Origin of the sequence: Klebsiella sp. CN_Kp073 (assembly GCF_040065495.2) — a bacterium.
GTDB classification, from domain to species: domain Bacteria; phylum Pseudomonadota; class Gammaproteobacteria; order Enterobacterales; family Enterobacteriaceae; genus Klebsiella; species Klebsiella aerogenes.
Genome location: NZ_CM198051.1, coordinates 3,599,296 through 3,654,791, shown reverse-complemented (window position 1 = coordinate 3,654,791; position 55,496 = coordinate 3,599,296). Strand labels below are relative to the sequence as shown.

The window sequence follows — 55,496 nt, the reverse complement described above, 5'->3', positions numbered from 1 at the left end:
ATCAGAGACCGCCTGATAAATGCCGATCGAATCAAAATAGCCGGAAAGGATCACGTTACGCACGTTAGTGCTGACGCGGTATTCCAGATGCAGGCTGCTACTGACATAGCCAATATGTTTTTTGATATCCCAGATGGTCTCGCCGCTGCCGCGGCGGCGGCCAAACAGCGTCAGGTCGTTGCTGTAACCCTGCGGATGGTCGCCGGTGATCAGGCTCAGCAATGTGGATTTGCCCGCGCCGTTGGGACCGACAATTTGCCAGTGTTCGCCGGGATTCACCGTCCAGCTTAGCTGATTAATGATCGCTTTATCGTTATACGACACCGTGCCGTCGTTAAGAATGATAAGCGGAGCGTTCTCCGCTAAGTCGTGCCGCGCGGCGGGAGCATCCGGTTCCGGGAGCGTCATGCCAGTAAGCTTCTCGCTGTGCGCCAGTTGGGCAATCAGCGCCTGTTGCAGTAAGGCCTGTTTCTCGCCGATTTCGCTCAGCGTGCAATCCGCCAGCACGCCGGCATATTCAATAAATTCCGGGATCTCATCAAAGCGGTTGAGAACCAGTACCAGGGTGATGCCATCCTGATGCAGGCTGGCCAGCAGGTCGGCCAACTGTTGGCGAGAAGCGACATCCAGGCCATCAAACGGTTCGTCGAGGATCAGCAGGTCGGGATCGCTCATCAGCGCCTGACAGAGGAGCGTTTTGCGGGTTTCGCCCGTCGACAGATATTTAAAGCGCCGCGTCAGCAGGTGGCTAATACCAAACTGCTCCGCCAGCCGGGCACAGCGTTCCGGGTCGCGTTTTTCATCTTCGATGATTTCTGCGGTAGTGCGTCCGGTGTCTTCTTCGCCGGGGCTAAGCATATCGGTGTTGTTGCGTTGCCACTCGTCGCTGACCAGTTTCTGCAGCTGTTCGAAGGAGAGGCGAGTCGTACGCTGAAATGTGCTTTCGCGCTGCCCGTTGAGTAGAGTCAGTTCGCCGGCCAGCGCTCTGGCCAGCGCCGATTTACCGCTACCGTTACTGCCGACGAAAGCCCAGCTTTCGCCAGCACGTAGCGTGAGGCGATCGATATATAAGGTTTTTATATCGCTAAGGCGAAACGTGCCTTGCGAAATTTGCAATGATGACATTGTGTATCCCACTTTTTGCAGCGTTGTACTTCAGGGATACGTCTTCACGGCAATAAAGTCAATGCCATTAGCATAAGGTGGCCAGAATGATGCGATCGGCATTGAAGTAAGCGATCGCCTGCGCGCCCTCCTGCAAACCGTCAATTTGCGCCGTTGACAGCGTGGCGCACAGGTTTTGCCCATCCGGCAACGCCATGATGACTTCACACCGATCGGTGCCGCGTTCAATGCGGCTAATGCGCCCGGTAAGCTGGTTGTCCGCCTGCTGCGCCACGGCGTGATCCAGCGTGATGCCGACCCACGGCGCTTTCAGCAACACCAGCACTTCCTGGCCTTCATCGAGCCCGAGACGGTCGGCGCTTTGTGCGGTAATGGCGACTTTAAAACGGGTTTGGCCGTCCGCCAGCAGCACGTCGACATGTTGCTGTACCTGCTGGTGGTCGCGACCGGTGATGGTGCCGAACCACTGGTTGCGGGCGCTGGTTTGTAACGAGAAGCGGGAAATCGCCGCCAGCAAACTGTCGAGGGGCAGGGCGTCATCGTCGCTTAGTACGTCGAAGGCTTTTTGTTGAATCTGCGCCAACAGATCGTACAACTGAATCAACCGCTGGCCATAGCGGGTCAGCACCGCGCCGCCGCCGCCTTTACCGCCGGTGGCGCGGTCGACCAGCGACTGCTCGCTGAGCTGGTTCATTTCGTTGATCGCATCCCATGCGCTTTTATAGCTGATACCGGCGTTCTTCGCCCCCTGGCTAATTGAGCCAGTCCGATCAATCTGCTTGAGTAGGGCGATCCGGCGGGGATCGGCGAACAGGCGCTGCTGAAGTTTAAGCGTAAGAAGGATTTCGGCCTGCATAATCAATTCCTGACGTAAAAAGCGTATTGTGAACGATAGCGCCTATCTTGCAACAGCCATCTGCCGCGGCGGCGAGGCACCGCACAAATGGGGCGTGTTTTTCCGGCCAAAATGGTTACAATGAAATATTCGTACTATCTGGAGCCAACCATGTTAGAGCTGTTGAAAAGTCTGGTATTTGCTGTCGTCATGGTACCTGTGGTGATGGCGGTCATCCTCGGTCTGATTTACGGTCTCGGTGAAGTGTTCAACCTTTTCTCCGGCGCCGGTCATAAAGACAGCAGCCAGCAAAACCACTGATTTCCCCAACGCCCGGCCCGCCGGGCGTTTTCTTTTGTCCCCATCCTGATTACCCCTAATTGGCGCTGTGAAATTCTCACCATAGTCGTTATATTATTCATTACATAACGAATAAACAGGAGTTTCCAATGGCAGGTCAATGGTCGCGTTTACTTACCGGGGCGGTATTAACGCTCTGCGTTTCTGGTCATGCGCTGGCGCAGGACGGCAAAATAACCGTTTTTGCCGCGGCGTCGTTAACTAACGCTATGCAGGATATCGCCCAGGCGTATAAAAAAGAGCGTCATGTCGAGGTGGTTTCTTCCTTTGCCTCTTCCTCCACGCTGGCGCGCCAGATTGAAGCCGGCGCGCCTGCCGATCTATTTATTTCTGCGGATCAGAAATGGATGGACTATGCCGTAGACAAAAAATCAATCGATACGGCTTCCCGCACCACGCTGCTGGGCAATAGCCTGGTGGTGGTGGCGCCGAAAGCCAGCGATCGCGGCGATATCGCCATTAATGATAAAACCGACTGGGTCAGCCTGCTGCAAGGCGGGCGTCTGGCGGTCGGCGATCCGGATCACGTGCCGGCGGGGATCTACGCGAAAGAAGCGCTGCAGAAACTGGGGGCCTGGGAGACGTTGTCGCCGAAGCTCGCGCCGGCAGAAGACGTGCGCGGCGCGCTGGCGCTGGTGGAGCGCAACGAAGCGCCGCTGGGCATCGTCTACGGCTCTGATGCCGTCGCCAGCAAGGGGGTTAAAGTGGTGGGCACCTTCCCGGAGGATTCGCACAAAAAAGTCGAGTATCCGCTGGCTATCGTTGATGGGCATAAAAATGCTACCGTAACCGCGTTTTACGACTACCTCAAAGGCCCGGAAGCCTCGGCTATCTTTAAACGTTACGGATTCACCACACAGCAATGATTTTAAGCGATCCCGAATGGCAGGCGGTACTGCTGAGCCTGAAAGTTTCATCCCTGGCGGTGGTTTGCAGCTTACCTTTTGGGATCTTTTTTGCCTGGCTGCTGGTGCGCCGCCATTTTCCCGGCAAAGCGTTACTCGATAGTATTATACATCTACCGCTGGTGCTGCCGCCGGTGGTGGTCGGCTATCTGCTGCTGATTTCCATGGGGCGGCGCGGCTTTATTGGCAGTTGGTTATACGACTGGTTTGGTCTGACTTTCGCCTTCAGCTGGCGGGGGGCGGTACTGGCGGCGGCGGTGATGTCATTCCCGCTGATGGTGCGGGCGATTCGCCTCGCCCTTGAAGGGGTGGACGTAAAGCTTGAACAGGCGGCGCGCACCCTCGGGGCTAATCGCTGGCGGGTATTTTTCACCATCACGCTGCCGTTGACTCTGCCGGGCATTATTGTCGGTACGGTGCTGGCTTTCGCCCGTTCGCTGGGGGAGTTTGGCGCGACGATCACCTTTGTCTCAAACATTCCTGGCGAAACGCGCACCATTCCTTCCGCGATGTATACCCTGATTCAAACGCCAGGCAGCGAAGGCGCCGCCGCGCGGTTGTGCATCATCTCTATTGTCCTGGCGCTGGTATCGCTGCTGGTCTCCGAATGGCTGGCGCGCCTTAGCCGTAAGCGGATGGGAAAATAACTATGCTGGAGCTCGATTTTAGCCAGACGCTGGGCAACCACTGTCTTGAAGTACATGAAACCCTGCCCGCCAGCGGCATTACCGCAATTTTCGGCGTCTCGGGCGCGGGCAAAACCTCGCTGATTAATGCGATCGGCGGGCTGACGCAGCCGCAGCAGGGGCGCATTGTGCTCAATGGTCGGGTACTCAATGACGCGCGACAGCGTATCTGCCTGGCGCCGGAGAAGCGGCGCATCGGCTACGTGTTTCAGGACGCGCGGCTGTTTCCGCACTACAAAGTGCGCGGCAACCTGAAATATGGGATGGCCAAAAGCATGGCCGCGCAATTTGATAAGCTGGTGGCGTTGTTGGGCATTGAGCACCTGCTTGAACGACTGCCCGGTAGTTTGTCCGGCGGGGAAAAACAGCGGGTGGCGATTGGCCGCGCCCTGTTGACCGCGCCGGAATTGCTGCTGCTGGATGAGCCGCTGGCCTCGCTGGATATTCCGCGCAAGCGCGAATTACTCCCCTATTTACAGAGACTGGCGCGCGAGATCCACATCCCGATGCTATATGTCAGCCACTCGCTGGATGAAATTCAGCACCTGGCCGATAACGTGCTGGTGCTGGAGGCGGGGAAAGTGAAGGCGTTTGGCGATCTCGAAACGGTCTGGAGCAGCAGCGTGATGCATCCTTGGCTGCCGCAGGAGCAGCAGAGCACAATTCTTAACGTCTCGGTCATCGCGCAGCATCCGCAATATGCGATGACCGCGCTGGCGCTGGGCGATCAGCAACTATGGGTTAATCAACTGGCGCGGGAGCCGGGCGAAGCGGCGCGTATTCGTATTCAGGCGTCGGATGTGTCGCTGGTGCTGGAGCATCCGCGACAGACCAGTATCCGGAATATTCTGCGCGCACAGGTTGTTGGCTGCGTGGAAACCAACGGTCAGATTGAGGTACAGCTTACGGTCAGCGGCAAAACGCTATGGGCGCGAATTAGCCCGTGGGCGCGGGATGACCTGGGTGTCAGCCCAGGCCAGTGGCTGTATGCGCAAATTAAGAGCGTGTCGATCGCGGCCTGATTACAGCAAGTTACGATTGATAAAGTCGGCAATGCTGGTGGTTTCGTTTTCGCCGATCACCACCTTGGCCCGCGCTTTTACTTCCTCAACCGCGTTACCCATCGCCACGCCGGTCCCGGCGGCTTCCAGCATGCTGAGGTCGTTGTAGTTATCGCCAAAAGCGATGACGTCCTGCATGGATAATCCTTGCGCGGCGACCCACTGTGCCAGGCGTTTGCCTTTACTATTGCCGGCGCGGGCGATATCAACCTGATCGTGCCACGACCATTCGCATTCCAGGCCCAGTTTCTGGCCGACGGTCTGCGCGAAGGCCTGCAGTTTCGGGATATTTTCGTCGGTAAGGGCGAATTTCCATACCGCTTGTACTTCACGCGCCGCCTGCGCCAGAGAATTCACCTGGGTGAAAACCGGGCGTTGTTCAACCGGCAACGACTGCGCCCAGTTAGTGGTGCGGATCACGTGGCCGGTCGGACGTTCATAAAGCATGGCGTTATCGACGTACATCAGACCGTGAATATCGTGTTCGGCGAGCATGTTGGTCAGGCTGAGGGCTTTATCCACCGGCATCGGATCGGACTCGAGAACCTTTTTTGCATGATAATCATACAAATAGGTACCATTACAACAAATTGCAGGTGTATCGAGAGCCAGTGCCTGATAAAAAGGATGGATAGCGACGTGATGTCGGCCGGTTACGACGATCACCTGATATCCAGCCTCCCGGGCGCGAGCCAGCGCATCGAGCGACGCCGGAAGAATCGTTTTTTTCGAGGTCAGTAGGGTGCCGTCTAAATCGAGGGCGATCACGCGTGAGGTCATGTGTTGGTTCCGGTAAATGATGAAAAGTTGTCTGCCATGATGGTACACGGCTTCGTCTCAGGGGCAAATTTTTCAGCATCTACCGTTAAAAACGTCTATACCATTCATCGTTGCGTCGCGCGCCGGATGAAATGTATAACGATGTCCACGAGCAGTTTCACGAGCAGTGAGGAAAGGAGTAGTCATGAAACAAACCGTATATACCGCCAGCCCGGAGAGCCATCAGATTCACGTCTGGAGCCTCAATGCTGAGGGAAATCTGACATTGGTTCAGGTTGTTGATGCCCCGGGCCAGGTGCAGCCGATGGTGGTAAGTCCGAACAAAGAGTATCTCTATGTCGGCGTTCGTCCGGAGTTTCGCGTCCTGGCTTACCGCATTGCGCCAGATAATGGCGCGCTGACTTTCGCCGGTGAAGCTGCGCTGCCGGGGAGCCCGACGCATATCTCCACCGACCATCAGGGCCGTTTTGTTTTTAGCGCTTCCTACAATCAGGGTTGCGTGAGCGTGACGCCATTGATTGACGGCCTGCCGGGCGAAACGGTCACCGTCGTCGAGGGGCTGGAAGGCTGTCACTCGGCCAATATTTCGCCGGACAACCGCACGCTATGGGTACCGGCGCTGAAGCAGGATCGTATTTGCCTGTTTAACCTGAGCGACGACGGCTATCTGGCCGCACAGGAGCCGGCGGAAGTCACTACCGTTGAAGGCGCCGGTCCGCGGCATATGGTGTTCCATCCGAACCAGCAGTATGGCTACTGTGTGAATGAACTGAACAGCTCCGTTGACGTGTGGGAGCTTAAAGATCCGCACGGGAAAATTGAGTGCGTGCAGACGCTGGATATGATGCCGCCAGATTTCACCGGCGTGCGCTGGGCTGCGGATATTCATATTACGCCGGATGGCCGTCATCTTTATGCCTGCGATCGTACCGCCAGCATTATCACCATCTTCAGCGTTTCTGAAGACGGTAGCGTACTGTCTATTGAAGGCTACCAGCCGACCGAAGCGCAGCCGCGCGGCTTTAATCTCGATCACAGCGGTAAGTATTTGATTGCCGCCGGGCAGAAATCGCATCATATCGCAGTATATGAAATTGCCGGCGAGCAGGGGCTGTTAAAAGAGAAAGGGCGTTATGCCGTTGGTCAGGGACCGATGTGGGTAGTGGTTAACGCGCATTAATGTGCTACTGATGGAATAAAAAAACCTCGCGCCGCGAGGTTTTTTTATTCGGACTGACAGGCTTAAATATCATCCATCGTATAGCCGACGACAATTTCCAGCGTCTTGCGAATCACATCCGCGGTGACCACGTTATCGGTGGTTTCCAGGGCATTGATCAACCATAAAATAAGCGCCTTATTGCTCAGATGCCCATCTGAGCTGAGGATGCTGTCGATTGCCAGCGACATTACCGCAGATTCATCGACTAATTTATCTCCGGCGGCGCGGAAATATTCTGAGAGCGCTCTATCCTGCAGTCCTGCGTAAATATCTGATTGCTGATGCATAGTCTGTCTCATCATATTCTCACTTGTTTATTAAACTTGATTGGGGATCAGTGTATTTTTTTACCCGTCGGTTCGACGTTACCATCCACAACAACGGCTCTGTTTTCCCACTGGCCGTTAATCTTTTTAATGACCGGAGCGTGATTGCCGCGCGTCGTGAGTCTGACGCTAATTTCATCAATAACGGCAATAATTGCATTCCTTCGCTGGTGGTTCGTTTCCGCTGCCTGCATTAACCGAAGTTTGACTAGCAGCGTCGGAATATTAATTGGCCGGTTTGTTTTAAGAAGGGATAAAACCGCCTCGCCAATAATCTCATCGCTAACCCGTTCTGATTGACTGCTTTTCATCATCGTCCCTCTGCATGCCTCGTTGTTCCTGTAAGCCAGGTCAGGTGCAGGCCGACAGTCAGCGTTTACTCCTGACGCTCAAACAGCAGGCCAATCAACGTTTGATAATGATTTTCTTCTTCCGGAGCTCGTGCGACGTCAAGACGGCTCAGTAACTTGGTGCAGAGCGCTTTGCGGTTTAAATGCCGCCCTTCGGTGAGTATGTCCATCACGATTTCGCCCAGCGTCTCCTGCTGGGAAGGTAACGATGCTTTGTTGAAATACTGGGCTATCGCGTTCGCTGTATCTGGAATGTAACCATTCTGCTGCATATGCGCTCCTTTAATTTCACTCATCTGTTAACTGTGAGTAAACTTATACAATAATCTTTAACTTGTACATAGCGTGTTGCGCAATAAATTGTGATTGGAGTATAGTTTGTTGAAAACTAACGATAAATTTGTTGTTTTTTTATTTTGTGTAAAATTGCGATGAGGATTCTAAGCGTGACAGTTTGTACAAGATTATACGGCCTGGCGGCGTTGTGTGTTCAATTTTTGTTAATATAAATACTTGTTTCGCAAGACGTATCGAACAGTAACTGCTACTGTGAATGCTTATACCTCTCATCTGGAATCGCTATGCTCACCACCATCATTTATCGCAGCCATATCTGCGACGATGTCTCATTCAAATCGCTCGAGTCGATGGTTGCTGCGGCTAACGAGAGAAATGGTCAGGCGGATGTCACCGGTATTTTACTTTTTAACGGTACGCATTTCTTCCAACTCATTGAGGGACCGGAAGAAAACGTACAGCAAATCTATCGGCATATTTGCGCGGACCCGCGTCATTACAATCTGGTGGAGCTTCTGTGCGATTACGCGCCGTCTCGCCGCTTTGGTAAGGTCGGCATGGAGCTGTTTGATTTAAGGGAACACGATCGCGACGCGGTATTACAGAACGTGCTGGATAAGGGGACGACAAAATATCAGCTGACTTACGACGACCGGGCGCTACATTTTTTCCGTACCTTTGTCGAAGCGACGGAAAAAGAGAATTATTATGAAATTCCGTCAGCTGATAGCTGGGATTTTACTGCTGATGAGAGCTCGTTTTACCCGGCTGCGCCCTGTATCGACCGCGCTGAATCATGTTGTTTTGCTTTTCAGCCGGTGGTTGACCCTTTTGCCTGTGAAATAGTCTCCTGGGAAGCGCTGCTACGCACCGTTGACGGAGAGCCGCCTGCGGCCTATTTTGCCGGTTTGTCCAGCGATGAGGTTTACGTCGCGGATTTGCAATGTAAACGGGTTGCGTTGGCCATTGCCGGTAAATTAGGCCTGCGTGAACGTACGCTGACCATCAACCTGCTGCCGATGACGCTGGTGAAAGTGGCGGATGCGGTGCCATTTCTGCTAACGGAAATTCAGCGCAACGATCTGATCCCGGAACAGATTATTGTTGAATTCACCGAGCGTGAAGTGATCTCGCGAATGGATGAGTTTACCGATGCCGTACGCAAATTGAAGGGGGCGGGAATTCGCGTCGCTATCGATCACTTTGGCGCCGGTTTTGCCGGGCTATCGCTGCTGGCGCACTATCAACCGGATCGAATTAAAATTGATCAGCAGCTGATCCGCAATATCCATCGTGACGGGCCGCGTCAGGCTATCGTGCAGGCGATTATTAAATGCTGTCACTCGCTGGAAATTTCCGTATCGGTGGTTGGCGTTGAGCAGGCGGAGGAGTGGATGTGGCTGGAGGCGGCGGGTATTTCTCATTTTCAGGGAAATCTGTTTGCCAGTCCGCGACTGGGTGGCCTGCCGGCTATCGCCTGGCCGGGGAAAATATGATCCACTCTGAGATAGCGTAAACGCACTTTCATCCTTTTTCCCGCAAGCTGTGAGCTACAACCTGATATCTTTATCTGTACAAGAAAAGAGAGTTGTACAGTATGCCTAAATTCGTTAGTTTAGGCGCTAAAGTATCAGGTTGAGAAAAGGCGGCTTATGGCTTTTTACAGTATCGGTGAAGTAGCCGAGCGTTGCGGAATCAATCCGGTCACCCTTCGAGCCTGGCAGCGGCGTTATGGTTTGCTGAAACCGCAGCGTAGCGAAGGCGGGCACCGTCAGTTTGGTGAAGAAGATATTCAGCGAATCGAAGAAATTAAGCGCTGGATAGAGCGTGGTGTTTCAGTGGGCAAAGTGAAGGCGCTGCTTGAAGGCCAGCTACCTGCCGCCCGTGACGAATCCGCACAGTTGCAGGAAGAGATGATGAGTATCCTGCGCTATATGCAGCCGGCAAAAATCCGCGCCAAAATCACCGCATTAAGCCATCAGCATCCCGTCGACACCCTGCTTGATAGCCTGTTCGCGCCGGTGCGCCAGCGGCTGAAACTCGATCAAAATACCTCAATGGTCATTAGTAGCATGTTGGATGGCATATTGATTGATTGCGTGGCGCTGTTTTTAGCGGAATCGCGTAAAAAAAATGGTAAGGAGACGCTGCTGGTGGGGTGGGGGAATGAAGACCGCACCGACCTATGGCTGGAAGCCTGGCGCCTTTCTCAGCGTGGCTGGCACGTCAACGTGCTGGCGGAACCGTTAGAATCTCCTCGCCCGGAGCTGTTTCCTGGGCAACATATCTTCGTCTGGACCGGGCGCCCCGCTTCGCCGCTGCAACTGGAGCTGCTGGGCCACTGGCAGGAACAGGGTTTCAGTATTCACTTCCACGGTAACGAATAAAAAAACCTGCCTTTTAAGTGAGGCAGGTTTCTGTTTGCTCACGCCGCGCGCGCTTACAGATGGATTTGACTCCAGGACTTAAATGTTTCGCTACGGCTGATATTAAAGAAATCTGTCCTGCCGCTGCAGCCAAGTTTTTTTATCAGATTCAAGCGGATTTGATAAATAGTCTTAATATGCAAGTTTAGCGAGCGACCAATACTGGCAATGGCTTCGCCATTACTGATGAGCTGAATGACTTTCTTTTCTCGCTCGGTAAACTGTATCAGTTCGCCAGGAGAAGTATGCGATTTATAATATCGGGTCGGTTGATTGAGAAATGTTTTTAATTCAGCAGGGGTCGATCTGGCGGGGATGCGTAACATTGGCAGTTCGCTAAGGAAATTAAGATCGTTGCCTTCAGTTAATAAAACAAAAACCGTCTCCCGGCGATTGTATTTATGCTGTAATACCGAAAAATAACTGTCGCTGGTAAAAAAGACATGTTTTTTACTGAAGCATCTTTCTGGCAGCGTACGCAGAATGAGGCTGATGCCGCTCAGAAGATAGTGGTTGTCAATCCACAGGTCATAGCGTTCGGAACAAATGTGCGTGTGTTTACTGAACATTTTGGTCTCCACGAAGCGGATGGACGGATTAATGATGAACACCACAGCGCAGAATATCCAGCGCCTGTAAGTAGAGGTCGGCAAGGATTTCATTACTTTCTATTTGTAACCGTTGATTAATCTCGCTAATTAATTGAAGGTCATCCACGGTTTTATTTTCCTGCAATAAGCTATTTTCAATGTTTTTCAGCAATGCGCAGTTAGCTATAAACTGCACAGGGATCGTATTTTTGATATGCATAACCCTGAATCTCCCACGCGATAAATAAAAGCCGCTGGCGTAAACGATTTGCACATCGTTTACGCCAAAACATTGCGGACAGGCAACGGTAAAGCAGGAACCACCTCAAAATAACCGCGGCGTTGGCGCAGAGTGCTGACCCGAGCGCGCGCGTAAAATCGAGCTACCCGTCAACTATAGACGCTCAGGGAAAAGTTGTACAAATTTCTGCGAATTAATTTGTACAAATTAGCGGTTGGTTAATGTGTTTTTGTTTATGTTGTTGATATGTATGATTTTTATTTTCTTCTTTCTTGTACAGGCCAGGCGGTAAATCTCTCTGAAAAACGACGAATGCTCTCTGCGCGGGGTTATACTTGTCTGCCAGGAAAGAGAAAAAGGAGGGAATGCGATGAAACTATGGCCAATTCTGACCGGGGTTGCGGTATCGCTGGCGTTAGTCGCCTGTAAGACTCCCACGCCGCCTCACGGAGTAAAACCGATAAACCACTTTGACGCCAGCCGCTATCTGGGGCGCTGGTATGAAGTCGCGCGCCTGGAAAACCGTTTCGAACGAGGTCTGCAGCAGGTAACGGCAACTTACAGCATGCGTGATGACGGCGGCATTCGCGTACTTAATCGAGGATTTGACCCGCGAAACAACCGCTGGCGCGAAAGCGAAGGCAAAGCCTATTTCACCGGCGCTTCCACCACGGCAGCGCTGAAAGTCTCGTTCTTCGGTCCCTTCTATGGCGGATATAACGTGATCGCGCTCGACGAGGATTATCAATACGCGCTGGTGAGCGGGCCAAACCGCGACTATTTATGGCTGCTTTCGCGCACCCCGGATATTCCGTCCCACATCCGACAGCAGTACCTTGCCCTGGCCGCTGAGCTCGGTTTTGCGGTTAACAAACTGGTCTGGGTGCGGCAGGCGAAGGCTTAAACTATCGCCTGCCGCAGGGTGTGCGCCGCATCGTTGAGCGCGGGCGTTGGCATACGGCCGATTAACGTAAACTGGTAGCCGCCGTGGTGCCACCAGCGCAGGTTCATGCCCTGACGCTGCTCATTTTGCGGCGGCGAGGCGGTTTGCCTGGCGGCGGGTGAAATACACAGCGCGACCGGGCCGTAACCGGTATGCAGCCAGAGAATTTGCGTGATCGAGGTACTTTCGTAGCGCAGCATACGGACCATTTTCAGCTCCGCCTCAGGTAAGGCGAGCTGACGTCGTTCTAGCAACAGTCCTGTATCCTGCGCCGAACGACGCAGGCCACGGTCGAGCATCTCAGGTGAATTATCAACATCGGCCACGGTTTCCGCGCTATATAGCGACATGTACTGGGCTTCAAGACGGCGAATATTCTCGTCATCGTCCTCCTGCGGCGCAGGCCGCCAGAAGTAACTTGTTGCGCTACCGATAACCAACAGGCCCAGTGAGGCGGCGATCAGCGCGCGGCGGCTGAAGCGCGCCTGATTTTGCGCTTCAATTTCCGGCGCGGCGAGATAGGGCGCCAGTTTCGCCTGCATCCGCGCCACGGGCGCTTCATCAAGCAGGGCGGCGAAAGCATGTTGATAAGGCTGATGATTATTCATCAACGTGGCGGTGCGGTTGGCGAGCTGCGGGTCGCGGGCAAAGGTTTCGCTAAAACGGCGGGCGTCCTCCGCGCACATTTCGCCATCAAGCCAGGCGACAATGGCCTCGTCCTGCCAGGGTGGGGAAAAGCGAATAGGGTTCATGAGCGTTTCTCCTGCGCCGGGGGGGAAATCGCCGGCGTTTTGGCCAGCGTTTCCCGCGCGGCGGCCAGCCGACTCATAATGGTGCCAATAGGTACCGATAGCGTCTCTGCGGCTTCTTGATAACTAAACCCCTCGACATACACCAAAAAGACGGCATTACGCTGCGCCTCGGGCAGTTGATTAACCCGCAGCATAAGTTGCCGATAGCGCCACCGCGTATCGTCCTGTTCGCCCGGCTCGGGGGCGGCCAGCTCCTCACACTCGACAAACCCCTGGCCGAGGCGGACCTGGCGGGCGCGCAGCTCTGAAATCCAGATTGAGTGCAAAATGGAGAATAGCCACCTGTCGATGCGGGTGCCGGGGGTAAACTGCGCGCTCTTTTCGAGCGCGCGAAGGCAGGTGGCCTGCACCAGTTCCTCGGCGACGTCGCGGTTGTGCGAGAGTACGAGGCCGTAGCGCCACAGGCGAGGAAGATGGGCGGCCAGTTGGCTATCAACGATACGGTTAGCGATGTTCTTATCCTTATTGATTCTGGCGAATCACGACTATCAGGATTCAGGATGTCCGTTTATTGCCGACTGAAGATCGCGGTACTCTTCGCAGCTTTGGCCGCAAATGCCGGCAATCGCCGCCAGCTGCTGCTTAGCCAGATCGGGGCGTCCTTTAACCATCCATGCTTCGCCAAGGTATTCGCGGGCTTTCGCGTAGTCCGGTTTCAGCGCCAGCGCCCGCTGATAATAGCCAATTCCTTCATCGGTTCTGCCGAGCTTACGTGTGGCGTAGCCGCGATAGTTCCACGCCTCAGGCGTATTGGCGTTGTGCAGCGTATCCAGCAGGTTAAGCGCGGCCTGATATTCCCCTTTTTTCGCCAGATGCCAGGCATAATTGGTTTTATCTTCATCGCTAAGGCTGCTGGTTTTTTGCGGAACGCATTTTTGGCTCACGCTGTCGTAGGCCTGACCGCTCGGGCAATCCGGGGTTTGTTTGCTCGGGCTGTTATCGCCCATGGCCAACGCCGCCGGGGTATATAACAAAAATAGCAGCGCCGGAACGACTAAGCGCCTGATGGGAGAAATTTGTGCGTTCATGGTGACCTCCAGGAGGGCGAGAGACGCGATAAAGCATCGCGTTGTCGGTTCTGAGGAGTAAACGCGCGAGCGGGAGGATTTATTCGCCATTGGCGAAAATTATTAATTGGGGTTGTGGTGAGAGTATGCGTTAACAAGAAAAACCCGCGCCTGGGGAGAGCGCGGGCCGATAATATTACTGTTTCGGAGCGGCAACCACAAAGCTGCCCACGCCGCGGTTGTTATATTCCCACATGCGGTTGAAGCCGTTGTCGTTAAGGTTACGCTGCGGGTTGCCTTTATCATCCTGCGCGCCAACGTTACCGCTGAAAGCGCGGTTAGAACCGACCGCCGCCGCCCATGGTTGAGCAATATTAAAGCCTTCATTGATGACGCTATCGCGAATCACCACCTGGCCATTGCTGTTGCCGTCGACGTCCAGCGCGCGGCCAAGCTGCGCGACGTTATCGCCGGACGCGGTGAAGCGGCTATTGGTCGCCAGGAAGCCGTAGGTCATGCTTTTCAGCGTTGCCGGCGCGAAAACGTAGGCTTCTTTCTGCGTACGCGAGTTCACGACGCGGAAATCGGTATTATCGAATACCACCGCGCCGCGACCGGAAACGATATCCACATCGCCTTCAATATAGCTATTGGTCACCAGCGTGCGGGTCTGACGGTTGTCCTGCAGACGGTTCTGCACGCCGCTATTGGTCACAAAGAAGGTGTTCTGGCGGCCAAGAATGTTGACCTTGTTGATCTGCACCTGGTCGCCATCGCTGCGCAACGCCACCGCCTGGTGGGTACCGGCATCGACGCTATCGCCGAGATTGTTGGCGATAGTCAGGTTCTGCAGCTGCAGGCCATTGTTCTGCGACCAGAAGACCGCGGAACACATCACGCCCACGGTGGCGGCGGATTTGCTCTGGCAGCTGTCGAACATATACCACGCGGGCTTGCCCGGCATGTATTTGCCGCCCGGATTGACCAGGTGACGCCAGCTATTGCGGTCCATTTCGGAATCAATCGCTTCGCTGATTTTGACGTCGGCAGGGTTTTCACCGGTACCATAAATGGTCAGCGCGCCTGGCGCGGCAGGCACATAGACGGTACCCGCATATTCGCCCGGCATAACGGCGATGAACAGGCGACGCGCGGAGTGACGGGCAATCGCCGCATCGACCGCGGCCTGAATAGTCGTGTGGGTCACGCCCTGGGCGCCCGCCGGGCCGACGATGAAATCAGGCTGTGCCGGCAGGCTGATCGCGGATGGCGTCCAGGCGGCGGCATTCGGCGTCAGCGACTGGAAATAAGCTGCCTGAGTGAAGTTTTTCGCTTCATCGGCGCTAAGAATTGGCCGTGCGGTATTGCCCGGTGCAGTCTGCGTTGAGGGTTTTTGATCGGCAGGCGTCGAGCTACAGGCGGACAGCGTCACGCCGAAGGCCAGCGCCAGCGCCAGGCGGGAAACGGAATATGTGTTCATGTTGCTCCGGGCGATAATATGCAAAGTTACATACCCTTTGTGCGCGACAGGGTATAAGTCCTTTAAAACCTGCTGTTTTATACTAACTTGAACGAAACGGGAAGATGCCAGTTCAAAAACTTCACTTCTTTACGCAATACCTGGTGACAGTGGAACGTCTGTAGTCACAAAAAAATAACATTTACCCGCGCTTTTATTGACATTACCGGCGTTATGAAAATAAATGTCTATACAACCCATGACAAGTTGAACGCTATGACTGAAGCCACCTCTGAACTCGTTATCTGGCGAAACGCGCGTCTCGCCACCCTGAACCCTGATTATTCCCAACCGTACGGCCTGCTGGAGCGCCATGCGCTGCTGGTGCGTAACGGCCGCATTGAGGCGATCGTCGACGATGCTGATGCCCCGGCGGGGCGTCGTATCGACCTCCAAGGCCGGCTACTGACGCCGGGCCTCATTGACTGCCACACTCACCTGATTTTTGGCGGTAGCCGGGCGCAGGAGTGGGAGCAGCGGCTGAACGGCGTGTCGTATCAAACCATCAGCGCCAACGGCGGCGGCATTAACTCCACCGTGCGCGCCACGCGCGAAAGCAGCGAAGCAGAACTACTGGCGCTGGCGCAGCCGCGTCTTGCTCGCCTGCTGCGTGAAGGGGTGACAACGCTGGAGATTAAATCAGGCTACGGTCTCGATCTGCAAAACGAACGCAAAATGCTGCGGGTCGCCCGACAACTGGCCGACGACAATGGCGTAGAACTGTCGGCGACGCTGCTCTCCGCCCACGCCACGCCGCCGGAATATCATGGCGACGCCGATGGCTATATCTCGCTGGTCTGCGAGACCATACTGCCGACGCTGTGGCAAGAGGGACTGTTTGAAAGCGTTGACGTCTTCTGTGAAAACGTCGGCTTCAGCCCACAGCAAACCGAGCGCGTCTTTCAGGCCGCGCAGGCGCTGGGCATTCCGGTAAAAGGCCACGTTGAGCAGCTCTCGTCGTTGGGCGGCGCTCAGCTGGTGAGCCGCTATCACGGGCTTTCCGCCGACCATATCGAGTATCTGACGGAAGAGGGCGTGGCGGCGATGCGCGAAAGCGGCACCGTGGCAGCGCTGCTCCCCGGCGCGTTTTACTTCCTTAACGAAACCCGCAAACCGCCGGTGGAACTGCTGCGCAAGTACCAGGTGCCGATGGCGGTGGCGACTGATTTCAACCCGGGCACCAGCCCCTTCGCTAGCCTGCATCTGGCGATGAACATGGCCTGCGTCAAGTTTGGTTTAACGCCGGAGGAGGCCTGGGCCGGGGTGACTCGCCATGCCGCGCGGGCGCTGGGGCGACAGGAGAGTCATGGTCAGCTGGCGGCGGGCTTTGTCGCAAACTTCGCTATCTGGGATGCAGAACATCCGGTCGAGATGGTGTATGAGCCGGGGCGCGCGCCGCTCTGGGGGCGCGTGGTACGAGGAGAACTGCAATGATGCTGTGGCAAGCTACGCCCGCCAACCTTTGGCAGGGGCGTGATGATAGCGCGGAAGCGCCCAATGCGCTGCGCCTGTTCCAGACCATCGCCCGCGCGGAACGCTTCGCGCCGCAGGAGATGCCCGGCGATATCGCGCTGCTCGGCTTCGCCTGCGACGAAGGCGTACGGCGTAATAAAGGTCGTACCGGCGCCGGACATGGTCCGGAAACGCTACGCCGGGCGTTGGCCAATATGGCCAGCCATCAGGGCCATGACCGCTGCGTGGATATGGGCACGATTAGCGTCGACGGTGAACAGTTAGAAGCCGCGCATCAGGCGCTGCGCGAGGCGGTGGCCGCCTGTCAACGCGTTGGCAAACGCACGCTGGTGCTGGGCGGCGGCCACGAGACGGCCTTCGGCCACGGCGCTGGGGTACTGGATGCCTTCCCGGGCGAAAACGTGGGCATTATTAATCTCGACGCGCATCTGGATTTACGCTTTGCCGAATGCGCCAGCTCCGGGACGCCGTTCCGCCAGCTGGCGCTGGAGTGCGAGGCGCAGCAGCGAGGTTTTCACTATACCTGCATCGGCGTGAGCCGGGCGGCGAACACCCAGGCGCTGTGGGATGAAGCGGCGCGCCGCCAGGTGGCTATCGTTGAGGATCTGGAGGTGCTGGAGGCCTTCGAAACTCGCGTGTTGCCGGAGCTTGAGCGCAATATCGCGCAATTCGACCGTCTGTATCTGACTATCGATCTCGACGTGCTGCCGGCGCGCGAAATGCCGGCGGTTTCCGCGCCAGCGGCGCTGGGCGTGCCGCTGGCGACCCTGCTGCGGATCGTAGAGCCGTTGTGCCGCAGCGGTAAGCTACAGGCGGTGGATTTGGTCGAGTTTAATCCGCAATTTGACATCGACGGACAGGGCGCCCGCGCGGCGGCCCGTCTGGCATGGCAAATCGCCCATTGGTGGCGCTAGCGATCCGCGCTATTATTTTCGTTTCGCCGCTCCGCTTATTACGCATAAGGAAAGCCAGGCCATGTTTGCACAACAACCTCGTTCCGCGCCCGCGCCTTTCTATGAAAAGGTGAAGCAGGCGATCAGCGAAAAGATCCACCGCGGCGAGTGGCGTCCGCACGACCGAATTCCCTCGGAGGCTGAACTGGTCGCCCAGTTCGGCTTCAGCCGCATGACCATCAACCGCGCGCTGCGCGAACTGACGGATGAAGGCTTGCTGGTGAGGCTACAGGGAGTCGGTACCTTCGTCGCCGAGCCGAAAGGGCAGTCGGCGCTGTTTGAAGTGCGCAGCATAGCCGATGAGATTGCCTCCCGCCGTCACCAGCACCGCTGCGAGGTGCTGCTTTTAGAGGAGACCGAAGCGGACGTTATCCAGGCGGAGGCGCTCAACGTCGCCGAAGGCACGCGTATCTTCCATTCGCTGATGGTGCATTTCGAAAACGAGGTCCCGGTACAAATTGAAGATCGCTGCGTCAATGCCGCGGTGGTGCCGGACTATCTACTACAGGATTACACCGCCACCACGCCGCATGATTATCTGTCGCTCATCGCGCCGTTAACCGAAGGCGAACATATCGTCGAGGCGGTGCAGGCGACGTCAGAAGAGTGCGCGCTGCTGCGCATCATGCCGCACGATCCCTGTCTGCTTATTCGCCGCCGCACCTGGTCGACGACGCATATTGTCTCACACGCTCGCCTGCTGTTCCCCGGCGCGCGCTACCGCCTGCAGGGCCATTTCAGCTCGTAATTTACCCTGGCGTCAGCAAAACGTGATTGCTGACGCAATATAACAAAATTGTATCATTTCTGTTAAATCCTGGCTTGCGTAGAGTTGTATAGACAAGTATATGTATCTACGTACACAACGTTAATTGTCAGGAGAAACCCCGATGTCGCAAAGCAAATATCGCCAGCTGGACGTACGTGCCCCGAGAGGCACGACGCTGACCGCCAAGAGCTGGTTGACCGAAGCGCCGCTGCGTATGTTAATGAATAACCTCGATCCCGATGTCGCCGAAAACCCGCATGAGCTGGTGGTCTATGGCGGTATTGGTCGCGCTGCGCGCAACTGGGAATGCTATGACGCTATCGTGAAGGCGCTGAAAAACCTGGAAAGCGATGAGACCCTGCTGGTGCAGTCCGGTAAACCGGTCGGCGTATTTAAAACGCATGAAAACTCGCCGCGCGTGCTGATCGCTAACTCCAACCTGGTTCCGCACTGGGCCACCTGGGAACACTTCAACGAACTGGATGCCAAAGGGCTGGCGATGTACGGCCAGATGACTGCCGGCAGTTGGATCTACATCGGTAGCCAGGGCATCGTACAGGGCACCTACGAAACCTTCGTCGAAGCCGGTCGCCAGCACTATCAGGGTAGCCTGAAAGGCCGCTGGGTGTTAACCGCCGGTCTGGGCGGCATGGGCGGCGCGCAGCCGCTGGCCGCGACGCTGGCGGGCGCCTGCTCGCTGAACATTGAATGTCAGCAGAGCCGCATCGATTTCCGTCTGCGTACCCGCTACGTGGATGAACAGGCCACTTCTCTGGATGACGCCCTGGCGCGCATCAAAAAATATACCGCCGAAGGCCGCGCTATCTCCATCGCGCTGTGCGGCAACGCCGCGGATATCGTTCCGGAACTGGTGAAACGCGGCGTGCGCCCGGATATGGTCACCGACCAGACCAGCGCCCACGACCCGCTGCACGGCTATCTGCCGAAAGGCTGGAGCTGGGAAGAGTATCAGCAGAAAGCCGAATCCGATCCGCAGGGCACTATTCTGGCGGCCAAACGCTCGATGGCCGACCACGTTCAGGCGATGCTGGCCTTTAATGAAATGGGCGTACCGACCTTCGACTACGGCAACAACATCCGCCAGATGGCGCAGGAAATGGGCGTCAGCAACGCCTTCGATTTCCCGGGCTTCGTGCCGGCGTATATCCGCCCGCTGTTCTGCCGTGGTATCGGCCCGTTCCGTTGGGTGGCGCTGTCCGGCGATCCGCAGGATATCTACAAAACCGACGCGAAAGTGAAAGAGATCATTAAAGATGATAAGCATCTGCACCACTGGCTGGATATGGCGCGCGAGCGCATCAGCTTCCAGGGACTGCCTGCGCGTATCTGCTGGGTAGGTCTGGAGTGGCGGCAGAAGCTGGGGCTGGCCTTTAACGAAATGGTGCGTAGCGGCGAAGTCTCCGCGCCGATCGTGATTGGCCGCGATCACCTTGATTCCGGCTCCGTCGCCAGCCCGAACCGCGAAACCGAAGCCATGCGCGACGGCTCGGATGCGGTATCCGACTGGCCGCTGCTCAACGCACTGCTTAACACCGCCAGCGGCGCGACCTGGGTGTCGTTGCACCACGGCGGCGGCGTAGGCATGGGCTTCTCGCAGCACTCCGGGATGGTTATCGTCTGTGATGGTACCGATGAAGCGGCGGCGCGTATCGCTCGCGTCCTGCATAACGACCCGGCGACCGGTGTGATGCGTCATGCCGATGCGGGTTACGATATCGCCATTGAATGTGCGGCGGAACAGGGTCTGAATCTTCCGATGGTTGCGGCAACGCAGGGGAACGCTAAATGAAATCTTTAACGCTAATTCCGGGGCAACTGAGCCTGTCGCAGCTCCGCGACGTTTACAGCCACCCGCTGAACATTACCCTCGATAGCAGCGCGTTTGCGGCAATCGATGAGAGCGTGGCCTGCGTTAACGCCATCCTTGCCGAAGGGCGGACCGCCTACGGTATTAACACCGGTTTTGGCCTGCTGGCGCAGACCCGTATCTCGACGGAAGATCTGGAGAATCTGCAGCGTTCGCTGGTGTTATCCCATGCGGCGGGCGTTGGCGAGCCGCTGGACGATGACCTGGCGCGCCTGATTATGGTGCTGAAGATTAACAGCCTGTCCCGCGGCTTCTCCGGGATCCGCCTGAGCGTGATCCAGGCGCTGATTGGCCTGGTCAATGCCGGCGTGACGCCGTGGATCCCGGCGAAAGGTTCCGTCGGCGCCTCCGGCGACCTCGCGCCGCTGGCGCATATGTCGCTGACGCTGCTTGGCGAAGGCAAAGCGCGGGTACGCGGCGGCGAATGGCTGCCGGCGACGGAAGCGTTACGTCAGGCGGGGCTGGAGCCGATTACCCTGGCGGCGAAAGAAGGTCTGGCGCTGCTGAACGGCACCCAGGCGTCGACGGCTTTTGCGCTGCGCGGCCTGTTCGAAGCCGAAGATCTGTTCGCCTCCGCGGTCGTTTGCGGAGCGTTAACCACCGAAGCGGCGCTGGGTTCGCGTCGACCGTTCGATGCACGTATTCACGAGGTGCGCGGCCAGCGTGGCCAGATTGATGCGGCGGCGCTCTATCGCCATCTGTTGACCGATGACAGCGCGATTTCGCAGTCGCACCATAACTGCGCCAAGGTGCAGGATCCGTACTCTCTGCGCTGTCAGCCGCAGGTGATGGGCGCCTGCCTGACGCAGATTCGTCAGGCGGCTGAGGTGTTGTTAGCCGAAGCGAACGCGGTCTCCGATAACCCGCTGGTCTTTGCCGCCGAAAATGACGTCATCTCCGGCGGTAACTTCCATGCCGAACCGGTAGCGATGGCGGCGGATAATATCGCGCTGGCGATCGCGGAAATCGGCTCGCTCTCCGAGCGCCGTATCGCGCTGATGATGGACAGCCATATGTCGCAGCTGCCGCCGTTCCTCGTCAAAAATGGCGGCGTCAACTCCGGCTTTATGATTGCTCAGGTCACGGCGGCGGCTTTGGCCAGTGAAAACAAAGCGCTGTCGCACCCGCATAGCGTTGACAGCCTGCCAACATCCGCGAACCAGGAAGACCATGTTTCCATGGCGCCGGCTGCCGGTCGTCGCCTGTGGGCGATGGCGGAAAACACCCGTGGGGTGCTGGCCGTCGAGTGGCTGGCGGCGGCGCAGGGGCTGGATATGCGCGAAGGGCTGACCACCAGTCCGCTGCTGGAAGAGGCGCGTCATCTGCTGCGCGAACGCGTGCCGCATTATACCCAAGACCGTTTCTTCGCTCCTGATATTGAAAATGCCACCGAGCTTTTGGCCGCACGTCACCTGACGCGTCTGCTGCCTGCCGTATTGCCTGGCCTGAATTAATCACCGTTGTTCTCTGTACCCGCGTCGGGGGGATGTCATCCCCCCGACCGTCCTACATCGCATATTTGTCGTCATATAAAAAAACCAGGACACCTGTATATGCAACAACAACACAAACCGCATCTGCTGCGCGGGCTGAATGCCCGACACATTCGTTTTATTGCGCTCGGTTCCGCTATCGGCACCGGGCTGTTCTACGGTTCGGCCTCCGCCATTAAGGCGGCGGGGCCGGCGGTACTGCTGGCCTATCTGATAGGCGGCGCGGCGGTCTTTATGGTGATGCGCGCGTTGGGTGAAATGGCGGTGCGCAATCCGGTTTCCGGCTCCTTCGGCAGCTACGCTCGCCAGTATCTTGGGCCGCTGGCCGGATTTATTACCGGCTGGACCTACACCTTTGAAATGGTGATCGTGGCGCTGGCCGACGTCACCGCATTCGGTATCTATATGGGGTTGTGGTATCCCGATGTGCCGCGCTGGATCTGGATCCTTAGCATCATCTTCTTTATTGGCGCGATGAACCTGTGCAACGTGCGGGTGTTCGGCGAGATGGAGTTCTGGCTGTCGCTGATTAAAGTGGTGGCGATTATCGCCATGATGGCGGCGGGCGCAGGGATCATCTTCTTTGGCTTTGGCCATAGTTTCCCGGCCACCGGGCTGGAAAATCTGTGGAGCCACGGCGGCTTTGCGCCAAATGGCTGGCAGGGGATCATCGCTTCGCTTGGCATCGTGATGTTCGCTTTCGGCGGCGTGGAAATTATCGGCGTCACGGCGGCGGAAGCGCAGAACCCGAAGAAGGTCATCCCGCAGGCCATCAACACCATTCCGCTGCGTATTATTCTGTTTTACGTCTGCACCCTGGCGGTGCTGATGGCGATCTTCCCGTGGAATAGTTTTGGCGAGCAGGGCAGTCCGTTTGTGCTGATCTTCGATGGTCTCGGGATCCCGGCGGCGGCGACCGTGCTGAATATCATCGTGATTAGCGCCAGTATCTCGGCGATTAACAGCGATATTTTTGGCGCCGGGCGCATGATGTACGGTATGTCGAAAGAGGGGCTGGCGCCGAAGTGCTTCCAGCGAATCGCCAGCAACGGCGTCCCCTGGATGACGGTCGTGGTGATGGGCGTGGCGCTGCTGGTGGCGGTGGTGCTTAACTATCTGATGCCGGAACAGGTATTTGTCCTGATTGCCTCGCTGGCGGCGTTCGCCACCGTCTGGGTGTGGCTGATGATCCTGCTCTCTCATTTCTCGATGCGCCGCGGTTTGTCGGCTGAAGAGCGCAGTAAGATCGAATTCCCGATCCCCTTCTGGCCGGTTGGCCCGCTGTTGACGCTACTGTTTATGGGGCTGGTAATCGCCGTGTTGGGAATGGTGGAAGAGACGCGCGTGGCGCTGTTAGCCGGGCTGGTGTGGCTGGGGCTGCTGACGGTGGTGTGGTACGCGCGCGTGCGTAAAACCGCGTTGCAGGTGGCCACTGAACAGTAAGGTCAATTTCCCCGGTGGCGCTGCGCTTACCGGGGCTACAAATGGCACTGACCATAGCGAGTAGCCCGGCTAAGGCGCAAGCCGCTATCCGGGGGGATAATTAACTGAACAGGGCGGTGATGGAAGCGCTGGCGAGCGAATGGAAATGGACATTAAAGCCGACCATCGCGCCGCTCGCCTCGGCGTCGATATCAATCTTATCGATATCCAACGCGTGTACGGTAAAAATGTAGCGGTGGGTTTCACCCTTCGGCGGCGCGGCGCCGCCGTAGCCGGCCTTACCAAAATCGGTGCGGGTCTGAATGGCCTCTTCCGGTAGCTCCGCCTGACCGGAACCGGCCCCTTGCGGTAAAACCCGGGTATCGGCAGGCAGGTTGGCTACCACCCAGTGCCACCAGCCGGAACCGGTCGGCGCATCCGGGTCGTAGCAGGTGACGACAAAGCTTTTGGTTCCTGCGGGAACGTCGTCCCACATCAGATGCGGCGAAAGATTATCGCCATCGTACCCCATACCGTTGAATACGTGACGATTAGGCAGCTTGCCGCCGTCTTGCAGATCGTGACTGGTCAGTTTCATGCTTCATCCTCATTGATAATGCGCTGATTAACAAAGAAGTGTAGCTTTCCCGACGGCGCAATTCCGCTGTTTATTCGCTAAAAAATGTTTCTTCTTGTACCGCCATATTGACCGCACGGGTCAGGCGAGTCAGCTGTTGTGGGCTGATGATGTACGGTGGCATCAGATAAATCAGGCGGCCAAACGGGCGGATCCATACCCCTTGCTCAACGAAAAAGCGCTGCAGAGCGGCCATGTTGACCGGATGACGGGTTTCAATCACGCCAATCGCGCCGAGTACGCGCACGTCGGCGACCCATTCTGACTCGCGCGCCGGAGCCAACTCGGCCTTCAGCTGGGCTTCAATCGCCGCTACCTGCTGTTGCCATTCGCCGCTCTCCAGCAGGCGCAGGCTTTCGCTTGCCACCGCGCAGGCCAGCGGATTGCCCATAAAGGTGGGGCCGTGCATAAAGCAGCCGGCTTCGCCATCGCTGATGGTTTCAGCTACCGTTCGGGTGGTGATGGCGGCGGAAAGGGTCATGGTACCGCCGGTCAGCGCTTTACCCAGACAAAGGATATCGGCGGAGATACCGGCATGCTCGCAGGCGAACAGTTTGCCGGTACGGCCAAAGCCGGTGGCAATCTCATCGGCGATCAGCAAAATCCCTTCCCGGTCGCACATTTTACGCACTCGCTTTAGCCACTCCGGATGGTACATGCGCATCCCGCCTGCGCCCTGGACTACCGGTTCGAGGATCACCGCGGCGATTTCGTGGCGATGCGCGGCCATCAGGCGGGCAAACGGCACCATATCCATCTCGTCCCACTCGCCGTCGAAGCGGCTTTGCGGCGCGGGGGCAAACAGGTTATCCGGTAGGTAGCCCTGCCACAGGCTGTGCATTGAATTCTGCGGATCGCAGACCGACATCGCGCCGAAGGTGTCGCCGTGATAGCCGTTGCGGAAGGTCAGGAAACGACGGCGCGGCTGGCCCTTAGCCTGCCAGTACTGCAGCGCCATTTTCATCGCCACTTCTACCGCCACCGAACCGGAATCGGCGAGGAAAACGCACTCCAGCGATTCCGGCGTCATCGCCACCAGCTGGCGACAGAGCGCCACCGCCGACGGATGGGTGATCCCGCCGAACATCACGTGCGACATCTGGTCGATCTGCGCTTTCATCGCCGCATTCAGGCGCGAGTGATTGTAGCCGTGGATCGCCGCCCACCAGGAGGACATGCCGTCAATCAGCTGTTCGCCGCCGGCGAGGGACAGCTCGCAACCGTGGGCGGAAACCACCGGGTAGACCGGCAGGGGGGAAGTCATAGAGGTGTAGGGGTGCCAGATGTGGCGCCGATCGAAAGCGAGATCGTCCAGTGTCATAAGCGACTTGTAAACCATTTTGAAAACATTTAGGTTTACGAGTATAAACCGAACCGTAAATTAACAAAACCCTTTGGAGAGGCTAATGGCTCACCACGCACGCTGGACAATGTCGCAAGTTACTGAGTTATTTAATAAACCGCTCATCGATCTGCTATTTGAAGCGCAGCAAATCCACCGTCAGCATTTTGACCCGCGTCAGGTGCAGGTCAGTACGTTGCTATCGATTAAAACCGGCGCTTGTCCGGAAGACTGTAAATATTGCCCGCAAAGCGCACGCTACAAAACCGGCCTTGAATCCGAGCGCCTGATGGAAGTCGAGCAGGTGCTGGAATCGGCGCGTCAGGCGAAAAACGCCGGCTCGACCCGTTTCTGCATGGGCGCGGCGTGGAAGAACCCCAACGACCGCGATATGCCGTACCTGGAACAGATGGTGAAAGGCGTCAAGGCGCTGGGGCTGGAGTCCTGTATGACGCTCGGTACCCTTACCGATAGTCAGGCGCAGCGTCTGGCCGGCGCGGGGCTGGATTACTACAACCATAACCTCGACACCTCGCCGGAATTTTACGGCAACATCATCACCACCCGTACCTATCAGGAACGTCTGGATACGCTGGATAAGGTACGCGATGCCGGGATTAAAGTGTGCTCCGGCGGCATTGTCGGGTTGGGGGAAACCGTGAACGATCGCGCCGGGCTGCTGCTGCAGCTGGCCAATTTGCCAACGCCGCCGGAAAGCGTGCCCATCAATATGCTGGTGAAGGTCAAAGGTACGCCGCTGGCGGATAACGACGATGTCGACGCCTTCGATTTCATCCGCACGATCGCTATTGCGCGCATCATGATGCCAACCTCCTACGTGCGTCTCTCCGCCGGGCGCGAGCAGATGAACGAGCAGACTCAGGCGATGTGCTTTATGGCCGGGGCGAACTCGATTTTCTATGGCTGCAAGCTACTGACGACGCCTAACCCGGAAGAAGATAAAGACCTGCAGCTGTTCCGCAAGCTGGGGATCAATCCGCAGCAGACGGCGGTGCTGGAAGGCGATAATGAGCAGCAGCAGCGCCTGGAGCAGGCCTTACTTACCCCCGACACAGAGGAATACTACAACGCGGCGGCGCTATGAGTTGGCAGCAACGAATCGATCGGGCACTGGATGAACGGCGGGCGGCGGAGGCTTTACGCCGCCGCCTGCCGGTAAGCCACGGCGCCGGACGCTGGCTGGAGCGTGAAGGGGAGCGCTGGCTCAACTTCTCCAGTAATGACTACCTCGGCCTGAGCCAGCATGGCGCGATTATCGCCGCCTGGCAGCAGGGGGCGGAACGTTATGGCGTCGGTTCCGGCGGGTCGGGCCACGTTAGCGGCTATAGCGAGGCGCATCGCGCGCTGGAAGAGGAACTTGCCGACTGGCTGGGCTATCCGCGCGCGTTGCTGTTTATCTCCGGCTTTGCCGCGAATCAGGCGTTGATTGCCGCGCTGGCGGAAAAAGACGATCGGATTGTGGCCGATCGCCTGAGCCATGCCTCCCTGCTGGAGGCGGCAAGCCTCAGCCCGGCGCAGCTGCGCCGCTTTACCCACAATGACCCGCAACAGCTCGCTCAACTGCTGGCGAAACCGCTGGACGGCCAGCAGTTAGTCGTTACCGAAGGGATTTTCAGCATGGACGGCGACAGCGCGCCGCTGGCTGACATTCAGGCGGCAGCCCGCAGCGCCGGAGCATTATTACTGGTTGATGATGCTCACGGAATCGGGGCGATTGGCGATGAAGGGCGCGGAAGCTGTCATACGCAGGCGGTTCGTCCGGAGCTGCTGGTGGTCACCTTCGGCAAGGCGTTTGGGGTGAGCGGCGCGGCGGTACTGTGCAATGAATCGATGGCCGACTATCTGCTGCAGTTTGCCCGTCATCTTATCTACAGCACCGCGATGCCGCCGGCGCAGGCGGTGGCGCTGAGCGCGGCCCTGCGGGTCATTCGCAGCGATGAGGGACAGCAGCGGCGGGAAATCTTAGCCGCCCGCATCCGTCAGTTCCGCGCAGGAATGGGCGATGTTGCGCTGGGGCTGACCGATTCCCGGAGCGCGATTCAGCCGCTGATTGTCGGCGACAACGCGCGAGCGCTGGCCCTGGCCTCCAGCTTACGCGGGGCCGGCTGTTGGGCTACCGCTATTCGCCCGCCGACGGTTCCCGTCGGCGGCGCTCGCCTGCGCCTGACTCTGACTGCCGCTCATCAGGCTGAGGACATTGCTCGTTTACTGGAGGTGCTGCATGACCACGGTGAATAAGCTGGCGGTCGCCGCGGCGTTTGGTCGGGCGGCCAGCGGCTATACGCAACATGATGAGCTGCAGCGCCGCAGTGCTGAATTGCTGCTGCGCCAGTTGGCGAGGAGCGATTTTTCCCGGGTGCTCGATGCCGGCTGCGGCCCCGGCAGCATGAGCCGTTACTGGCGCGAAGCGGGAAGCGAAGTTACCGCGCTGGATCTCTCCGCCGGGATGCTGGCGCAGGCGCAACGCAACGACGCCGCGCAGCATTATCTGCAGGGCGATATCGAAGCGCTGCCGCTGCCGGATGCCTGCTTCGATCTGGCATGGAGTAACCTGGCGGTGCAGTGGTGTGACGAGCTAAGCGCGGCAATCGGCGAGCTGTACCGGGTGGTGCGGCCCGGCGGGCGAGTAGCGTTCACCACGCTGCTCGCCGGATCGCTACCTGAGCTCAATCAAGCGTGGCGGGCGGTCGATAAACACCCCCACGCCAACCGTTTTCTCAGCGAACAGGCGGCAAGGGCGGCGCTGAGCGGCCTGCGCGCCGAAGGCGTCGTGCATCAGATTAGCTTACCGTTCGCCGACGCGTTAAGCGCCATGCGCTCGCTAAAGGGCATTGGCGCCACCCATTTACACCAGGGGCGGTCGTCTGCGCCGCTTAGCCGCGGCAAGCTGCGCGAACTGCAGCTGGCCTGGCCGCAACAGCAGGGCCAGTGCCCGCTGACGTATCATCTTTTTACAGGAGTCATTGAACGTGACTAAACGTTTCTTCGTTACCGGAACCGATACTGAAGTCGGTAAAACGGTCGCCAGCAGCGCGCTGCTGCAGGCGGCGAATCAGCTGGGATTTAACACCGCGGGCTATAAGCCGGTGGCTTCCGGTAGCGACCTGACCGCACACGGGTTACGCAATGAAGATGCGCTGGCACTCCAGCGCAATAGCCGGGTAGCGCTGCGCTATGAACAGGTTAACCCTTATACCTTTGCCGAGCCGACCTCGCCGCATATTATTAGCGCCGATGAAGGACGACCAATCGCCGCGACCACGCTTTCCTGCGGCTTACGCGAGCTGGAACGCCTGGCCGATTGGGTGCTGGTGGAAGGGGCGGGCGGCTGGTTTACGCCGCTCTCGGAAACCCTGACCTTCGCCGACTGGGCGCAGCAGGAACAACTGCCGGTGATTTTAGTCGTCGGCGTTAAACTTGGCTGTATCAATCACGCGATGCTCACCGCCCAGGCGGTACGCAAGGCAGGGCTGCCGCTGGTGGGCTGGATCGCCAACGATATCCAGCCGCCGGGTAAACGCCATCGCGAATATCTGCAAACCTTAACGCGGGTATTGCCAGCGCCGCTGCTGGGGGAAATTCCCTGGCTTGCCGACGCATCGCAGCGTAAGGACCTCGCGCAGTACCTGGATCTGAGCCCACTGCAATAACCCCGCATAAGCCTGCGAGACGGCTCTATTTTTTGTTGACAGGACGATGAAATGTGGTCCAGAAAACGCAAAAAATCCAGCCGTCTTTAGCTGATAAATATCAAAAAAAATTCGATAATTTTTTTTAGCCGCGGGCTTTGGTCCGATGAGACTTTTCTGCCGGGTGGCAGACCTCGCGGCCTGCAGACAGTTATCCACTATTCCTGTGGATAACCTTGTGTATTAGAGTTAGAAAACTTGCGGTAAGCTAGAGAGTACGCGGCCTGCGAGCAAATTGGCGCGAAACCCGTCTTTTGGTAAATTATGTTTTATTTCAGCAAGTTAAATAAAAGCAATGGCTGTCAGAAAAGTGTCACCGGCTGCCATAAAAGATTCATTACCTTGCTTGACAAATGTTAAATGATAAATGTTTCTGGGGATAACCACACAGGCTGGTGGATTATTCCGCAAAGCGCGCATTTTACGCCCGCCGTCAGAGTACAACGCGTCCGTTTACCGCCATACAATAATGCGATACTGTTTTTATATCCAGTATTATTTATTGGCAAAAGTCAAACTGAAGGGTAGAATTAAACACCTGCTGGCCAATCCCATCTTCAGGTCCTGAAATATGAGCAAACCGTTCAAGCTGCACTCCGCATTCCGTCCTTCCGGCGATCAGCCCGAAGCCATCCGCCGCCTGGAAGAGGGGCTGGAAGATGGCCTTGCGCATCAGACCCTGCTTGGGGTAACCGGTTCGGGGAAAACCTTCACCATCGCCAACGTTATCGCTGATTTACAGCGCCCGACGATGGTGCTGGCGCCGAACAAAACCCTGGCGGCGCAGCTGTATGGCGAGATGAAAGAGTTCTTTCCCGAGAATGCGGTGGAGTATTTTGTCTCCTATTACGATTATTATCAGCCTGAAGCCTACGTTCCGAGCTCGGATACCTTTATCGAAAAAGACGCCTCGGTGAACGAACACATTGAGCAGATGCGTCTGTCGGCCACCAAAGCGCTGCTCGAACGGCGCGACGTGGTGGTGGTGGCTTCGGTTTCCGCCATCTACGGTCTTGGCGATCCGGATCTGTATCTGAAGATGATGCTGCACCTGACCACCGGCATGCTGATCGACCAGCGGGCGATCCTGCGCCGGCTGGCCGAACTGCAATACACCCGCAACGATCAGGCCTTCCAGCGCGGCACTTTCCGCGTGCGCGGCGAAGTTATCGATGTCTTCCCGGCGGAATCCGATGATATCGCGCTGCGTATTGAACTGTTTGACGAAGAGGTCGAACGGCTATCGTTGTTTGACCCGCTGACCGGCCACGTTGAATCGTCCATTCCACGCTATACCATCTATCCGAAAACCCACTACGTTACGCCGCGCGAGCGTATCGTTCAGGCGATGGAAGAGATCAAAGACGAGCTCGCTGACCGCCGCAAGGTACTGCTGGCGAACAACAAACTGCTTGAAGAGCAGCGGCTGAGCCAGCGCACTCAATTCGACCTCGAGATGATGAACGAGCTGGGCTACTGCTCGGGAATTGAGAACTACTCGCGCTTTCTCTCCGGCCGCGGGCCGGGCGAGCCGCCGCCGACGCTGTTCGACTACCTGCCGGCGGATGGCCTGCTGGTTATCGATGAATCGCACGTGACTATCCCGCAAATCGGCGGTATGTACCGCGGCGACCGGGCGCGTAAAGAGACGCTGGTGGAGTATGGCTTCCGCCTGCCGTCGGCGTTGGATAACCGGCCGATGAAGTTCGAAGAGTTTGAAGCGCTGGCGCCGCAGACTATCTACGTTTCGGCGACGCCGGGCGCCTATGAGCTGGAAAAATCCGGCGATGAGGTGGTAGATCAGGTCGTCCGCCCAACCGGGCTGCTGGATCCGGTCATCGAGGTGCGTCCGGTGGCGACGCAGGTCGACGATCTGTTATCTGAAATCCGTACCCGTGCGGCGATTAATGAGCGCGTACTGGTGACGACGCTGACCAAACGCATGGCGGAAGATTTAACCGAATACCTGGAAGAGCACGGCGAGCGGGTGCGCTATCTGCACTCCGATATCGATACCGTCGAGCGCATGGAAATTATTCGCGATCTGCGTCTTGGCGAGTTCGACGTGCTGGTGGGTATCAACCTGCTGCGCGAAGGGCTGGATATGCCGGAAGTATCGCTGGTGGCGATACTTGATGCCGATAAAGAGGGCTTCCTGCGTTCCGAGCGATCGCTTATCCAGACCATCGGCCGCGCGGCGCGTAACGTTAACGGCAAGGCGATCCTTTACGGCGATAAAATCACGCCATCGATGGCGAAGGCGATCGGTGAAACCGAACGCCGCCGCGAGAAGCAGCAGCGTTATAACGAAGAGCACGGTATTGTGCCGCAGGGGCTTAATAAGAAAGTGGTCGATATTCTGGCGCTGGGTCAGAACATCGCGAAGACCAAAGCCAAAGGCCGCGGTAAAGCCCGTTCTCCGGTGGAAGCCGATAGCGTCGAACTGACGCCGAAAGCGCTGCAGCAGAAGATCCACGAGCTGGAAGGGCAAATGATGCAGCACGCGCAGAACCTTGAGTTTGAGGAAGCGGCACAGATTCGCGATCAATTGCATCAGCTACGCGAACTGTTTATTGCGGCATCGTAAGGGCGATACGAGGAACGGTTAAAAAATGACGGCAATGCGTAATTTGCAATTGCCGTCACGCTATTATCTTAGGGTCTTAATGTTGGCTTAATTTTCTTCAGCCAAACTATCCTCAGTTTAATGAGGATAGCGCCATGCAAAAACTGACCAACCGTGAATATCTGGCCATTGCGACCGCCTTTGTGATTGTGATCGCCTTCTTACATCAATGGGTATTAACCTTCTGACGCGAACTGCGTGGGAACAGCACCCAGGCGCGGACGCCCGGCCCGGGCTGGCGGTTATGTAAAAAGAATTGCGCATCGTGAAGTTGAGCGATGCGGGTGACAATGCTTAAACCGAGGCCTATTCCGCCATAGCGGCTGTCCATGCGGACAAACGCTTTACTCAGTTCGCCGCTCTTGGCCTCATCAATGCCCGGTCCTTCATCTTCTACTGCCAGAATCGGCGTATTTCCCGGTTTTACCGAAATCTTAATCTTCGACCCCGCGGGGCTATAACGGTGCGCATTCTCCACCAGATTGCGTAAAATCACCCGCGCCAGCGTCGCATCTCCGGAAATGAGATCCTCGCCTGCGCCGCTTTCTATCTCCAGCGTCTGCTGGCGCGCTTCGAGCATTGTTTTCAGCTCATCCTGTAGAGGCTCCACCACATCTTCGTGCAAATGAACCTGCTGGTAACTGCCGGCGGAAAACGACTGCCCAACGCGCGCCAGTTGTAGCAACTGAGAAATGCTGTTGGTCATCTGATCGAGACGTTGAATTAAGGGATCAACGCTGACGCCGTGAACCTTCGCCAGCAGTTCCAGATGCAGGCGCAGCCCGGCAAGAGGGGTACGCAGTTCGTGGGCGACGTCGGCGGTAAACAGACGCTCGCGATCGAGCGTCATGGTCAGCCGCGACACCAGTTGGTTAATCGCCATAGTCACTGCGGTCACTTCCGGCACCGACTCCTGCAGAATAATGGGTTGCAGATTATCCGGCGTCCGGCTTTCCAGCTCGCTCTGCAGATTTGATAGCGGACGGGTGATTTTCTTCACCGCCACCAGGCTGATATACAGCGCCAGCCCGATGATCAGCAGGCTGGGTACCAGCAGGCTGGCGACCGCCTCGCGTACCTCATGCTCGACGTGCCTTTGATTGTTATGACCCTCAATGGCGCTGGCAACCAGCAGCTGGATTTGCTCTTTGCTTTCATGCCATAGCCAAAATACGCTGATCAGCTGGCAGACCACCAGAATCGCGCCGATGGTCAGCAGCAGGCGGTGGCGCATGGTCCAGGTTTCGGTCGCAAACAGTGCCATAGCGTTATTCTGACTCCGTATTATTCACCAGCATGTAGCCAAAGCCGCGGACGGTGCGGATCCGCGCTTTACCAATCTTGTCGCGCAGATTATGGATATGCACTTCAAGGGTATTGGTGGCCGGTTCGTTATCCCAGCTGTAGATATCATTGTAGAGAATTTCGCGATGCACCGGGCTGCCGGCCTTCATCATCAGGCGCGAGAGCAGGGCATACTCTTTTGGCGTCAGCTCCAGAGATTCGCCGGCCAGCCACACCTGACGACGGGTAACATTAAGGCGCAGGTTGCCGACGGTCAGCTCATTATCGCCCTGATTATTATGACGACGCAGCAGCGCGCGAATGCGGGCGTTGAGCTCTTCCAGCGCGAAAGGTTTCACCAGGTAATCATCTGCGCCGGTATCCAGCCCGCTGATGCGGTCGCCCACGGTATCGCGGGCGGTGAGGATGAGCACCGGCTGGGTGAATTTCTCCCGGCGCATACGCGCCAGGAAATGCAGACCGTCTTCATCCGGCAGGCCCAGGTCGAGCACCACCAGACTGTAATGGTTGCTGGCTAGCGACAGCGCGGCTTCGTGCGCGGTGGCGACGCCATCGCAGACATAGCCTTCGCTTTGCATGGCCAGGATTAACCCTTGTAACAGGAGCGCATCGTCTTCAATGACTAAGATTTTCATCTGCCGGTCTCTCTACATGGCGTTAAAAGGTCGTCTTTTGCCTGATACTCGCGGGTGTCTACCCCGAGCAGGCCAAGCAGGGTAGAAAACAGATTATCTTGTGAATAATCGTTCGTCTTCGCCTGTTGTTGCAAACACTGGCTGGATACGCCATAGCGTTGCTGGTAATCCGGCGACAGCCACAGCAGCATCGGCACGTGTTTTTGCGTGTCCGGCGCAATTGAGTAAGGCAGGCCATGCAGATACACGCCATCTTCACCCAGCGATTCGCCGTGGTCAGATAAATACACCAGACTGGTGGTAAATCTATCTTGTTTTGATTGCAGCAATTTTATCGCTTTATCAACCACATAGTCGACATACAAAATGGTGTTGTCATAGGTATTGGTCAACTGTTGTTGCGTACAACTTTGGATTTCATTGGTATTGCAGGTTGGGGTGAATTTTTTGAATTCAGCCGGGTAGCGGTTGTAATAGGTCGGGCCATGACTACCAATGGTGTGCAGAACGATAATGCCATCCTGCTGTAAATTATCGATATAGCTATCAAGATTATGGAACAGCACGTCATCGTAGCACTCGCCATCAATGCACTGGCCGCTAAGGTTCAGGTTGGTGACGTTTTGGTGCGGTACGCGGTCACAGGCGCCCTTACAGCCGCCATCGTTGTCGTTCCACAGCACCTGTACACCGGCGCGCTGAAGAATATCCAGAACGCCTTCCTGATGGTGCGCCAGTTCTTCATCGTAATGCGCGCGCGGCATATTGGAGAACATGCAGGGGACGGAAACCGCGGTCGCGGTGCCGCAGGAGGTGGTTTTCGGGAAGTACACCACGTCGTCCTGCTTCAGGCGTGGGTTAGTTTCGCGATCGTAACCGCCCAGCGAGAAATTCTCGGCGCGCGAGGTTTCTCCCAGCACCACGATGGTCAGATTTTTACGCGCGCCGTTATGCATCACCGCTTTCTGTTTGGCATCTTCGCCGATCTTCACCAGCGGCAGGTTGTCCATCCGGTTATGCGCATACCATGAGTTCAGCGCCACAATGCTGTTGGAGGGACTTAACGATTTCACCAGCTCTTTATTGTTACGGAACACCGAGGCGTAATCTTTGTAGAACAGCGCCGCCACCAGCACAATCAGCAGTGCTGAAACGGCGATATTGAGCAGGCGCATCGCCGCGCCGCGCCAGAAAGAGGCCGGTTTACGAACTTTAATCCACCAGGCGACCAGAACCATCAATAACCCGGAGAGGCCCAGTATGATGACCATTTTCGTCGACAGCAGAGCAAAGCTTTCCGCAGGTGTCGTATCGAAGATATTGGCGATCATCGAACGATCGATCACCACGCCGAAGGTCCAGATAAAGTACTGCGCCGAGGCGCTCAGCAGAATAAACAGGCTGATGACCACCCGGTCGAGTTTTAAGAACGAGGCGAGGGTGGTGATGATGTTCATCACGCTAATCGCCACGATCGGCATACTGAGGAAAACCAGCCAGTTATGGAGATTGTTTACCGGCAGTAGCGGGAAAACCTGGCGATAAAAGGCCAGGTTAAGAAAGATACCGATATAACAGGCAAAGAGAATCAAATAAGCCGTGCGGCCGAGTACCAGCCGACGTAAAGAAATAAACGACATAACGAATACCCGTAGTAGGAGATGCTCGTTATGTTGACAGCGATATTTTAAGACAACCTTAAGATTTTAATCTGAGGCGTAGTCTTGTTTAAAATAGTGCCGCTTGAGGATTAACCTAATGCCTGAATAGCCTGCTCCAGCGCCTGGCGAAGCAGTACGCGGTCATGCCGATAGGTGACATCGCTGGCATCCAGCGCGGTTTGAATCACCAGTCGTTCTTCCATACCCTTAATATCGGCTTTCGGCCCGACGATGGCGGCATCAATCACTTTTTTGCCGACGTAATGTTCCAGAATAGTAATTCTGTCCGCCAGCGTCAGATTGGCGGCTGGGCTATGTTCCTTACCCAGGTTATCGATAAACACCATGGGCGCCGGGGTCCGCCGCAGCGCCTGGGCCATTTCGTCGAGCAGTAAAATGGGCAGCAGGCTGGTGTAGAAGCTTCCGGGCCCAATCAGGATCAGATCGGCCTCGGCGATGGCCTCAACCGCTTCGCGAGTCGCCGGCACCGGTGGGCTGAGCATCAGTTCCTGAGGCACGTGATCCAACTGATCGATATTCACTTCACCATAAACTTCATGGCCTTCATGATCGAGCGCCACCAGATCGACCGGTTGTTCCGACATCGGAATCAGGAAAGCATCTACTTTAAGCAGATTTCTGATCAAATTGATGGCCTCTAAAGGCCGTACGCTCAGGTGATCCAGCGCCTTTAACATCAAATTTCCGAGGTTATGTCCGGAAAGCTCGCCATTTCCGCCAAAACGGTACTCAAACATTGCTGAAGCGACGCTGGGTTCGGCGATTAATTGATTAATGCAGTTGCGCATATCGCCCCAGGCGATCCCCCCTTCCGAGCGGCGAATTCGCCCCGTTGATCCGCCGTTATCGGTGGTGGTCACGATGCCGGTCAGGCGCGAGCCGAGCGACGAGAGCGACGACATCACCCGCCCCAGACCATGGCCTCCGCCAAGGGCGACGACGCGGTCCAGATCGGCGAAAGTGCGATTGCGCATACGAATTCCTTCTGTTCAATGTTCGGGTTTAGCGTATCCGATCTACCCCTAAAAGATAATGCCCGGTTTCCGTCAAACTGACCGATATCAATGTTAAAGTGTGATTTTTGGCTATTCTGTACTGAAAATGCAAGATATTAGCGATATATAGATGATTATATAGCGAAAATGAAAATGGCGAAACCATCGTGAAAGCGCTACTATCGGCATAACCAACTAACACTCTAGCCTTAGTACCTGTGTCGCAAGATATGGTGCTCTGGCCGCGGCAGCCGCGCTGTCGCCAGGGCGTGGAAAGAAATGACCACGCCTCCCGTACTTGGAAAGGTGTATATGGCCTCACAGCTTACTGATGCATTTGCGCGTAAGTTTTATTACTTGCGCCTGTCGATTACCGACGTGTGTAACTTTCGTTGCACCTACTGCCTGCCGGACGGCTACAAGCCCGGCGCCGTGACCAACAAGGGCTTTCTTAGCGTAGACGAAGTGCGCCGCGTGACGCGCGCTTTTTCCGCCCTTGGCACGGAAAAAGTCCGCCTTACCGGCGGCGAACCCTCTTTACGTCGCGACTTTACCGAGATTATTGCCGCCGTGCGTGAAAACAGCGCGATTCGTCAGATCGCGGTGACCACCAATGGTTACCGTCTGGCTCGCGATGTCGAACGCTGGCGCGATGCCGGGCTGACGGCGATAAACGTCAGCGTCGATAGCCTCGACGCTCGCCAGTTCCATGCCATTACCGGTCAGGATAAATTCCAGCAGGTGATGGACGGTATTGACGCCGCCTTTGCCGCCGGTTTTGAAAAGGTTAAGGTCAACACCGTGCTGATGCGTGATGTCAACCATCACCAGCTCGACACCTTCCTCGCGTGGATCAAACCACGTCGTATTCAGCTGCGTTTTATTGAGTTAATGGAAACCGGCGAGGGCAGCGACCTGTTCCGCCGTCACCACATTTCCGGCATGGTGCTGCGCGATGAACTGCTGCGTCGCGGCTGGATCCACCAGATCCGTCAGCGAAGCGATGGCCCGGCCCAGGTCTTTTGCCATCCGGATTACGCCGGCGAAATCGGCTTGATCATGCCCTATGAAAAAGACTTCTGCGCTACCTGTAACCGTCTTCGCGTCTCATCCGTTGGCAAACTGCACCTGTGTCTGTTTGGCGAAGGCGGCGTAGATCTGCGCGACCTGATGGCCGAGGATGAGCAGCAGGCCGAGCTGGAAGCGCGGATAGCCGAAGCCTTAACCCATAAAAAGCAGACCCATTTCCTGCACCAGGGCAACACCGGTATTACGCAGAACCTGTCGTATATTGGCGGATAATCGTTTTCGAAAGGAGCATTCAGATGAGCCAGGCTAGCGCTGAGTTTATCCCGACCCGTATTGCTATTCTTACCGTTTCCAACCGCCGCGGCGAAGAGGACGATACCTCCGGCCACTGGCTGCGCGATGCGCTGCACGAAGCGGGACATACCCTCGTCGATAAGGCGATTGTGAAAGAGAACCGCTACGCGATTCGCGCCCAGGTTTCGGCGTGGATTGCCAGCGATGAGGTGCAGGTGGTGCTGATCACCGGTGGTACCGGTTTTACCGACGGCGATCAGGCGCCGGAAGCGCTGCTGCCGCTGTTTGACCGCGAGGTCGAAGGTTTTGGCGAAGTGTTCCGTATGCTTTCGTTTGAAGAGATTGGCACCTCGACGCTGCAGTCCCGCGCCGTTGCCGGCGTTGCCAACCGCACGCTGATTTTCGCCATGCCGGGCTCGACTAAGGCCTGCGCCACCGCGTGGGACAATATTATCGCGCCGCAGCTGGATGCGCGCACTCGCCCGTGCAACTTCATTCCTCATTTAAAGAAATAGTTTATGTCACAACTGACCCACATTAACGCCGCGGGCGAAGCCCACATGGTTGACGTTTCCGCCAAAGCGGAAACGGTGCGCGAGGCGCGCGCTGAGGCATACGTTGAAATGCAGGCCGCAACGCTTGCGATGATCATTGACGGCAGCCACCATAAAGGCGATGTGTTCGCCACCGCGCGTATCGCCGGGATCCAGGCAGCGAAACGTACCTGGGAGCTGATCCCGCTGTGTCATCCGCTGATGCTCAGCAAAGTAGAAGTGAACCTGCAGGCGCAGCCGGAACATAACCGCGTGCGCATTGAGTCACTCTGCCGCCTGACCGGTAAAACCGGCGTAGAAATGGAAGCGCTGACCGCGGCCTCGGTTGCCGCGCTGACCATCTACGATATGTGTAAAGCGGTACAGAAAGATATGGTGATTGGCCCGGTACGTCTGCTGGCGAAAAGCGGCGGTAAGTCCGGCGATTTTAAGGTGGAGGAAGCCCATGATTAACGTCCTGTTTTTTGCCCAGGTGCGCGAACTGGTTGGCACCGATACCCTGACTCTCGACGCCAGCGAATTGCCGACCGTTGAAGCCGTGCGTCAGCAGCTTGCCGCGCGCGGAGACCGCTGGGCGCTGGCGCTGGAAGAGGGAAAATTGCTGGCGGCAGTCAACCAGACGCTGACCTCGTTTGACCATCCGGTCGCGAGCGGCGACGAAGTGGCGTTTTTCCCGCCGGTCACCGGGGGCTAAGATGACGCAAACTCGTATCGTGGTTAGCCCGGCGCGCTTTTGCGTCGGTGATGAGTATCCGTGGCTGGCCGAGCGCGATGAAGACGGCGCGGTGGTCACCTTCACCGGCAAAGTGCGTAATCATAATCTCGGCGACAGCGTGAAAGCGCTGACGCTGGAGCACTATCCGGGCATGACCGAGAAATCGCTGGCGGAAATCGTCGAACAGGCGCGGGAGCGTTGGCCGCTTGGTCGGGTGACGGTTATCCATCGCATTGGCGAAATGTGGCCGGGCGAAGAGATTGTTTTTGTTGGCGTGACCAGCGCCCACCGCGGCAGCGCCTTCGCCGCCGGCGAGTTCATTATGGATTACCTGAAAACCCGCGCGCCGTTCTGGAAACGCGAGGCGACGCCGGAAGGCGAACGCTGGGTCGATGCCCGCGACAGCGATCATCAGGCGGCAGAGCGCTGGTAGTGTGATACGCTTACTGAGAGAAACTTGTTAATCAGGAGATAGTCATGGACAGATTCCCTCGTTCCGATTCAATTGTTCAGAGCCGCAGCGGCCTGCAGACCTATATGGCGCAGGTTTACGGCTGGATGACGGTCGGGTTGTTGTTAACCGCGTTTATCGCGTGGTTTGCGGCGAATACCCCGGCGGTCATGATGTTCGTCTTTTCAAGCAAAATCACTTTCTTCGGGCTGATTATCGCCCAACTGGCGCTGGTGTTTGTGCTCTCGGGGATGGTGCAGCGCTTAAGCGCGGGCATGGCGACAACGCTATTTATGCTTTATTCGGCGCTGACCGGGCTAACCTTAGCGAGCATTTTTATCGTTTATACCTATTCGTCTATCGCCAGCACTTTTGTGGTGACCGGCGGAATGTTCGGCGCGATGAGCCTGTATGGTTACACCACCAAGCGCGATCTGAGCGGCTTCGGCAGCATGCTGTTTATGGGGCTGATTGGTATCGTGCTGGCGTCGTTGGTTAACCTGTGGCTGAAGAGCGAAGCGCTGATGTGGGCGGTGACTTACATTGGTGTGGTGGTGTTTGTCGGCCTGACCGCCTACGATACCCAGAAGCTGAAAAACATCGGCGAGCAGATTGATACCCGCGATAGCGCCACGCTGCGTAAATATTCGATTCTCGGCGCTTTAACGCTGTATCTGGACTTCATCAACCTGTTCCTGATGCTGCTGCGTATCTTCGGCAACCGCCGTTAATATCATCCCGGATAGCGGCGCGATGCGCCTTATCCGGGCTACCAATCCAGGCAATCCGCAAAAATGTCGCCCGGTAAGCGCAACCGGGCCGTTTCATCCGCGGGCCAGCTTGCGTTCGTTCTTCTGCCGCAGCTTTTTCGCCCGACTCTCCAGCACCAGATAAGCGATGGTCGCCAGCAGCAGCGGCAGAAAATAGTACAGCGCGCGCCACGCCAGCAAAGCGGCAATTATCGCCCCCTTCGAAATCGACTCGCCGGAGAGCATGGCGATAAACACCGCCTCCAGCACGCCAATTCCGGCGGGAATATGAACGATAACGCCGGCGATACTGCTCACCAGCAGCACGCCCAGCACCAGAAAATAGTTAATCTCGCTGCCCAGGAGCAGCCAGATAATCGCCCCCATCACCATCCAGTTCGCCGCCGAAATCCCTATCTGTAGTAGAGCGAAACGAAAAGAGGGTAGCACCAGCCGCTGCCCCTTAATCGTCATGTGGCGGCGTTTAGCGAAGGCGCAAGCGAAAAGATAGAGCAGGGTAAAAAGCAGCAGAACGCCGCCAATAATACGTAGCGTGGTTTGGCTAATGTACCAGTGCGGCGGCAGCGTCACCAGATTCGCGGTGAATATGACGCCGCCCAGCAGAATATAGCCCAGCCAGTTAGTGGTAATGCTAAGCGAGAAAATACGGGTAATGGTGCTGCCGTTCAGCCCCAGCCGCGAGTATAGCCGATAGCGCATTCCGATCCCGCCAACCCAGGTACTCAGCGTCAGGTTAAAGGCGTAGCAGATAAACGACACCAGCATCACCTGTTTTTTTGCCAGCTTATGGCCGCACCAGGCTCGCCCGAGCAGATCGTAGCAGCCATAAATCAGGTAGCTGACGATAACCAACCCAACGGCGCTAAATAGCGCCAGACGATCGTAGCCGCGGATAACCTTCCATACATCCTGCCAGTCGACCTTTTGCGCGTAAATCACCAGCAATACGATAACGGCGATAAAAAAGAGCACGGTCAGCACTCTTTTCGCCATCCGCCAGCGGGGATGCGATTTGCTCATAGCGGATTGTCTCTGGTTTGCGTTTCTACCCGGTCCTGGGTTTCGATTTCCGGCTGCACCGGCGGGCTGACCCTGGCCAACTGCGGGGTGTGCGCCGGCAGCCAACCGACCCAGGCGGGGAAGTGGCGCAGAAAGTGGAAGGCCAGCACGCTGACGCCGAGCCGCCACCAGTTGCGTTTTGGCAGCATGGACTTATCTATCTGCTGGCAATCTCTGGCGATAAGGCCGTTGAGGTTATCGCGCAGGGTCTGGTTGAACTCGCGGTCGTGGATAATCAGGTTGGCCTCCAGATTCAACGACAGGCTCAGCGGGTCGAGGTTACTGGAACCGACGGTGGCCCAGTGGTCGTCCGCCAGCGCTACTTTGCCATGCAGCGGACGGCGGCGGTATTCATACACCTGAACGCCGCCTTTAATCAGGTAGTGGTACAGCAGATGGGCGCCAAACTTAACAATCGGAATATCCGGCTCGCCCTGGACAATCAGCTTGACCCGTACGCCGCGCCGGGCGGCATTGCGCATGGCGTGCAGCAGACGGTAGCCGGGAAAGAAATAGGCGTTGGCGATGATGACCTCGCGGCGGGCGCTGGTCAGCATCTTCAGATAGTGACGTTCAATATCGTCACGATGTTCGTGATTATCGCGCCAGATAAATAGCGCCTGCGCTTCGCCAGGGGTTTGGTTAATTTCCGGCTGATGGCGACGGCGACGCCACCAGCGGCGGGCTGCCTCGCTGGTGGGCAGGTTCTCCAGCTCGAATTGTAGAATATCGAGCACCACCGGCCCCTCAACCTGCACGGCATAATCTTGTTTCGCCTCCGGACCGTAATCGCTCATGTGCTCGGCAGAGTAGTTGATGCCGCCGACAAACGCCGTTGTGTCGTCAATCACCACGATTTTTCGATGCATGCGGCGGAATAAATTGGTACGCATACCCATTAGCCGGGGGCGCGGATCGTAGTAGCGGAAGACCACGCCAGCGGCGGTGAGTTCGCCAACAAACTCATCGCTGAGATCAGGCGAGCCGTAGCCGTCGAGCAGCACTTCCACCTGAATACCGCGGCGGGCGGCTTTCAGCAGCACCGCATGCAGGCGCCAGCCCACCTCATCTTCAAACCAGATAAAGGATTCGAGGATCACCTTGCGCTGCGCGCGGCCAATGGCGGCGAATAACGCCGGATAATACTGGTCGCCATTCTCCAGTAGGGTAATACGATTGCCTTCCTGCCAGCGACATTTCACAGATGTATCTCCACGCTCAGGGGCGCATGATCGGACAGATGCCGCCAGTGTTTAAGAGCCAGCGCCTTCGGATGGCTGGCATGAGCATTCTTAACGTAAATACGATCGAGGCGCAGCAGCGGAAAAGCGACCGGAAAGGTGCGCACCGGCCGCCCGCGGGCGCGAGTAAAAATCTCTTCAAGCCCCGCCTGCGCTTTTAAGGGCTGATTAGCCTGCTGGCGCCAGTCGTTGAAATCACCAGCTACTACCACCGGATCGTCTGCCGGTAGCGTATTGACCCACTCCGCCAGCATCGTTAGCTGTGCCTGCCGCTGGTGCGCGCGAAGACCGAGATGCACGCAGATGACGTGGATCGTCACGCCGCTGCGCGGAGGTACGATGCGACAGTAAAGCAGGCCGCGTTTTTCGCCATTGCCGACTGAGATATCGCGATTTTCATAGTATTCAATGGGAAAGCGCGACAGTACCGCATTGCCGTGATGGCCTTCGGGGTAGACCGCGTTGCGCCCGTAGGCGTAATCGCTCCACATGGTGTCGGCAAGAAACTCGTAATGGGTGGTGTCAGGCCAGTTTTCGATATGCAAAGGGTGCACTTCGTGCGCGCCCATCACTTCCTGTAGGCAAACTATGTCGGCGCTGACGCTGCGAACGGCCTCGCGCAGTTCGGGCAAAATAAAACGCCGATTAAACGCCGTAAAGCCTTTATGAGTGTTAATTGTCAGCACGTTCACCGAAATTCGCGACGTTGGCTCAGCCATAATTCTCCAGTTAATGTCACTTTCCTGAATAAAATAGTGTAGTAGACGTCACAAAAAGATGCGGTGATACGGAATTTTCCGTAAAGTGCGGTACTCTGAGTAGCAGAGAAAAATCCTTCAGGAGAGAAGCCATGAAGTGGCAACAACGTGTACGCGTCGCAACAGGTCTTAGTTGCTGGCAGATTATGTTGCATCTACTGGTCGTGGCAGTACTGGTGATGGGTTGGATGAGCGGCGCGCTGGTGCGCGTCGGATTAGGGCTGTGCGTACTGTACGGCGTCACCCTGCTGGCGATGCTGTTTTTACAGCGTCACCATGAAGCGCGCTGGCGCGACGTGGGGGACTTCCTTGAGGAGCTCACCACAACCTGGTACTTCGGCGCCGCCATGATAGTGCTCTGGTTGTTGTCGCGCGTGCTGCACAACAACCTGCTGCTGGCCCTCGCCGGGCTGGTCATACTGGCAGGCCCGGCGGTGGTATCGCTGCTGGCGAAAGATAAAAAACTAGGCAATCTTTCTTCGGAACATCGCATACGCCGCTGAGCCGGTGGTGGCCGCTATCACCAATAGCGGCCACAAACTTCCCCAGACAATCTTCAGACTCGCATCCTTCAGATAAATTTGTTTGGTGATATCGGTAAAGTGCCGGATAGGGTTGATCCAGGTGATGTCCTGCAGCCACTGCGGCATGTTTTCTACCGGTGAAACGTAGCCGGAAAGCAGAATCGCCGGCATCATAAAGACGAACACGCCGATAAATGCCTGCTGCTGAGTTGAACACAGCGAAGAAATCAATAAGCCAAAACCCACCAGCGAGAGTCCGTAAATCAGCATAGTGAAATAGAACAGCAGCAGCGAGCCGGCAAATGGGATCTGATAGGCCCAGATGCCGATTGCCAGCACGATAGTCGCCTGCATCGTGGCGACTATCAGCGCCGGTACCGCTTTGCCAACGAAGATTTGCCAGGTGGCGAGCGGTGAAACCAGCAGCTGATCGAGGGTACCCTGTTCGCGCTCGCGTGCCACCGACAGCGAGGTGACGATCATCACCCCGATGGTGGTGATCATGGCGATTAGCGACGGCACCACGAACCATTTATAGTCGAGATTCGGGTTGTACCAGTTGCGCACCACCAGTTCGCTGTTGTTCGGTTTCGCTTTGTCCTGCAGCAGATCCTGCTGATAGTTTTTAACAATCTGCTGTAGATAGTTAGCGGCGATTTGCGCGCTGTTGGAGTTACGCCCGTCGAGCAGTATCTGTAGCGGGGCGGTTTGGTAGTTGTCGAGATTACGCGAGAAATCTGCCGGGAAGCGCACCACGAGCAGGGCTTTTTGTTCATCGATGGTCGGCTGGATCGCCTGCGGGCTTTTCAGCAGCAGGACGTGGGTAAAGGCCTTTGCGCGGGCAAAGCGCTGGGTGAGCTCCACCGCGTGGCGGCCGCTATCTTCGTTATAGATAGCGATGGTGGCGTTGGTCACCTCAAGCGTGGCAGCAAAGGGAAACAGCAGTACCTGAATCAGCACCGGCATGATTAAAATCATCCGCGTTTGCGGTTCGCGCAGCAGCGACTGCAGCTCTTTGCGGATTAATGTCCATAAACGATGAAACATAGAACCTTCCTCATGTCGGACCCGGGCGACCGAAACCTATCGTAGGCCCGGTAAGCGTAGCGCCACCGGGCAAAATTCGAGCGCCAGGGTTAATCCAGACGCCGTTTGGTTTTAAGCCACGTCAGGCCGATAAACATCACCGCCGAAGCAATCAAAAACAGCACGTTCACCAGCAGCACCACGGGAATATTGCCCGCCAGAAACAGGCTTTGCAGGGTGTTGACGAAGTAACGCGCCGGGATCACGTAGGTCACCGCGCGGATCACCGCCGGCATACTGTCTATCTGGAAAATAAACCCCGACAACATAATCGACGGTAAAAAAGCGGCGTTCAACGCGACCTGCGCGGCGTTAAATTGGTTGCGGGTAATGGTCGAGATCAGTAGCCCCATTCCCAGCGTACTGAGCAAAAACAGACTGGTGATGACAAACAAAATTAGCAGCGAGCCGCGATAGGGCACGCCGAGAATAAATACCGATACCAGCATACACAGCAACATCGCCAGCATGCCGAGGAAATAGTAGGGAATTATCTTGCACAGCAGCAGTTCGGCGCGGGTGATTTCGGTGGATAGCAGCGCTTCCATGGTGCCGCGTTCCCATTCGCGCGCTACCACCAGCGAGGTCAATATCGCGCCGACCACGGTCATGATGATGGTAATTGCGCCGGGGATAATAAAGTGCTGACTGATGGCCGCCGGGTTAAACCAGTAGCGCATCTGCACGTCAATAAGCGGTTCAAAGGTTTCACCGCGGTCTTCCGCCCGCTGCTGTTGCCAGATCTGCCAGATACCTTCGACGTAGCCCTGCGCGAAGTTAGCGGTGTTAGGCTCGCTGCCGTCGGTAATCAACTGAATCGGCGCATTGGCGCCGGCGCGGGCCATCTGACGGTCAAAATCGACGGGAATGACGACCATCGCGCGAATGCGCCCGGCCTGCATCAGCTCAATCAACTGCCGGCGATTATCGCTGACGGTGGCGTCGATGTAGGGCGAGCCGGTCATGGTATGGACAAAGTCCAGCGCCTCTTCGCTCTGCTGTTCCAGCAATACGCCGACCCGCAGTTTACTGGAGTCGAGGTTAATGCCGTAGCCGAAGATAAACAGCAGGAGTAGCGGGATCACCACCGCAATCAGCCAACTGCTGGGATCGCGGACGATCTGCCGGGTCTCTTTGACGCACAGCGCGCGAACCCGTCGCCAGGAGAGAATGCTATTGCTCATGACCGTTTTCCTTGTCCCATTGGTTAATCAGGGTAATAAACGCCTGTTCCATGGTGGGATCAGCCTGACTGTCATTCGCCGCCTGCGCCTTCAGCGCGTCCGGCGTGCCGCTGGCGATAAGCTTACCGTGGTAGACCAGCCCGATGCGGTCGCAGTATTCCGCCTCATCCATAAAGTGGGTAGTCACCATCACCGTAACCCCTTTATCGACCATGCTGTTGATATGCAGCCAGAATTCGCGGCGAGTAAGCGGGTCGACGCCGGAGGTGGGTTCATCGAGAAACAGGATGTCGGGTTCATGCATTAGCGAGCAGGCCAGCGCCAGCCGCTGCTTGTAGCCGAGCGGTAGCTCATCGGCGGCGTGGCTGGCGATACTTTTCAGGCCGAAGGCATCGCTCATGCGCGCGATTTTTTCATTTTGCGCCCGGCCGCGTAGGCCGTAAACGCCGGAGAAAAAACGCAGGTTCTGCTCGACGCTGAGGTTGCCATACAGCGAGAATTTTTGCGCCATGTAGCCCAGATGCTGGCGCGCTTTACCGGAGCTAACCTTGAGATCCATCCCCAGCACCAGCGCTTTTCCGTCGGTCGGCACCAGCAGGCCGCACATCATTTTGAAGGTCGTGGATTTACCGGCGCCGTTGGGCCCGAGCAGGCCGAAAATCTCACCGCGCTTAACCTGGAAATCGACGTGATCGGTGGCGGCGAAATCACCAAACTTTTTCGTTAACGACCGTGCTTCAATGACCGTTTCGTCTTTGCTGCCGTCCACGTGATGAATAATCTCTCCCAGCGGCGACTCGGCGGTTCCGGCGCCGCCTAACAGGTCGATAAAGGCGTCTTCAAAACGCGGCGCGGTTTCGGCCACCTGTAGCGGCGGCATGTCGTTATGTTGCTGAACTTCATCAATGCGGGCTTCCTTTTTCAGAATCAAACGAACCGATTTGCCCTGAATCACGCCATCGCTAATTTGCGGGAGTTTCAGCGCTCGCTGCAGCAGACGGCGGTTGTTTTCCTGCGGGCTGGAGACCAGAAAGCTGCGCCCGGCCATGGTTTGCGTCAGCGCCTTCGGTTCGCCCTGGTAAAGCAATTTACCTTCGTTCATCAGCAGCACATCGCGGCACTGCTCGGCTTCATCGAGATAAGAGGTGCTCCACAAAATAAGCATGCCGTCGCCGGCCAGTTCGTGGACCATCTGCCACAGCTCGCGGCGCGAGATAGGATCGACTCCGACGCCGGGCTCATCTAACAGTAGCACTTTCGGATCGCCTACCAGCGTACAGGCGAGCCCCAGTTTTTGCTTCATGCCGCCGGAGAGTTTGCCGGCTAATCGCCCGGTGAAAGGGCCAAGAGAAGTGAATTCCAGCAGGCGCTCGAATATTTTCTTCCGCGCCTCGCCGGTGACGCTGCGCAGATCGGCGTACAGGTTCAGGTTTTCCATCACCGTCAGATCTTCATACAGGCCGAATTTCTGCGGCATATAGCCGAGCGCCGCGTGCAGCGCGCTGTCGTCCTTGAGCGGATCGAAGCCGATAACGCTGGCGCTGCCCTCATCAGGCTTAAGTAAACCGGCCAGCATTCGCATCAGGGTGGTTTTACCCGCGCCATCGGGGCCGACGAGCCCTGTGACGTAGCCTGAGTGAATCGTACAGTTCAGCGGCGCGACCGCGGGTCGGTCCATACCGGGAAAACCGCGTGTCAGTCCGGTTAAAGTTATCGCGTCCTTACTCATGCCCGTTTCCGTTGCTGAAGGAGACGGTGACCGGCATGCCCTGACGCAGCGCGCCGTCGGCGTCGTTCACCACGATGCGCAGGCGGTAGACGAGATCGGTACGCAAATCCGGTGTTTCCACGGTCTTCGGCGTGAATTCGGCGCTGGGGGAGACAAAGCCGATTTTACCATGATAGGGCTTGTTCGGCCGGCTATCGGTATACAGCAGTACTTCGCGCCCCGGCTGCGCCTGGCCAAGGTTTTTCTCGTCAACGTAGGCGCGTACCCAAACCGGATGGGTTAACGATAGCGTCAACACCGTGCCGCCGGCGTTCAACATGGTGCCGGGCTCTACGGCTCGGGTCATCAGGGTACCGTCGGATGGCGCGGTCAGTACGGTATCGTGCAGGTCCAGTTTGGCCTGCGCCAGGGCCGCCTGCGCCTGTTCAAGGCTGGCTTTGGCCTGGGCAATTTCCTGCGGGCGGTTACCGGCGCGATATTGACGCAGTTTGTCCTGCGCCGATTTTAGGGTCGCCTGCGCCTGATCGCGTGAAGAACGGGCGTTTTCGAGGTCGTTGGCTGAAATCGCGCTGCTGGCGCGCAGGCCGAGCTGACGTTGATAAAAATTCTGCGCATAGACCCAGGCGGCCTGCGCCTGATTAACCGCGGCCGCCGCCTGCGCAATCTCTTCGGCACGGTAGCCCGCCATCATCAAATCGTACTGCGCCTGGGCGGTGGAGACGTTGGCCTGCGCCTGCTGCAGCGCGTTCTCATACGGCGCGCGGTCAAGTTCGCCGAGGGTTTGCCCGCGGCGAATTTCATCGCCTTCATCGACGTTCAGGGTTGCCAGCCGTCCGCCGACGCGGAAGCTCATATTCACAGTGCGAATATCGACATTGCCATAGAGAGTGAGATCTTTCGCCTGGCTGCTTTGATACCACCACCAGGCGCCGCCGATCGCGGCGAGCACGATGACGACCAGTAGAACGACGACGGGTTTTTTCATGATCCCAGGCTCCTTTGCGCTAACCCTTGCAGAATGAAATCGATATGACAGGTAATCACCTGAAAAATTTGTTCAGCCTTTTGTTGATCGAACTGCGCCCAGCCGGTACGCAGTAAAATGGTTTCCCGCCCGAGGCGGAAGGCCAGCACCTCGCCAAGCAGGGCGTGGGTGTGCAGAATCATTTGCGTATCGTTGGCATCGCGCCCGGTCCAGGCGGCGATAAGCCGCGTCAAATAGCTATGTAGCGGGGCGATAACCTGCTGGTGGATAAGCTGGTAAGCCGCCGTAGGGGAGAGCTGCTCGCGAGAGATAAATTTGCTGAGGTTGACCGTGTCGTCCTGGGTCAGCAGCAGACTCATATCGCGGCAGCTGCGCAGAATCAATTCCCGCAGCGCCGGTTTGTCGGGGGGCGTCTGGGCGAGCAGGGCTTCGGCCGCTTCGGCATGCGGGCGGAAATTCTCGCCGATACAGTCGGCGATCCACTGCGCGCAGGCGAGATACAGGTCGTCTTTCGAACCGAAATAATAGGTGATAGCGGCGATATTTTGCCCGGCCTGCGCGGCGATATCGCGGGTCGTCGCATGGAGGCCATATTCGCCGAATTGCGCGATGGCGGCGGCGATAAGTTGGCTTTTGGCTTGTTCGCCTTTACTGGTGACGGAAGTACTGTTCATCGCACTCTAAAAAATTAATCAATCGATTGATTAAGAATAGAGGTGATTCGCATATCTGTCCAGAATGATGAATACTGAAGATAACGCCGCGCGGGCGAGCATTATTTTGCCGCTAAATCCTCCGGGGATATTTTATGCGGTTCGTCACAAAATCTGCTAAACTGCGCCCCTTCATGGCATTGTGGTTTTTGCCATCTCTATCGCAATAATCTCCCTGAAAACTACGCCCTTAAACGGGCCGGGGCGGTTCGGAGTTGTTATGTCTTTTGATTCCCTTGGCCTGAATCCCGATATCCTGCGCGCCGTCGCCGAGCAGGGCTACGTTGAGCCGACCCCTATCCAGCAGCAGGCGATCCCGGCAGTACTGCAGGGCCGCGATCTGATGGCCAGCGCCCAGACCGGGACCGGCAAGACCGCCGGTTTTACGCTGCCGCTGCTGCAGCGCCTGACCCAGGAGCAGCCGCACGCGAAGGGGCGCCGCCCGGTTCGCGCGCTGATCCTGACGCCGACCCGCGAGCTGGCGGCGCAGGTGGGCGAGAACGTCCGCGACTACAGCAAGTATCTGAATATCCGCTCGCTGGTTGTTTTCGGCGGCGTAAGCATTAATCCGCAGATGATGAAACTGCGCGGCGGCGTCGATATCCTCGTCGCCACCCCGGGCCGTCTGCTGGATCTCGAACATCAGAATGCGGTTAGCCTGGATAAAGTTGAAGTGCTGATTCTGGATGAAGCCGACCGCATGCTGGACATGGGCTTTATCCACGACATCCGCCGCGTGCTGGCTAAACTGCCGCCGCGTCGTCAAAACCTGCTGTTCTCCGCTACCTTCTCCGACGAGATCAAAGCCCTGGCGGAAAAACTGCTGCATAACCCGCTGGAAGTTGAAGTGGCGCGCCGCAACACCGCCTCTGAGCAGATCACCCAGCACGTTCACTTTGTGGATAAGAAACGTAAGCGTGAACTGCTCTCGCAGCTGATTGGCGAAGGCAACTGGCAGCAGGTGCTGGTCTTTACTCGTACCAAGCACGGCGCCAACCATTTAGCCGAGCAACTGAATAAAGACGGTATCCGCAGCGCCGCTATCCACGGAAATAAGAGCCAGGGGGCGCGTACCCGCGCGCTGGCCGACTTTAAATCCGGCGGCATTCGCGTGCTGGTAGCGACCGATATCGCCGCCCGCGGCCTTGATATTGAAGAGCTGCCGCACGTGGTGAACTACGAGCTGCCGAACGTGCCGGAAGATTATGTCCACCGTATCGGTCGTACCGGCCGCGCGGCGGCGACCGGCGAAGCGCTGTCGCTGGTATGCGTTGATGAGCACAAGCTGCTGCGTGATATCGAGCGTCTGCTGAAAAAAGAGATCCCGCGTATTGCTATTGCCGGTTATGAGCCGGATCCGTCGATTAAAGCGGAGCCGATTCAAAACGGTCGTCAGCAGCGTGGCGGCGGAGGCCGCGGTCAGGGGCAGGGACAGGGACGCGGCGGTCAGGGCCAAAACCAGGGTCGTAGCCAGCAGGCTGCGCCGCGCCGTCAGGATGGCGAAGCGCCGAAGGCGCGCGCCCAGGACGGTAAACCGCCGCGCCGTCGTCGCCCGCGTAAACCTGCCGGCGAGTAATACGCTGATACCTGGGCTGCGGCAGCGCGTCCAGGCTCAAAACGGCCCGTCTGTCCGCTTGCGCGGCGGCGGGCCGTTCTTTTTGCTTTTTGCATCGCGTTTTATCGAGCACGCTTCCACACTCAGTAGAAAGCAATACCTCCGGGCCGCTAAAAATGGCACAATAGTGGCTGTTTATACAGTATTCAGGTTTTCTCATGGCTTTGACCGCTGCGCTAAAAGCGCAAATCGCCGCCTGGTATAAGGCGCTTCAGGAACAGATCCCGGACTTTATCCCCCGAGCCCCGCAGCGGCAGATGATTGCCGATGTGGCGAAAACGCTCGCGGGGGAAGAGGGGCGGCATCTGGCTATCGAAGCCCCGACCGGCGTCGGTAAAACGCTGTCATACCTTATCCCCGGGATCGCCATCGCTCGAGAAGAACAAAAAACGCTGGTGGTCAGCACCGCCAACGTCGCTTTGCAGGATCAAATCTACAGTAAAGATCTGCCGCTGCTGCGTAAGATCATTCCCGACCTGCGCTTTACCGCCGCCTTTGGCCGCGGGCGCTACGTTTGCCCGCGTAATCTGACGGCGCTGGCCAGCACCGAGGCGACGCAGCAGGACCTGCTGGCGTTCCTCGATGACGATCTGACGCCAAAAAACCAGGCCGAACAAAAGCTGTGCGCGACGCTGAAAACCGATCTCGACGGCTATAAATGGGATGGCCTGCGCGACCATACCGATAAGCCCATTGATGATGCCCTATGGGGGCGTTTGAGCACCGATAAAGCCAGCTGTCTTAACCGTAACTGCCACTATTATCGTGAATGCCCATTCTTCGTCGCGCGACGGGAAATTCAGGAGGCGGAAGTGGTGGTGGCCAACCATGCGTTGGTGATGGCGGCGATGGAGAGCGAAGCGGTGCTGCCGGAGCCGAAAAACCTGCTGCTGGTGCTCGACGAAGGCCATCATCTGCCGGATGTCGCCCGCGACGCCTTAGAGATGAGCGCTGAGATAACCGCTCCCTGGTACCGGCTGCAGCTGGATCTGTTCAGCAAACTGGTGGCGACCTGCATGGAGCAGTTTCGTCCGAAGACGACGCCGCCGCTGGCTAACCCCGAGCGTCTCAACGAACACTGTGAAGAGCTCTATGAGCTTATCGCCTCGCTGAACAATATTCTCAATCTCTATATGCCTGCAGCTCAGGAGGCGGAACATCGTTTCCCGATGGGCGAACTACCGCAGGAGGTGATGGAAATTTGCCAGCGGCTGGCGAAGCTCACCGAAATGCTACGCGGGCTGGCGGAGCTGTTCCTGAACGACCTCAGCGAAAAGACCGGCAGCCACGATGTGGTGCGTTTGCATCGTATTCTGCTGCAGATGAACCGGGCGCTCGGTATGTTTGAAAGCCAGAGCAAGCTGTGGCGGCTGGCGTCGCTGGCGCAGTCCTCCGGCGCGCCGGTAACCAAATGGGCGACCCGCGATGTCCGCGACGGCCAGATACATGTCTGGTTCCACTGCGTCGGTATCCGCGTCAGCGATCAGCTCGAACGCCTGCTGTGGCGCAGCGTGCCGCATATTGTCGTTACCTCGGCGACCCTGCGTTCGTTGAACAGCTTCTCGCGTCTGCAGGAGATGAGCGGGCTGAAAGAGAAAGCTGGCGATCGTTTTGTGGCGCTGGATTCCCCGTTTAATCACGTCGAGCAGGGGAAAATTATTATTCCCCAGATGCGCTATGAACCGACGATTGATAACGAAGAGCAGCATATTGCCGAAATGGCGGCCTTTTTCCGCGAGCAGGTCGAGAGCAAAAAGCATCCGGGGATGCTGGTGCTGTTTGCCAGCGGACGAGCGATGCAGCGATTCCTTGAGCATGTTACCGATCTGCGCTTACTGCTGCTGGTTCAGGGCGACCAACCGCGTTATCGGCTGGTGGAGCTGCATCGTAAGCGCATTGAAGGCGGCGAGCGCAGCGTGCTGGTCGGCCTGCAGTCCTTCGCCGAAGGGCTGGATTTAAAAGGCGAGCTGCTAAGCCAGGTCCATATCCATAAAATCGCCTTCCCGCCAATCGACAGCCCGGTGGTGATTACCGAAGGCGAGTGGCTGAAAAGCCTGAACCGCTATCCCTTTGAGGTGCAAAGCCTGCCAAGCGCTTCTTTCAACCTGATTCAGCAGGTTGGGCGCCTGATCCGTAGCCATCAGTGCTGGGGCGAAGTCGTTATTTACGACAAGCGGCTGCTGACCAAAAACTACGGCGCGCGCTTGTTAAATGCGCTACCGGTATTTCCTATAGAGCAGCCGGGCGTTCCCGAGGTTATAGTAAAAAGCAAAGCAAAACAGACGCGTCGCCGACGCCGCTAAGCGGTCCGGTCGGCAAAGCATACCGCTGGAGGGAGCAAGTCGATGGATTACACCAAAATCATCAAAGAAGTCGGGCGTGGAAAGAATCACGCTCGCGATCTGGATCGGGAAACGGCCCGCGCGCTGTATACGCGGATGTTAAACGGCGAAGTCGGCGAACTGGAGCTGGGGGCGATCCTCATCGCGCTGCGCATCAAGGGCGAAGGCGAAGCCGAAATGCAGGGCTTCTATGAGGCGATGCAGCTACAGACCCTCCGCCTGACGCCACCGGTAGCGAAACCGATGCCGATTGTTATCCCCAGCTATAACGGCGCGCGCAAACAGGCCAACCTGACGCCGCTGCTGGCGGTACTGCTGCATAAACTCGGTTTCCCGGTGGTGGTTCACGGCGTCAGCCACGATCCAACCCGCGTCCTGACCGAGACCATATTTGCGCTGATGGGGATCCCGGCCACCACCCACGCGGGTCAGGCCCAGGCGCGTCTCGACGGCCATGAGCCGGTCTATATCCCGATTGGCGCACTGTGTCCGCCGCTGGAAAAGCAGTTGGCGCTGCGCTGGCGGATGGGGGTGCGTAACAGCGCACATACCCTGGCTAAGCTGGCGACGCCATTTGCCGAAGATGCCGCGCTGCGTCTGTCGAGCGTCTCGCATCCGGAATACGTCGATAAGGTCGCGAAGTTCTTTACTGAAATCGGCGGACGCGCGCTATTGATGCACGGTACCGAAGGTGAGGTTTACGCCAATCCGCAGCGTTGTCCGCAAATCAATCTCATTGATGCGGCGGGGACGCGAGCGCTGCATGAGCGAGCCGATGAAAGCCAGCAGGACAAGGTGGCGCTGCCGGAATCTAAAGATCCCGAAGTTACCGCGCGCTGGATTGAGCGCTGCGTGAGCGGTAGCGAGCCGGTTCCGCAGTCGCTGAAAATTCAGCTCGCCTGCTGCCTGGTCGCCACCGGTCAGGCGACTTCGCTCGCCCATGGTCTGGCGCAGGTTGCCGAACGCTGGTAAACGGACAAAAAAAAGCCCGTCCGGTGGCTCGGACGGGCAAACAAGGGTATTTAAAAGGTCTTTTCAGGGTTAATTCAGTGGCATTTCAGAGTGTTGCTGCGATTATTTGTAGATAACCGCGGTACCGCTAACTTTGTTGTTGGTGTTAGCGGAGGTGATGCTGTAGCCGGTTGCGCCAGCGGCATCTGCTTTAGCAGCCAGTTTGGCTTCCAGACCATCCAGCGTCGTTGCGCCTTCAGCGGAAACAACACCGATTTTATTCATGCTTTCTGCCTGTGACGGGGTTACCGGCTGAGCGGCGAATGCGCCGAAGGACAGAGCGGAAAGGGCGATAGCAGCGGCAGCGTATTTGATATTTTTCATGATTAATTTCTCGCATTATGTTCTGTAGAGGACGATGTTCCGTCGATGTGATAAGTATCACGTTTTTTGCCGCGAGATAAAATCGAAGGAAATTCACAGTCTTCATCGAATTTTTTGAATAATGAATAATTTATTGAATATTAATAAATTATTTTCCGCTATTGCCGCGGGCGAGGGGTAAACTAATTGCCATGGCAACTAAAGGCACATTTTGCCACTTTTTTCGCCAAAAAACGTGCGCGAAAAGATAACGCGATCGGCGGTAATGAACGGTAAAGGAAGGTCAGCGTAGCTGGCTATCTTTGGAACCACGGCGATTATATCCTGAATATGTATTGTTATGTAAATCTTTATCCTGTTGGCACTTCACGCAGTATCTGACCCCGGGAATTGCCTTGCGCCGGGCCTCGGGAATCGGCTCTGCGCATTCTTCACAAAATTTGTTGCTCTCACCGCTTGGCAGCTCGCTACGGGCGCGGGCAACGGCATCGTTTACCGTGCTGTCGATTTGATCCTGTACGGCCCCATCGTTTGCCCAACCTGACGCCATGATGTGCTCCTCATCTCAATATCTGTTTAAAGTATAGAAAAGATGGGGGCAAAAAATGACCAGACAAGGTTTAGGTTGCTTAGATTTCCGACCATTCCCGCAGCAGGTTGTGGTACAGGTTGAGAAGCGACAGCACCTCATCGCTCT

58 protein-coding genes and 1 riboswitch (2 of these 59 only partly in view) are annotated in these 55,496 nt (G+C 56.9%); of the genes, 29 read left to right on the top strand and 29 right to left on the bottom strand.

The genetic code is table 11. The features are described from left to right. A protein-coding gene (gene modF / locus ABLV66_RS17735) for a molybdate ABC transporter ATP-binding protein ModF (RefSeq protein WP_047049197.1) crosses the window boundary here: on the bottom strand, positions 1–1,125 show its 5' portion. It extends 351 nt beyond the left edge of the window; only the first 1,125 of its 1,476 coding nucleotides appear in the window; its start codon is at positions 1,123–1,125; its stop codon lies beyond the left edge, outside the window. 67 nt (positions 1,126–1,192) lie between these two features. Continuing rightward, positions 1,193–1,981: a molybdenum-dependent transcriptional regulator ModE gene (gene modE / locus ABLV66_RS17730; protein ID WP_348876934.1), complete on the bottom strand. Its 789-nt coding sequence runs from the start codon at positions 1,979–1,981 to the stop codon at positions 1,193–1,195. Between the two features lie 150 nt (positions 1,982–2,131). Here modE and ABLV66_RS17725 point away from each other — a divergent pair, with 150 nt between their 5' ends. The 4 genes from ABLV66_RS17725 to modC all read left to right on the top strand — a co-directional run bounded on the left by ABLV66_RS17725 (position 2,132) and on the right by modC (position 4,933). Then, the gene (locus ABLV66_RS17725; protein ID WP_045395091.1) at positions 2,132–2,281 is read left to right on the top strand and encodes an AcrZ family multidrug efflux pump-associated protein; all 150 of its coding nucleotides are present in this window, start codon (positions 2,132–2,134) and stop codon (positions 2,279–2,281) included. Between the two features lie 128 nt (positions 2,282–2,409). Then, positions 2,410–3,186: a molybdate ABC transporter substrate-binding protein gene (gene modA, locus ABLV66_RS17720; protein WP_045395081.1), complete on the top strand. Its 777-nt coding sequence runs from the start codon at positions 2,410–2,412 to the stop codon at positions 3,184–3,186. Then, positions 3,183–3,872: a molybdate ABC transporter permease subunit gene (gene modB / locus ABLV66_RS17715; RefSeq protein WP_015367643.1), complete on the top strand. Its 690-nt coding sequence runs from the start codon at positions 3,183–3,185 to the stop codon at positions 3,870–3,872. Before modA ends, modB begins: the two co-directional genes overlap by 4 nt. Before the next feature lie 2 nt (positions 3,873–3,874). Beyond that, positions 3,875–4,933 (top strand): molybdenum ABC transporter ATP-binding protein ModC, encoded by a 1,059-nt coding sequence (gene modC, locus ABLV66_RS17710; protein ID WP_045395080.1) that lies wholly within the window; start codon positions 3,875–3,877, stop codon positions 4,931–4,933. Here modC and ABLV66_RS17705 read toward each other — a convergent pair whose 3' ends face one another. Then, on the bottom strand, positions 4,934–5,752 hold the full coding sequence (locus ABLV66_RS17705) for a pyridoxal phosphatase (RefSeq protein ID WP_047050327.1): 819 nt from the start codon (positions 5,750–5,752) through the stop codon (positions 4,934–4,936). A gap of 184 nt (positions 5,753–5,936) precedes the next feature. Here ABLV66_RS17705 and pgl point away from each other — a divergent pair, with 184 nt between their 5' ends. Further along, on the top strand, positions 5,937–6,932 hold the full coding sequence (gene pgl, locus ABLV66_RS17700; RefSeq protein ID WP_015367640.1) for a 6-phosphogluconolactonase: 996 nt from the start codon (positions 5,937–5,939) through the stop codon (positions 6,930–6,932). Positions 6,933–6,994: 62 nt separating this feature from the next. Here the strand turns inward: pgl and ABLV66_RS17695 are convergent, their stop codons facing one another. The 3 genes from ABLV66_RS17695 to ycgZ all read right to left on the bottom strand — a co-directional run bounded on the left by ABLV66_RS17695 (position 6,995) and on the right by ycgZ (position 7,922). Next, a complete protein-coding gene (locus ABLV66_RS17695) occupies positions 6,995–7,261 on the bottom strand; it encodes a biofilm development regulator YmgB/AriR family protein (protein WP_045395077.1) in 267 nt (88 codons plus the stop codon). Positions 7,262–7,308: 47 nt separating this feature from the next. After that, on the bottom strand, positions 7,309–7,611 hold the full coding sequence (locus tag ABLV66_RS17690) for a YnaE/YdfK family cold shock protein (RefSeq protein ID WP_045395090.1): 303 nt from the start codon (positions 7,609–7,611) through the stop codon (positions 7,309–7,311). A gap of 65 nt (positions 7,612–7,676) precedes the next feature. Further along, entirely contained in the window at positions 7,677–7,922 is a 246-nt protein-coding gene (ycgZ, locus tag ABLV66_RS17685) for a regulatory protein YcgZ (protein ID WP_015367637.1), read from the bottom strand. Positions 7,923–8,231: 309 nt separating this feature from the next. Here ycgZ and ABLV66_RS17680 point away from each other — a divergent pair, with 309 nt between their 5' ends. Further along, positions 8,232–9,443 carry a diguanylate phosphodiesterase gene (locus ABLV66_RS17680; RefSeq protein ID WP_047049188.1) on the top strand — a complete coding sequence of 404 codons (1,212 nt, stop codon included), beginning with the start codon at positions 8,232–8,234 and terminating at the stop codon, positions 9,441–9,443. A 156-nt stretch (positions 9,444–9,599) separates the two neighbouring features. Continuing rightward, complete coding sequence (locus ABLV66_RS17675; RefSeq protein WP_348876933.1) at positions 9,600–10,334, top strand: MerR family transcriptional regulator; 735 nt, start codon at positions 9,600–9,602, stop codon at positions 10,332–10,334. 53 nt (positions 10,335–10,387) lie between these two features. Here ABLV66_RS17675 and ABLV66_RS17670 read toward each other — a convergent pair whose 3' ends face one another. Together ABLV66_RS17670 and ABLV66_RS17665 are read right to left on the bottom strand one after the other, a co-directional pair. Continuing rightward, a complete protein-coding gene (locus ABLV66_RS17670) occupies positions 10,388–10,942 on the bottom strand; it encodes a helix-turn-helix transcriptional regulator (RefSeq protein ID WP_045395089.1) in 555 nt (184 codons plus the stop codon). A gap of 28 nt (positions 10,943–10,970) precedes the next feature. Continuing rightward, entirely contained in the window at positions 10,971–11,183 is a 213-nt protein-coding gene (locus tag ABLV66_RS17665) for a biofilm development regulator YmgB/AriR family protein (protein WP_045395075.1), read from the bottom strand. A 391-nt stretch (positions 11,184–11,574) separates the two neighbouring features. Here ABLV66_RS17665 and blc point away from each other — a divergent pair, with 391 nt between their 5' ends. After that, positions 11,575–12,108, top strand: a complete 534-nt coding sequence (blc, locus tag ABLV66_RS17660; protein WP_047049185.1) for an outer membrane lipoprotein Blc — start codon at positions 11,575–11,577, stop codon at positions 12,106–12,108. Here the strand turns inward: blc and ABLV66_RS17655 are convergent. The 4 genes from ABLV66_RS17655 to ABLV66_RS17640 form a co-directional block, all read right to left on the bottom strand. Further along, positions 12,105–12,899, bottom strand: a complete 795-nt coding sequence (locus ABLV66_RS17655) for an anti-sigma factor family protein (RefSeq protein ID WP_047049182.1) — start codon at positions 12,897–12,899, stop codon at positions 12,105–12,107. The genes blc and ABLV66_RS17655 overlap by 4 nt on opposite strands. Then, positions 12,896–13,429, bottom strand: a complete 534-nt coding sequence (locus ABLV66_RS17650; RefSeq protein WP_045395072.1) for an RNA polymerase sigma factor — start codon at positions 13,427–13,429, stop codon at positions 12,896–12,898. The genes ABLV66_RS17655 and ABLV66_RS17650 overlap by 4 nt, the downstream gene beginning before the upstream one ends. A gap of 18 nt (positions 13,430–13,447) precedes the next feature. Next, positions 13,448–13,987, bottom strand: a complete 540-nt coding sequence (locus tag ABLV66_RS17645; protein WP_047049178.1) for a tetratricopeptide repeat protein — start codon at positions 13,985–13,987, stop codon at positions 13,448–13,450. Positions 13,988–14,162: 175 nt separating this feature from the next. Further along, complete coding sequence (locus ABLV66_RS17640; protein ID WP_045395070.1) at positions 14,163–15,446, bottom strand: putative acyl-CoA thioester hydrolase; 1,284 nt, start codon at positions 15,444–15,446, stop codon at positions 14,163–14,165. A 213-nt stretch (positions 15,447–15,659) separates the two neighbouring features. Between ABLV66_RS17640 and hutI the strand changes: the two genes are divergently transcribed. From hutI to ABLV66_RS17610, 6 genes are all read left to right on the top strand, one after another. Next, positions 15,660–16,919 carry an imidazolonepropionase gene (hutI, locus tag ABLV66_RS17635; RefSeq protein WP_165430633.1) on the top strand — a complete coding sequence of 420 codons (1,260 nt, stop codon included), beginning with the start codon at positions 15,660–15,662 and terminating at the stop codon, positions 16,917–16,919. Then, on the top strand, positions 16,916–17,872 hold the full coding sequence (gene hutG / locus ABLV66_RS17630) for a formimidoylglutamase (RefSeq protein ID WP_348876932.1): 957 nt from the start codon (positions 16,916–16,918) through the stop codon (positions 17,870–17,872). Before hutI ends, hutG begins: the two co-directional genes overlap by 4 nt. A gap of 61 nt (positions 17,873–17,933) precedes the next feature. Beyond that, positions 17,934–18,659: a histidine utilization repressor gene (locus ABLV66_RS17625; protein WP_045395067.1), complete on the top strand. Its 726-nt coding sequence runs from the start codon at positions 17,934–17,936 to the stop codon at positions 18,657–18,659. Positions 18,660–18,801: 142 nt separating this feature from the next. Next, positions 18,802–20,490 (top strand): urocanate hydratase, encoded by a 1,689-nt coding sequence (gene hutU / locus ABLV66_RS17620; RefSeq protein ID WP_015367623.1) that lies wholly within the window; start codon positions 18,802–18,804, stop codon positions 20,488–20,490. Next, positions 20,487–22,022, top strand: a complete 1,536-nt coding sequence (hutH, locus tag ABLV66_RS17615; protein WP_015367622.1) for a histidine ammonia-lyase — start codon at positions 20,487–20,489, stop codon at positions 22,020–22,022. Before hutU ends, hutH begins: the two co-directional genes overlap by 4 nt. A gap of 99 nt (positions 22,023–22,121) precedes the next feature. Next, positions 22,122–23,504, top strand: a complete 1,383-nt coding sequence (locus ABLV66_RS17610; RefSeq protein WP_015367620.1) for an amino acid permease — start codon at positions 22,122–22,124, stop codon at positions 23,502–23,504. Between the two features lie 100 nt (positions 23,505–23,604). Here ABLV66_RS17610 and ABLV66_RS17605 read toward each other — a convergent pair whose 3' ends face one another. Both ABLV66_RS17605 and bioA read right to left on the bottom strand, forming a co-directional pair. Further along, positions 23,605–24,081, bottom strand: a complete 477-nt coding sequence (locus ABLV66_RS17605; RefSeq protein WP_015367619.1) for a kinase inhibitor — start codon at positions 24,079–24,081, stop codon at positions 23,605–23,607. A 70-nt stretch (positions 24,082–24,151) separates the two neighbouring features. Next, complete coding sequence (gene bioA, locus ABLV66_RS17600; RefSeq protein ID WP_348876931.1) at positions 24,152–25,441, bottom strand: adenosylmethionine--8-amino-7-oxononanoate transaminase; 1,290 nt, start codon at positions 25,439–25,441, stop codon at positions 24,152–24,154. A gap of 85 nt (positions 25,442–25,526) precedes the next feature. Here bioA and bioB point away from each other — a divergent pair, with 85 nt between their 5' ends. The 5 genes from bioB (at position 25,527) to uvrB (ending at position 31,759) form a co-directional block, all read left to right on the top strand. Then, positions 25,527–26,567 carry a biotin synthase BioB gene (gene bioB, locus ABLV66_RS17595; RefSeq protein ID WP_032714117.1) on the top strand — a complete coding sequence of 347 codons (1,041 nt, stop codon included), beginning with the start codon at positions 25,527–25,529 and terminating at the stop codon, positions 26,565–26,567. After that, positions 26,564–27,721: an 8-amino-7-oxononanoate synthase gene (gene bioF / locus ABLV66_RS17590; protein WP_047078424.1), complete on the top strand. Its 1,158-nt coding sequence runs from the start codon at positions 26,564–26,566 to the stop codon at positions 27,719–27,721. The genes bioB and bioF overlap by 4 nt, the downstream gene beginning before the upstream one ends. Continuing rightward, the gene (bioC, locus tag ABLV66_RS17585; RefSeq protein ID WP_047078425.1) at positions 27,705–28,460 is read left to right on the top strand and encodes a malonyl-ACP O-methyltransferase BioC; all 756 of its coding nucleotides are present in this window, start codon (positions 27,705–27,707) and stop codon (positions 28,458–28,460) included. The genes bioF and bioC overlap by 17 nt, the downstream gene beginning before the upstream one ends. Further along, positions 28,453–29,133, top strand: coding sequence for a dethiobiotin synthase (gene bioD / locus ABLV66_RS17580; protein WP_045395061.1), 681 nt, complete (start codon positions 28,453–28,455; stop codon positions 29,131–29,133). Before bioC ends, bioD begins: the two co-directional genes overlap by 8 nt. Before the next feature lie 610 nt (positions 29,134–29,743). Then, positions 29,744–31,759, top strand: a complete 2,016-nt coding sequence (gene uvrB / locus ABLV66_RS17575; protein WP_045395058.1) for an excinuclease ABC subunit UvrB — start codon at positions 29,744–29,746, stop codon at positions 31,757–31,759. A gap of 205 nt (positions 31,760–31,964) precedes the next feature. On the opposite strand, the gene pmrB is transcribed toward uvrB, so the two are convergent. The 4 genes from pmrB to yvcK all read right to left on the bottom strand — a co-directional run bounded on the left by pmrB (position 31,965) and on the right by yvcK (position 36,394). After that, the gene (gene pmrB, locus ABLV66_RS17570) at positions 31,965–33,062 is read right to left on the bottom strand and encodes a two-component system sensor histidine kinase PmrB (RefSeq protein WP_047049161.1); all 1,098 of its coding nucleotides are present in this window, start codon (positions 33,060–33,062) and stop codon (positions 31,965–31,967) included. 4 nt (positions 33,063–33,066) lie between these two features. Next, the gene (gene pmrA / locus ABLV66_RS17565) at positions 33,067–33,738 is read right to left on the bottom strand and encodes a two-component system response regulator PmrA (protein WP_032705592.1); all 672 of its coding nucleotides are present in this window, start codon (positions 33,736–33,738) and stop codon (positions 33,067–33,069) included. After that, entirely contained in the window at positions 33,735–35,378 is a 1,644-nt protein-coding gene (gene eptA / locus ABLV66_RS17560; protein ID WP_348876930.1) for a phosphoethanolamine transferase EptA, read from the bottom strand. The genes pmrA and eptA overlap by 4 nt, the downstream gene beginning before the upstream one ends. Before the next feature lie 110 nt (positions 35,379–35,488). Then, positions 35,489–36,394 (bottom strand): uridine diphosphate-N-acetylglucosamine-binding protein YvcK, encoded by a 906-nt coding sequence (yvcK, locus tag ABLV66_RS17555; protein WP_348876929.1) that lies wholly within the window; start codon positions 36,392–36,394, stop codon positions 35,489–35,491. Between the two features lie 208 nt (positions 36,395–36,602). Beyond that, positions 36,603–36,740: riboswitch (molybdenum cofactor riboswitch) on the top strand. On the opposite strand from yvcK, the gene moaA reads away from it, so the two are divergent. From moaA to ABLV66_RS17525, 6 genes are all read left to right on the top strand, one after another. Then, entirely contained in the window at positions 36,728–37,717 is a 990-nt protein-coding gene (gene moaA / locus ABLV66_RS17550; protein ID WP_059304916.1) for a GTP 3',8-cyclase MoaA, read from the top strand. It overlaps the preceding riboswitch by 13 nt. A 23-nt stretch (positions 37,718–37,740) precedes the next feature. Then, entirely contained in the window at positions 37,741–38,253 is a 513-nt protein-coding gene (moaB, locus tag ABLV66_RS17545) for a molybdenum cofactor biosynthesis protein B (RefSeq protein ID WP_045395052.1), read from the top strand. Positions 38,254–38,256: 3 nt separating this feature from the next. Further along, positions 38,257–38,745 (top strand): cyclic pyranopterin monophosphate synthase MoaC, encoded by a 489-nt coding sequence (gene moaC, locus ABLV66_RS17540; RefSeq protein WP_047049152.1) that lies wholly within the window; start codon positions 38,257–38,259, stop codon positions 38,743–38,745. Next, positions 38,738–38,986, top strand: a complete 249-nt coding sequence (gene moaD / locus ABLV66_RS17535) for a molybdopterin synthase sulfur carrier subunit (RefSeq protein WP_015367604.1) — start codon at positions 38,738–38,740, stop codon at positions 38,984–38,986. Before moaC ends, moaD begins: the two co-directional genes overlap by 8 nt. A 1-nt stretch (position 38,987) precedes the next feature. Further along, a complete protein-coding gene (gene moaE / locus ABLV66_RS17530) occupies positions 38,988–39,440 on the top strand; it encodes a molybdopterin synthase catalytic subunit MoaE (protein WP_032707649.1) in 453 nt (150 codons plus the stop codon). Between the two features lie 44 nt (positions 39,441–39,484). After that, positions 39,485–40,189 carry a Bax inhibitor-1/YccA family protein gene (locus ABLV66_RS17525; RefSeq protein ID WP_045395050.1) on the top strand — a complete coding sequence of 235 codons (705 nt, stop codon included), beginning with the start codon at positions 39,485–39,487 and terminating at the stop codon, positions 40,187–40,189. Between the two features lie 93 nt (positions 40,190–40,282). Here ABLV66_RS17525 and ABLV66_RS17520 read toward each other — a convergent pair whose 3' ends face one another. The 3 genes from ABLV66_RS17520 to ABLV66_RS17510 are packed head-to-tail and all read right to left on the bottom strand — an operon-like array spanning position 40,283 to position 43,247. Next, positions 40,283–41,248 (bottom strand): lysylphosphatidylglycerol synthase domain-containing protein, encoded by a 966-nt coding sequence (locus ABLV66_RS17520; protein ID WP_320483044.1) that lies wholly within the window; start codon positions 41,246–41,248, stop codon positions 40,283–40,285. Next, positions 41,245–42,489 (bottom strand): cardiolipin synthase ClsB, encoded by a 1,245-nt coding sequence (gene clsB, locus ABLV66_RS17515; RefSeq protein WP_015704806.1) that lies wholly within the window; start codon positions 42,487–42,489, stop codon positions 41,245–41,247. Before clsB ends, ABLV66_RS17520 begins: the two co-directional genes overlap by 4 nt. Further along, entirely contained in the window at positions 42,486–43,247 is a 762-nt protein-coding gene (locus tag ABLV66_RS17510; RefSeq protein WP_047049144.1) for an endonuclease/exonuclease/phosphatase family protein, read from the bottom strand. The genes clsB and ABLV66_RS17510 overlap by 4 nt, the downstream gene beginning before the upstream one ends. A 131-nt stretch (positions 43,248–43,378) precedes the next feature. Here ABLV66_RS17510 and ABLV66_RS17505 point away from each other — a divergent pair, with 131 nt between their 5' ends. Beyond that, positions 43,379–43,789, top strand: coding sequence for a YbhQ family protein (locus tag ABLV66_RS17505; protein ID WP_047049141.1), 411 nt, complete (start codon positions 43,379–43,381; stop codon positions 43,787–43,789). On the opposite strand, the gene ABLV66_RS17500 is transcribed toward ABLV66_RS17505, so the two are convergent. The 5 genes from ABLV66_RS17500 to cecR all read right to left on the bottom strand — a co-directional run bounded on the left by ABLV66_RS17500 (position 43,751) and on the right by cecR (position 49,468). After that, a complete protein-coding gene (locus tag ABLV66_RS17500) occupies positions 43,751–44,857 on the bottom strand; it encodes an ABC transporter permease (protein WP_320483045.1) in 1,107 nt (368 codons plus the stop codon). The two genes, ABLV66_RS17505 and ABLV66_RS17500, sit on opposite strands and share 39 nt — an antisense overlap. Positions 44,858–44,946: 89 nt before the next feature. Then, positions 44,947–46,080 carry an ABC transporter permease gene (locus ABLV66_RS17495; protein ID WP_063414758.1) on the bottom strand — a complete coding sequence of 378 codons (1,134 nt, stop codon included), beginning with the start codon at positions 46,078–46,080 and terminating at the stop codon, positions 44,947–44,949. Next, positions 46,070–47,809: an ATP-binding cassette domain-containing protein gene (locus ABLV66_RS17490; protein ID WP_045395046.1), complete on the bottom strand. Its 1,740-nt coding sequence runs from the start codon at positions 47,807–47,809 to the stop codon at positions 46,070–46,072. Before ABLV66_RS17490 ends, ABLV66_RS17495 begins: the two co-directional genes overlap by 11 nt. After that, on the bottom strand, positions 47,802–48,794 hold the full coding sequence (gene hlyD, locus ABLV66_RS17485) for a secretion protein HlyD (RefSeq protein ID WP_045395045.1): 993 nt from the start codon (positions 48,792–48,794) through the stop codon (positions 47,802–47,804). Before hlyD ends, ABLV66_RS17490 begins: the two co-directional genes overlap by 8 nt. Next, positions 48,791–49,468, bottom strand: a complete 678-nt coding sequence (gene cecR / locus ABLV66_RS17480) for a transcriptional regulator CecR (RefSeq protein ID WP_045395044.1) — start codon at positions 49,466–49,468, stop codon at positions 48,791–48,793. The genes hlyD and cecR overlap by 4 nt, the downstream gene beginning before the upstream one ends. A gap of 259 nt (positions 49,469–49,727) precedes the next feature. Here cecR and rhlE point away from each other — a divergent pair, with 259 nt between their 5' ends. From rhlE to ybiB, 3 genes are all read left to right on the top strand, one after another. After that, positions 49,728–51,083 (top strand): ATP-dependent RNA helicase RhlE, encoded by a 1,356-nt coding sequence (gene rhlE, locus ABLV66_RS17475; protein ID WP_348876927.1) that lies wholly within the window; start codon positions 49,728–49,730, stop codon positions 51,081–51,083. Positions 51,084–51,280: 197 nt separating this feature from the next. Then, a complete protein-coding gene (gene dinG, locus ABLV66_RS17470) occupies positions 51,281–53,425 on the top strand; it encodes an ATP-dependent DNA helicase DinG (RefSeq protein ID WP_213797526.1) in 2,145 nt (714 codons plus the stop codon). A gap of 42 nt (positions 53,426–53,467) precedes the next feature. Beyond that, the gene (gene ybiB / locus ABLV66_RS17465) at positions 53,468–54,436 is read left to right on the top strand and encodes a DNA-binding protein YbiB (RefSeq protein WP_289577121.1); all 969 of its coding nucleotides are present in this window, start codon (positions 53,468–53,470) and stop codon (positions 54,434–54,436) included. Between the two features lie 102 nt (positions 54,437–54,538). Here the strand turns inward: ybiB and ybiJ are convergent, their stop codons facing one another. From ybiJ to ybiX, 3 genes are all read right to left on the bottom strand, one after another. Further along, positions 54,539–54,799 (bottom strand): DUF1471 family protein YbiJ, encoded by a 261-nt coding sequence (ybiJ, locus tag ABLV66_RS17460; RefSeq protein ID WP_047049127.1) that lies wholly within the window; start codon positions 54,797–54,799, stop codon positions 54,539–54,541. A gap of 283 nt (positions 54,800–55,082) precedes the next feature. Continuing rightward, complete coding sequence (locus ABLV66_RS17455) at positions 55,083–55,349, bottom strand: DksA/TraR family C4-type zinc finger protein (protein ID WP_047049124.1); 267 nt, start codon at positions 55,347–55,349, stop codon at positions 55,083–55,085. Positions 55,350–55,428: 79 nt separating this feature from the next. Then, positions 55,429–55,496 carry the 3' portion of a PKHD-type hydroxylase YbiX gene (ybiX, locus tag ABLV66_RS17450; protein WP_047049122.1) on the bottom strand. The gene runs 610 nt beyond the window's last position, so the window shows 68 of its 678 coding nt (coding positions 611–678); its start codon lies beyond the right edge, outside the window — the gene reads right to left on this strand; the stop codon is at positions 55,429–55,431.

Excerpts from the sequence above, each read along its gene's own strand:
- ABLV66_RS17495 (WP_063414758.1), bottom strand. The coding sequence starts at position 46,080 with ATGAGCAATAGCATTCTCTCCTGGCGACGGGTTCGCGCGCTGTGCGTC.
- ABLV66_RS17500 (WP_320483045.1), bottom strand. The coding sequence starts at position 44,857 with ATGTTTCATCGTTTATGGACATTAATCCGCAAAGAGCTGCAGTCGCTG.
- ABLV66_RS17490 (WP_045395046.1), bottom strand. The coding sequence starts at position 47,809 with ATGAGTAAGGACGCGATAACTTTAACCGGACTGACACGCGGTTTTCCC.
- moaC (WP_047049152.1), top strand. The coding sequence starts at position 38,257 with ATGTCACAACTGACCCACATTAACGCCGCGGGCGAAGCCCACATGGTT.
- modA (WP_045395081.1), top strand. The coding sequence starts at position 2,410 with ATGGCAGGTCAATGGTCGCGTTTACTTACCGGGGCGGTATTAACGCTC.
- ybiB (WP_289577121.1), top strand. The coding sequence starts at position 53,468 with ATGGATTACACCAAAATCATCAAAGAAGTCGGGCGTGGAAAGAATCAC.
- ABLV66_RS17725 (WP_045395091.1), top strand. The coding sequence starts at position 2,132 with ATGTTAGAGCTGTTGAAAAGTCTGGTATTTGCTGTCGTCATGGTACCT.
- ABLV66_RS17705 (WP_047050327.1), bottom strand. The coding sequence starts at position 5,752 with ATGACCTCACGCGTGATCGCCCTCGATTTAGACGGCACCCTACTGACC.
- ABLV66_RS17695 (WP_045395077.1), bottom strand. The coding sequence starts at position 7,261 with ATGCATCAGCAATCAGATATTTACGCAGGACTGCAGGATAGAGCGCTC.
- uvrB (WP_045395058.1), top strand. The coding sequence starts at position 29,744 with ATGAGCAAACCGTTCAAGCTGCACTCCGCATTCCGTCCTTCCGGCGAT.
- hutU (WP_015367623.1), top strand. The coding sequence starts at position 18,802 with ATGTCGCAAAGCAAATATCGCCAGCTGGACGTACGTGCCCCGAGAGGC.
- dinG (WP_213797526.1), top strand. The coding sequence starts at position 51,281 with ATGGCTTTGACCGCTGCGCTAAAAGCGCAAATCGCCGCCTGGTATAAG.
- ABLV66_RS17645 (WP_047049178.1), bottom strand. The coding sequence starts at position 13,987 with ATGAACGCACAAATTTCTCCCATCAGGCGCTTAGTCGTTCCGGCGCTG.
- hutG (WP_348876932.1), top strand. The coding sequence starts at position 16,916 with ATGATGCTGTGGCAAGCTACGCCCGCCAACCTTTGGCAGGGGCGTGAT.
- moaD (WP_015367604.1), top strand. The coding sequence starts at position 38,738 with ATGATTAACGTCCTGTTTTTTGCCCAGGTGCGCGAACTGGTTGGCACC.
- ABLV66_RS17680 (WP_047049188.1), top strand. The coding sequence starts at position 8,232 with ATGCTCACCACCATCATTTATCGCAGCCATATCTGCGACGATGTCTCA.
- modC (WP_045395080.1), top strand. The coding sequence starts at position 3,875 with ATGCTGGAGCTCGATTTTAGCCAGACGCTGGGCAACCACTGTCTTGAA.
- pmrB (WP_047049161.1), bottom strand. The coding sequence starts at position 33,062 with ATGGCACTGTTTGCGACCGAAACCTGGACCATGCGCCACCGCCTGCTG.
- modE (WP_348876934.1), bottom strand. The coding sequence starts at position 1,981 with ATGCAGGCCGAAATCCTTCTTACGCTTAAACTTCAGCAGCGCCTGTTC.
- ABLV66_RS17690 (WP_045395090.1), bottom strand. The coding sequence starts at position 7,611 with ATGAAAAGCAGTCAATCAGAACGGGTTAGCGATGAGATTATTGGCGAG.
- ABLV66_RS17625 (WP_045395067.1), top strand. The coding sequence starts at position 17,934 with ATGTTTGCACAACAACCTCGTTCCGCGCCCGCGCCTTTCTATGAAAAG.
- ABLV66_RS17525 (WP_045395050.1), top strand. The coding sequence starts at position 39,485 with ATGGACAGATTCCCTCGTTCCGATTCAATTGTTCAGAGCCGCAGCGGC.
- ABLV66_RS17505 (WP_047049141.1), top strand. The coding sequence starts at position 43,379 with ATGAAGTGGCAACAACGTGTACGCGTCGCAACAGGTCTTAGTTGCTGG.
- moaA (WP_059304916.1), top strand. The coding sequence starts at position 36,728 with ATGGCCTCACAGCTTACTGATGCATTTGCGCGTAAGTTTTATTACTTG.
- ycgZ (WP_015367637.1), bottom strand. The coding sequence starts at position 7,922 with ATGCAGCAGAATGGTTACATTCCAGATACAGCGAACGCGATAGCCCAG.
- ABLV66_RS17675 (WP_348876933.1), top strand. The coding sequence starts at position 9,600 with ATGGCTTTTTACAGTATCGGTGAAGTAGCCGAGCGTTGCGGAATCAAT.
- ABLV66_RS17655 (WP_047049182.1), bottom strand. The coding sequence starts at position 12,899 with ATGAACCCTATTCGCTTTTCCCCACCCTGGCAGGACGAGGCCATTGTC.
- pgl (WP_015367640.1), top strand. The coding sequence starts at position 5,937 with ATGAAACAAACCGTATATACCGCCAGCCCGGAGAGCCATCAGATTCAC.
- ABLV66_RS17665 (WP_045395075.1), bottom strand. The coding sequence starts at position 11,183 with ATGCATATCAAAAATACGATCCCTGTGCAGTTTATAGCTAACTGCGCA.
- ABLV66_RS17520 (WP_320483044.1), bottom strand. The coding sequence starts at position 41,248 with ATGAGCAAATCGCATCCCCGCTGGCGGATGGCGAAAAGAGTGCTGACC.
- hutI (WP_165430633.1), top strand. The coding sequence starts at position 15,660 with ATGAAAATAAATGTCTATACAACCCATGACAAGTTGAACGCTATGACT.
- ABLV66_RS17605 (WP_015367619.1), bottom strand. The coding sequence starts at position 24,081 with ATGAAACTGACCAGTCACGATCTGCAAGACGGCGGCAAGCTGCCTAAT.
- cecR (WP_045395044.1), bottom strand. The coding sequence starts at position 49,468 with ATGAACAGTACTTCCGTCACCAGTAAAGGCGAACAAGCCAAAAGCCAA.
- moaE (WP_032707649.1), top strand. The coding sequence starts at position 38,988 with ATGACGCAAACTCGTATCGTGGTTAGCCCGGCGCGCTTTTGCGTCGGT.
- ABLV66_RS17610 (WP_015367620.1), top strand. The coding sequence starts at position 22,122 with ATGCAACAACAACACAAACCGCATCTGCTGCGCGGGCTGAATGCCCGA.
- bioA (WP_348876931.1), bottom strand. The coding sequence starts at position 25,441 with ATGACACTGGACGATCTCGCTTTCGATCGGCGCCACATCTGGCACCCC.
- rhlE (WP_348876927.1), top strand. The coding sequence starts at position 49,728 with ATGTCTTTTGATTCCCTTGGCCTGAATCCCGATATCCTGCGCGCCGTC.
- ABLV66_RS17455 (WP_047049124.1), bottom strand. The coding sequence starts at position 55,349 with ATGGCGTCAGGTTGGGCAAACGATGGGGCCGTACAGGATCAAATCGAC.
- ybiJ (WP_047049127.1), bottom strand. The coding sequence starts at position 54,799 with ATGAAAAATATCAAATACGCTGCCGCTGCTATCGCCCTTTCCGCTCTG.
- pmrA (WP_032705592.1), bottom strand. The coding sequence starts at position 33,738 with ATGAAAATCTTAGTCATTGAAGACGATGCGCTCCTGTTACAAGGGTTA.
- ABLV66_RS17640 (WP_045395070.1), bottom strand. The coding sequence starts at position 15,446 with ATGAACACATATTCCGTTTCCCGCCTGGCGCTGGCGCTGGCCTTCGGC.
- eptA (WP_348876930.1), bottom strand. The coding sequence starts at position 35,378 with ATGTCGTTTATTTCTTTACGTCGGCTGGTACTCGGCCGCACGGCTTAT.
- hutH (WP_015367622.1), top strand. The coding sequence starts at position 20,487 with ATGAAATCTTTAACGCTAATTCCGGGGCAACTGAGCCTGTCGCAGCTC.
- ABLV66_RS17670 (WP_045395089.1), bottom strand. The coding sequence starts at position 10,942 with ATGTTCAGTAAACACACGCACATTTGTTCCGAACGCTATGACCTGTGG.
- yvcK (WP_348876929.1), bottom strand. The coding sequence starts at position 36,394 with ATGCGCAATCGCACTTTCGCCGATCTGGACCGCGTCGTCGCCCTTGGC.
- ABLV66_RS17510 (WP_047049144.1), bottom strand. The coding sequence starts at position 43,247 with ATGGCTGAGCCAACGTCGCGAATTTCGGTGAACGTGCTGACAATTAAC.
- bioC (WP_047078425.1), top strand. The coding sequence starts at position 27,705 with ATGACCACGGTGAATAAGCTGGCGGTCGCCGCGGCGTTTGGTCGGGCG.
- modB (WP_015367643.1), top strand. The coding sequence starts at position 3,183 with ATGATTTTAAGCGATCCCGAATGGCAGGCGGTACTGCTGAGCCTGAAA.
- bioF (WP_047078424.1), top strand. The coding sequence starts at position 26,564 with ATGAGTTGGCAGCAACGAATCGATCGGGCACTGGATGAACGGCGGGCG.
- bioB (WP_032714117.1), top strand. The coding sequence starts at position 25,527 with ATGGCTCACCACGCACGCTGGACAATGTCGCAAGTTACTGAGTTATTT.
- hlyD (WP_045395045.1), bottom strand. The coding sequence starts at position 48,794 with ATGAAAAAACCCGTCGTCGTTCTACTGGTCGTCATCGTGCTCGCCGCG.
- moaB (WP_045395052.1), top strand. The coding sequence starts at position 37,741 with ATGAGCCAGGCTAGCGCTGAGTTTATCCCGACCCGTATTGCTATTCTT.
- blc (WP_047049185.1), top strand. The coding sequence starts at position 11,575 with ATGAAACTATGGCCAATTCTGACCGGGGTTGCGGTATCGCTGGCGTTA.